The organism is Streptomyces silvisoli (assembly GCF_029269905.1).
In the GTDB taxonomy this organism is placed as follows: domain Bacteria; phylum Actinomycetota; class Actinomycetes; order Streptomycetales; family Streptomycetaceae; genus Streptantibioticus_A; species Streptantibioticus_A silvisoli_A.
Map to the genome: position 1 here is coordinate 1 of NZ_JARJBC010000015.1, position 55,438 is coordinate 55,438.

Annotated in this window: 55 protein-coding genes and 2 pseudogenes; 20 read left to right on the forward strand and 37 right to left on the reverse strand. The window is 71.3% G+C overall.

Going from position 1 to position 55,438, the window contains the following annotated elements:
• Window positions 1-191 precede the first annotated feature (191 nt).
• The 7 genes from P3G67_RS22460 to P3G67_RS22485 form a co-directional block, all read right to left on the reverse strand.
• Entirely contained in the window at window positions 192-1,850 is a 1,659-nt protein-coding gene (locus P3G67_RS22460) for an ABC transporter ATP-binding protein (protein ID WP_276095081.1), read from the reverse strand.
• On the reverse strand, window positions 1,847-2,836 hold the full coding sequence (locus P3G67_RS22465) for an ABC transporter permease (protein ID WP_269853375.1): 990 nt from the start codon (window positions 2,834-2,836) through the stop codon (window positions 1,847-1,849). The genes P3G67_RS22460 and P3G67_RS22465 overlap by 4 nt, the downstream gene beginning before the upstream one ends.
• Window positions 2,833-3,903, reverse strand: coding sequence for an ABC transporter permease (locus P3G67_RS22470; RefSeq protein WP_276095082.1), 1,071 nt, complete (start codon window positions 3,901-3,903; stop codon window positions 2,833-2,835). Before P3G67_RS22470 ends, P3G67_RS22465 begins: the two co-directional genes overlap by 4 nt.
• On the reverse strand, window positions 3,900-5,609 hold the full coding sequence (locus tag P3G67_RS22475; RefSeq protein WP_276095083.1) for an ABC transporter substrate-binding protein: 1,710 nt from the start codon (window positions 5,607-5,609) through the stop codon (window positions 3,900-3,902). Before P3G67_RS22475 ends, P3G67_RS22470 begins: the two co-directional genes overlap by 4 nt.
• 124 nt (window positions 5,610-5,733) lie before the next feature.
• Complete coding sequence (locus tag P3G67_RS35855) at window positions 5,734-5,826, reverse strand: Ms4533A family Cys-rich leader peptide (RefSeq protein WP_313880997.1); 93 nt, start codon at window positions 5,824-5,826, stop codon at window positions 5,734-5,736.
• 64 nt (window positions 5,827-5,890) lie between these two features.
• On the reverse strand, window positions 5,891-6,835 hold the full coding sequence (locus tag P3G67_RS22480) for a DUF3152 domain-containing protein (RefSeq protein ID WP_391858317.1): 945 nt from the start codon (window positions 6,833-6,835) through the stop codon (window positions 5,891-5,893).
• Between the two features lie 8 nt (window positions 6,836-6,843).
• A complete protein-coding gene (locus P3G67_RS22485; protein ID WP_276095084.1) occupies window positions 6,844-7,830 on the reverse strand; it encodes an alpha/beta fold hydrolase in 987 nt (328 codons plus the stop codon).
• Between the two features lie 174 nt (window positions 7,831-8,004).
• Here P3G67_RS22485 and P3G67_RS22490 point away from each other — a divergent pair, with 174 nt between their 5' ends.
• The 4 genes from P3G67_RS22490 to P3G67_RS22505 all read left to right on the forward strand — a co-directional run bounded on the left by P3G67_RS22490 (window position 8,005) and on the right by P3G67_RS22505 (window position 9,743).
• The gene (locus P3G67_RS22490; protein ID WP_269853380.1) at window positions 8,005-8,184 is read left to right on the forward strand and encodes a hypothetical protein; all 180 of its coding nucleotides are present in this window, start codon (window positions 8,005-8,007) and stop codon (window positions 8,182-8,184) included.
• A gap of 180 nt (window positions 8,185-8,364) precedes the next feature.
• Window positions 8,365-9,006: a TetR/AcrR family transcriptional regulator gene (locus P3G67_RS22495; RefSeq protein WP_255927554.1), complete on the forward strand. Its 642-nt coding sequence runs from the start codon at window positions 8,365-8,367 to the stop codon at window positions 9,004-9,006.
• An 80-nt stretch (window positions 9,007-9,086) separates the two neighbouring features.
• The gene (locus P3G67_RS22500; protein WP_269853381.1) at window positions 9,087-9,314 is read left to right on the forward strand and encodes a DUF3107 domain-containing protein; all 228 of its coding nucleotides are present in this window, start codon (window positions 9,087-9,089) and stop codon (window positions 9,312-9,314) included.
• Between the two features lie 156 nt (window positions 9,315-9,470).
• Complete coding sequence (locus P3G67_RS22505; protein ID WP_276095085.1) at window positions 9,471-9,743, forward strand: hypothetical protein; 273 nt, start codon at window positions 9,471-9,473, stop codon at window positions 9,741-9,743.
• 14 nt (window positions 9,744-9,757) lie between these two features.
• On the opposite strand, the gene P3G67_RS22510 is transcribed toward P3G67_RS22505, so the two are convergent.
• The gene (locus P3G67_RS22510; RefSeq protein ID WP_269853383.1) at window positions 9,758-10,486 is read right to left on the reverse strand and encodes a ferritin-like fold-containing protein; all 729 of its coding nucleotides are present in this window, start codon (window positions 10,484-10,486) and stop codon (window positions 9,758-9,760) included.
• Window positions 10,487-10,733: 247 nt separating this feature from the next.
• On the opposite strand from P3G67_RS22510, the pseudogene P3G67_RS22515 reads away from it, so the two are divergent.
• The 3 genes and pseudogenes from P3G67_RS22515 to P3G67_RS22525 all read left to right on the forward strand — a co-directional run bounded on the left by P3G67_RS22515 (window position 10,734) and on the right by P3G67_RS22525 (window position 14,596).
• Window positions 10,734-13,308, forward strand: a pseudogene (locus P3G67_RS22515) (DEAD/DEAH box helicase).
• Window positions 13,309-13,393: 85 nt separating this feature from the next.
• A complete protein-coding gene (locus P3G67_RS22520) occupies window positions 13,394-14,266 on the forward strand; it encodes an alpha/beta fold hydrolase (protein ID WP_276095086.1) in 873 nt (290 codons plus the stop codon).
• A gap of 189 nt (window positions 14,267-14,455) precedes the next feature.
• Entirely contained in the window at window positions 14,456-14,596 is a 141-nt protein-coding gene (locus P3G67_RS22525; protein ID WP_269853385.1) for a hypothetical protein, read from the forward strand.
• A gap of 87 nt (window positions 14,597-14,683) precedes the next feature.
• On the opposite strand, the gene P3G67_RS22530 is transcribed toward P3G67_RS22525, so the two are convergent.
• The 4 genes from P3G67_RS22530 to P3G67_RS22545 all read right to left on the reverse strand — a co-directional run bounded on the left by P3G67_RS22530 (window position 14,684) and on the right by P3G67_RS22545 (window position 17,836).
• A complete protein-coding gene (locus tag P3G67_RS22530) occupies window positions 14,684-15,292 on the reverse strand; it encodes a MarC family protein (protein ID WP_276095087.1) in 609 nt (202 codons plus the stop codon).
• A 106-nt stretch (window positions 15,293-15,398) separates the two neighbouring features.
• Window positions 15,399-16,256, reverse strand: coding sequence for a PHP domain-containing protein (locus P3G67_RS22535; protein ID WP_276095088.1), 858 nt, complete (start codon window positions 16,254-16,256; stop codon window positions 15,399-15,401).
• 134 nt (window positions 16,257-16,390) lie between these two features.
• Window positions 16,391-17,029 carry a DUF6758 family protein gene (locus P3G67_RS22540; RefSeq protein WP_269853388.1) on the reverse strand — a complete coding sequence of 213 codons (639 nt, stop codon included), beginning with the start codon at window positions 17,027-17,029 and terminating at the stop codon, window positions 16,391-16,393.
• Between the two features lie 213 nt (window positions 17,030-17,242).
• The gene (locus P3G67_RS22545; protein ID WP_276095089.1) at window positions 17,243-17,836 is read right to left on the reverse strand and encodes a suppressor of fused domain protein; all 594 of its coding nucleotides are present in this window, start codon (window positions 17,834-17,836) and stop codon (window positions 17,243-17,245) included.
• Between the two features lie 266 nt (window positions 17,837-18,102).
• On the opposite strand from P3G67_RS22545, the pseudogene P3G67_RS22550 reads away from it, so the two are divergent.
• Window positions 18,103-18,769: pseudogene (locus P3G67_RS22550) on the forward strand (CorA family divalent cation transporter).
• Window positions 18,770-18,778: 9 nt separating this feature from the next.
• On the opposite strand, the gene P3G67_RS22555 reads toward P3G67_RS22550, so the two are convergent.
• Window positions 18,779-19,744: a DMT family transporter gene (locus P3G67_RS22555; RefSeq protein WP_391858318.1), complete on the reverse strand. Its 966-nt coding sequence runs from the start codon at window positions 19,742-19,744 to the stop codon at window positions 18,779-18,781.
• Between the two features lie 148 nt (window positions 19,745-19,892).
• Between P3G67_RS22555 and P3G67_RS22560 the strand changes: the two genes are divergently transcribed.
• Window positions 19,893-20,459: a hypothetical protein gene (locus P3G67_RS22560; protein ID WP_276095090.1), complete on the forward strand. Its 567-nt coding sequence runs from the start codon at window positions 19,893-19,895 to the stop codon at window positions 20,457-20,459.
• Here the strand turns inward: P3G67_RS22560 and P3G67_RS22565 are convergent.
• A complete protein-coding gene (locus P3G67_RS22565; RefSeq protein WP_276095091.1) occupies window positions 20,446-21,099 on the reverse strand; it encodes a hypothetical protein in 654 nt (217 codons plus the stop codon). The two genes, P3G67_RS22560 and P3G67_RS22565, sit on opposite strands and share 14 nt — an antisense overlap.
• A 226-nt stretch (window positions 21,100-21,325) precedes the next feature.
• Between P3G67_RS22565 and P3G67_RS22570 the strand changes: the two genes are divergently transcribed.
• The 3 genes from P3G67_RS22570 to P3G67_RS22580 are packed head-to-tail and all read left to right on the forward strand — an operon-like array spanning window position 21,326 to window position 24,359.
• A complete protein-coding gene (locus P3G67_RS22570) occupies window positions 21,326-22,624 on the forward strand; it encodes a magnesium transporter MgtE N-terminal domain-containing protein (RefSeq protein WP_276095092.1) in 1,299 nt (432 codons plus the stop codon).
• Window positions 22,621-23,172, forward strand: coding sequence for a DUF1003 domain-containing protein (locus tag P3G67_RS22575; protein WP_269853394.1), 552 nt, complete (start codon window positions 22,621-22,623; stop codon window positions 23,170-23,172). Before P3G67_RS22570 ends, P3G67_RS22575 begins: the two co-directional genes overlap by 4 nt.
• Before the next feature lie 29 nt (window positions 23,173-23,201).
• Window positions 23,202-24,359 (forward strand): Mrp/NBP35 family ATP-binding protein, encoded by a 1,158-nt coding sequence (locus tag P3G67_RS22580; RefSeq protein WP_276095093.1) that lies wholly within the window; start codon window positions 23,202-23,204, stop codon window positions 24,357-24,359.
• A gap of 31 nt (window positions 24,360-24,390) precedes the next feature.
• Here P3G67_RS22580 and P3G67_RS22585 read toward each other — a convergent pair whose 3' ends face one another.
• The 5 genes from P3G67_RS22585 to sigE form a co-directional block, all read right to left on the reverse strand.
• Window positions 24,391-25,074: a hypothetical protein gene (locus tag P3G67_RS22585; protein WP_391858319.1), complete on the reverse strand. Its 684-nt coding sequence runs from the start codon at window positions 25,072-25,074 to the stop codon at window positions 24,391-24,393.
• A gap of 160 nt (window positions 25,075-25,234) precedes the next feature.
• Window positions 25,235-25,684 carry a sec-independent translocase gene (locus P3G67_RS22590; protein WP_276095094.1) on the reverse strand — a complete coding sequence of 150 codons (450 nt, stop codon included), beginning with the start codon at window positions 25,682-25,684 and terminating at the stop codon, window positions 25,235-25,237.
• A 121-nt stretch (window positions 25,685-25,805) separates the two neighbouring features.
• Window positions 25,806-27,497 (reverse strand): trypsin-like peptidase domain-containing protein, encoded by a 1,692-nt coding sequence (locus tag P3G67_RS22595; RefSeq protein WP_276095095.1) that lies wholly within the window; start codon window positions 27,495-27,497, stop codon window positions 25,806-25,808.
• Window positions 27,498-27,636: 139 nt separating this feature from the next.
• A complete protein-coding gene (locus tag P3G67_RS22600) occupies window positions 27,637-28,515 on the reverse strand; it encodes an anti-sigma factor family protein (RefSeq protein WP_276095096.1) in 879 nt (292 codons plus the stop codon).
• Window positions 28,512-29,324 carry an RNA polymerase sigma factor SigE gene (sigE, locus tag P3G67_RS22605; RefSeq protein ID WP_276095097.1) on the reverse strand — a complete coding sequence of 271 codons (813 nt, stop codon included), beginning with the start codon at window positions 29,322-29,324 and terminating at the stop codon, window positions 28,512-28,514. The genes P3G67_RS22600 and sigE overlap by 4 nt, the downstream gene beginning before the upstream one ends.
• A 311-nt stretch (window positions 29,325-29,635) precedes the next feature.
• On the opposite strand from sigE, the gene P3G67_RS22610 reads away from it, so the two are divergent.
• Window positions 29,636-30,175 carry an O-methyltransferase gene (locus P3G67_RS22610; protein ID WP_269853400.1) on the forward strand — a complete coding sequence of 180 codons (540 nt, stop codon included), beginning with the start codon at window positions 29,636-29,638 and terminating at the stop codon, window positions 30,173-30,175.
• Between the two features lie 102 nt (window positions 30,176-30,277).
• On the opposite strand, the gene P3G67_RS22615 is transcribed toward P3G67_RS22610, so the two are convergent.
• On the reverse strand, window positions 30,278-30,445 hold the full coding sequence (locus tag P3G67_RS22615; protein WP_126915881.1) for a DUF3117 domain-containing protein: 168 nt from the start codon (window positions 30,443-30,445) through the stop codon (window positions 30,278-30,280).
• Between the two features lie 319 nt (window positions 30,446-30,764).
• On the opposite strand from P3G67_RS22615, the gene chcB reads away from it, so the two are divergent.
• A complete protein-coding gene (gene chcB / locus P3G67_RS22620) occupies window positions 30,765-31,562 on the forward strand; it encodes a 2-cyclohexenylcarbonyl CoA isomerase (protein WP_269853401.1) in 798 nt (265 codons plus the stop codon).
• A 39-nt stretch (window positions 31,563-31,601) separates the two neighbouring features.
• Here the strand turns inward: chcB and P3G67_RS22625 are convergent, their stop codons facing one another.
• A complete protein-coding gene (locus P3G67_RS22625) occupies window positions 31,602-32,192 on the reverse strand; it encodes a DNA-3-methyladenine glycosylase I (protein WP_276095098.1) in 591 nt (196 codons plus the stop codon).
• Window positions 32,185-32,553, reverse strand: a complete 369-nt coding sequence (locus P3G67_RS22630) for a DivIVA domain-containing protein (RefSeq protein ID WP_276095224.1) — start codon at window positions 32,551-32,553, stop codon at window positions 32,185-32,187. The genes P3G67_RS22625 and P3G67_RS22630 overlap by 8 nt, the downstream gene beginning before the upstream one ends.
• A gap of 203 nt (window positions 32,554-32,756) precedes the next feature.
• On the opposite strand from P3G67_RS22630, the gene folP reads away from it, so the two are divergent.
• Complete coding sequence (folP, locus tag P3G67_RS22635; RefSeq protein ID WP_269853890.1) at window positions 32,757-33,617, forward strand: dihydropteroate synthase; 861 nt, start codon at window positions 32,757-32,759, stop codon at window positions 33,615-33,617.
• A 33-nt stretch (window positions 33,618-33,650) separates the two neighbouring features.
• On the opposite strand, the gene P3G67_RS22640 is transcribed toward folP, so the two are convergent.
• Together P3G67_RS22640 and dapE are read right to left on the reverse strand one after the other, a co-directional pair.
• Entirely contained in the window at window positions 33,651-34,484 is an 834-nt protein-coding gene (locus P3G67_RS22640) for an LOG family protein (RefSeq protein ID WP_391858320.1), read from the reverse strand.
• Between the two features lie 69 nt (window positions 34,485-34,553).
• Window positions 34,554-35,621: a succinyl-diaminopimelate desuccinylase gene (gene dapE / locus P3G67_RS22645; RefSeq protein ID WP_276095099.1), complete on the reverse strand. Its 1,068-nt coding sequence runs from the start codon at window positions 35,619-35,621 to the stop codon at window positions 34,554-34,556.
• A gap of 85 nt (window positions 35,622-35,706) precedes the next feature.
• Between dapE and P3G67_RS22650 the strand changes: the two genes are divergently transcribed.
• Together P3G67_RS22650 and P3G67_RS22655 are read left to right on the forward strand one after the other, a co-directional pair.
• On the forward strand, window positions 35,707-36,666 hold the full coding sequence (locus P3G67_RS22650; RefSeq protein ID WP_391858325.1) for a hypothetical protein: 960 nt from the start codon (window positions 35,707-35,709) through the stop codon (window positions 36,664-36,666).
• Window positions 36,667-36,964: 298 nt separating this feature from the next.
• Entirely contained in the window at window positions 36,965-37,381 is a 417-nt protein-coding gene (locus tag P3G67_RS22655) for an ATP-binding protein (RefSeq protein ID WP_276095101.1), read from the forward strand.
• A gap of 68 nt (window positions 37,382-37,449) precedes the next feature.
• Here P3G67_RS22655 and dapC read toward each other — a convergent pair whose 3' ends face one another.
• Entirely contained in the window at window positions 37,450-38,553 is a 1,104-nt protein-coding gene (gene dapC / locus P3G67_RS22660; RefSeq protein WP_276095102.1) for a succinyldiaminopimelate transaminase, read from the reverse strand.
• Window positions 38,554-38,658: 105 nt separating this feature from the next.
• Window positions 38,659-38,988: a ferredoxin gene (gene fdxA / locus P3G67_RS22665; RefSeq protein WP_269853408.1), complete on the reverse strand. Its 330-nt coding sequence runs from the start codon at window positions 38,986-38,988 to the stop codon at window positions 38,659-38,661.
• 135 nt (window positions 38,989-39,123) lie between these two features.
• Between fdxA and P3G67_RS22670 the strand changes: the two genes are divergently transcribed.
• Together P3G67_RS22670 and P3G67_RS22675 are read left to right on the forward strand one after the other, a co-directional pair.
• Window positions 39,124-40,140: a GNAT family N-acetyltransferase gene (locus P3G67_RS22670; RefSeq protein ID WP_276095103.1), complete on the forward strand. Its 1,017-nt coding sequence runs from the start codon at window positions 39,124-39,126 to the stop codon at window positions 40,138-40,140.
• Between the two features lie 10 nt (window positions 40,141-40,150).
• On the forward strand, window positions 40,151-40,996 hold the full coding sequence (locus tag P3G67_RS22675; RefSeq protein ID WP_276095104.1) for a SirB1 family protein: 846 nt from the start codon (window positions 40,151-40,153) through the stop codon (window positions 40,994-40,996).
• Between the two features lie 18 nt (window positions 40,997-41,014).
• Here the strand turns inward: P3G67_RS22675 and P3G67_RS22680 are convergent, their stop codons facing one another.
• The 11 genes from P3G67_RS22680 to P3G67_RS22730 all read right to left on the reverse strand — a co-directional run bounded on the left by P3G67_RS22680 (window position 41,015) and on the right by P3G67_RS22730 (window position 52,480).
• Window positions 41,015-41,653, reverse strand: a complete 639-nt coding sequence (locus P3G67_RS22680) for a response regulator transcription factor (protein WP_276095105.1) — start codon at window positions 41,651-41,653, stop codon at window positions 41,015-41,017.
• A 185-nt stretch (window positions 41,654-41,838) separates the two neighbouring features.
• Window positions 41,839-43,017: a methyltransferase domain-containing protein gene (locus P3G67_RS22685; RefSeq protein ID WP_276095106.1), complete on the reverse strand. Its 1,179-nt coding sequence runs from the start codon at window positions 43,015-43,017 to the stop codon at window positions 41,839-41,841.
• Window positions 43,018-43,555: 538 nt separating this feature from the next.
• The gene (locus tag P3G67_RS22690; protein ID WP_276095107.1) at window positions 43,556-44,797 is read right to left on the reverse strand and encodes a helix-turn-helix domain-containing protein; all 1,242 of its coding nucleotides are present in this window, start codon (window positions 44,795-44,797) and stop codon (window positions 43,556-43,558) included.
• 142 nt (window positions 44,798-44,939) lie between these two features.
• Window positions 44,940-45,398 (reverse strand): recombinase family protein, encoded by a 459-nt coding sequence (locus P3G67_RS22695; protein WP_276095108.1) that lies wholly within the window; start codon window positions 45,396-45,398, stop codon window positions 44,940-44,942.
• A gap of 185 nt (window positions 45,399-45,583) precedes the next feature.
• On the reverse strand, window positions 45,584-46,855 hold the full coding sequence (locus P3G67_RS22700; RefSeq protein ID WP_276095109.1) for a sensor histidine kinase: 1,272 nt from the start codon (window positions 46,853-46,855) through the stop codon (window positions 45,584-45,586).
• A 10-nt stretch (window positions 46,856-46,865) separates the two neighbouring features.
• Complete coding sequence (locus P3G67_RS22705) at window positions 46,866-47,621, reverse strand: ABC transporter permease (RefSeq protein ID WP_276095110.1); 756 nt, start codon at window positions 47,619-47,621, stop codon at window positions 46,866-46,868.
• Window positions 47,618-48,568 (reverse strand): ABC transporter ATP-binding protein, encoded by a 951-nt coding sequence (locus tag P3G67_RS22710; RefSeq protein WP_276095111.1) that lies wholly within the window; start codon window positions 48,566-48,568, stop codon window positions 47,618-47,620. Before P3G67_RS22710 ends, P3G67_RS22705 begins: the two co-directional genes overlap by 4 nt.
• Before the next feature lie 170 nt (window positions 48,569-48,738).
• Complete coding sequence (locus tag P3G67_RS22715) at window positions 48,739-50,847, reverse strand: hypothetical protein (RefSeq protein WP_276095112.1); 2,109 nt, start codon at window positions 50,845-50,847, stop codon at window positions 48,739-48,741.
• A gap of 139 nt (window positions 50,848-50,986) precedes the next feature.
• Entirely contained in the window at window positions 50,987-51,361 is a 375-nt protein-coding gene (locus tag P3G67_RS22720) for a DUF6113 family protein (RefSeq protein ID WP_276095113.1), read from the reverse strand.
• Window positions 51,358-52,260 (reverse strand): N-acetyl-1-D-myo-inositol-2-amino-2-deoxy-alpha-D-glucopyranoside deacetylase, encoded by a 903-nt coding sequence (mshB, locus tag P3G67_RS22725; protein ID WP_276095114.1) that lies wholly within the window; start codon window positions 52,258-52,260, stop codon window positions 51,358-51,360. The genes P3G67_RS22720 and mshB overlap by 4 nt, the downstream gene beginning before the upstream one ends.
• 25 nt (window positions 52,261-52,285) lie before the next feature.
• A complete protein-coding gene (locus P3G67_RS22730) occupies window positions 52,286-52,480 on the reverse strand; it encodes a hypothetical protein (RefSeq protein ID WP_269853418.1) in 195 nt (64 codons plus the stop codon).
• 633 nt (window positions 52,481-53,113) lie between these two features.
• Between P3G67_RS22730 and P3G67_RS22735 the strand changes: the two genes are divergently transcribed.
• Window positions 53,114-55,240: a S9 family peptidase gene (locus P3G67_RS22735; RefSeq protein WP_276095115.1), complete on the forward strand. Its 2,127-nt coding sequence runs from the start codon at window positions 53,114-53,116 to the stop codon at window positions 55,238-55,240.
• Window positions 55,241-55,438 lie beyond the last annotated feature (198 nt).

Consider the following 55,438-nt stretch of genomic DNA (forward strand, 5'->3'; position numbering starts at 1 on the left):
GCTTGGCCTACTTGAGGGGGGGGCGGGGGACGGTTGTCCGCCGCGCCACCGAAAGGGGTGAACGGCCGTAACTTTCCCCCCACCCCACCGTTCCGCGCGCTAACGCGCGCCATGTGTGCGCGCACGCGTTCGGGGGGCCATCCGGGAGTCGCGATGGGTTCGACACCGCCGGACCGCGCCGGCGAACCGCCTTACCCCGGAACCACCGCCCGGCGGCCGTCCCTGCGGGCTGCCGCCTCCGTGGGGTCGAGGACCGGTACGGCGGACAGCAGGCCCTTGGTGTAGGGGTGCTGCGGCGAGTCGTACACCTCGTCGGCGGTGCCGTGCTCCACCACGGCACCGCTCCGCATGACCGCGACCCGGTCGCTCACCTGCCGAACGACGGCCAGGTCGTGGGCGATGAAGACCAGGGACAGGCCCAGATCGCGCTGCAACTGCCCCAGCAACTCGACCACTTGCGCCTGCGTCGTCACATCGAGCGCGGAGACCGGCTCGTCGCAGACGATCAGCCGGGGCTCCGGGGCGAGGGCGCGGGCGATGCCGACCCGCTGCCGCTGACCGCCGGAGAACTCGTGCGGATAGCGGTGGTACCAGTCGGGGTCGAGCCCCACCCGCTCCAGCAGTTCGCCGACCCGCGTCCGGATACGCCGGTCGTCCAACTCCCCGGCGGCCCGCAGCGGATCGGCGATGGACTCTCCGATACTGCGGCGCGGATTGAGCGAGGAGGCCGGGTCCTGGAACACCATCTGCAACTCGTGCCGCAGCGGACGCAACGCCTTCTCGCCCAGCGTCCCGATGTCCCTCCCCCGGTACCGCAGTTGACCCCCGGTGGGGTCAAGCAGCCGCACCAGCATTCGCCCGAGGGTGGTCTTGCCGGAGCCCGACTCGCCGACCACGCCCAGCGTCTCGCCCGCCCGTACGGTGAGCGACACGCCGTCCACCGCGGCCACCGTGGCCCCGCGCCGCCCGAACTCCCGCCGCAGGTCGACCGCTTCGAGCAGAACGCCGCCATCCTCGGCGGTCGAACCGCCGCCGGGGTGGACGTGCACCGGAACCGGAGCGTCCACCCGCGGCACCGCCGCAAGCAGTTCCCGGGTGTACGTCTGACGCGGGGTACCCAGGACCTCGGCGACCGGGCCGCGCTCCACCGCGCGGCCGTCCTTCATCACCAGGACCTGGTCCACGCTGCCCGCGACCACTCCCAGGTCATGGGTGACCAGCAGCAGTCCGGCACCGGTATCGGCGCGCAGTTCGTGCAGCAGGTCGAGGATCTGCGCCTGGACGGTGACGTCCAGCGCGGTCGTCGGCTCGTCGGCGATCAGCAGCCGCGGCTCGCAGGCCAGTGCCATGGCGATCAGCGCGCGCTGCCGCATGCCGCCGCTGAACTCGTGCGGCCGGGACCGCGCCCGGCGTGCCGCGTCCGGGATGCCGACCCGGTCCAGCACCTCGACGGCCCGGGCCCGCGCCGCCCGTCGGGTCACCTTGCGGTGCACCCGGTAGACCTCGGCGATCTGGTCGCCGACCGGGTGGTACGGGTCGAGCGCGGAGAGCGGGTCCTGGAAGACCATGGCGGCCAACTCGCCGCGTACCCGGCGCAGTTCGGTGTCGTCGGCGTCGACCACGTCCACGCCTGCGACCCGCACCGAGCCGTGCACCCGGGCACCGGTGCCCCGGTGCAGCCCGAGCAGCCCGAAGGCCACCGTGCTCTTGCCGGAACCGGACTCTCCGACGATGCCGAGCGCCTGCCCGGGCTCCAGGGTGAAGTCCAGTCCGTCCACGGCCCGTACGAAGGAGTCCGCGACCGGGAAATCGACGGTGAGGCCGCTGACTTCGACCAGATGCTCGCTCATGTCAGCACCACCCGTCGGTCGGCCGCCGCGTAGAGCACGTCCGCGACGGCGTTGGCGAGTACCACGCTGAATCCGGTGACCAGGGTCACCCCGACGACGACCGGCAGGTCGAGGATGTTGACCGACGAGACGATCAGCTTGCCGAGGCCCGGCAGTCCGAACAGCGTCTCGGTCAGCACCGCGCTGCCGAACATGGTGCCCAGGTCCAGCGCGGACAGCGCGATCACCGGGGCGAGCGCGCCGCGCAGCGCGTGCCGGGTGACCAGCCGCCGTTCGCTGACGCCGTACGCCCGGAAGGTCCTGATGTGGTCCTCGGCGAGGGTCTCCAGCATCGAGGAGCGGGTCAGCCGGGCGTACTTGGCGGACTCGAGCAGCGCCAGGGACGTCCACGGCAACAGCAGTCCCCAGAACCACTGTTGCGGATCCTGGCTGAGCCCCACATAGGTGGGGAACGGCAGCCACTGGAGGTAGGCGCAGAACAGCAGGAGCAGCAGCAGCCCGATGATGAACACCGGCACGGCCGTTCCGGCCAGTGTCAGCGAGGTCAGCAGGCGTTCGGTGAGACGCCCGCGGCGCAGTACCGACAGCAGTCCGCTGCCGATGCCGAGCAGCAGCCAGATCACCATGGCGCCCAGCGCCAGTGACGCGGTCACCGGCAACCTGTTCAGGATCATGTCGGTGACCTGCTCGTTGGTGCGGTACGAGATCCCCAGGCAGGGCGCGTCGCAGTGCAGCACTCCCGCGCCCGCGCTGAAGTCGCGTCCCGCGAACAGCCCCTTGAGGAAGTGCGCGTACTGCAGGTAGACCGGCTCGTCGAGCCCCAACTGGCCGCGCAGCTGGTGCACTTGTACCGGGCTGCACTTCAGGCCGCAGGCCAGCTGGGCCGGGTCTCCGGGCGCGACGTAGAAGACCGCGTAGATGACCGCGGTGAGCGCGAACAGTACGGCGACCATGCCGAGGAACCGGCGGGTCAGGTATCCGGTCATGCCTCCCCCCAATTGTCCGCGTCCGCGCCCGCGCGGCGTACGGGTGCGGCCACCGTCGCCCCCTGCTGCCCGGTGGCCGCCCGTGCGTCGCTCACGTTCGCTCCCTTGGTACCGACCTTGATCCGGGAGGCCGCCCGCGGATCGAGCGCGGTGCGCACCGCGTCGCCGACGACGGTGAAGGCCAGTGTGGTGGCGAACAGCATCAGCGCGGGCAGCAGCACGTAGGCGGGGTCGGCGCGGAACCAGGTGGTGGCGGTGGAGAGCATCTGCCCCCACGAGGAGGTGGGCGGCTTGACGCCCACGCCGAGGAAGGACAGTCCGGCCTCGCTGACCACGTTGGTCGGCAGCAGCAGGGCCGCGTAGGTGATGACCGGTGCGGCGATGGACGGCAGCAGTTCGCGGCGGGCGATCCGCCAGCGCGAGGAGCCGCCGAGCCGTGCGGCGGCCACGTAGTCGAGTTCCTTGAGGGTCAGGGTCTGCGCGCGCACCACGCGGGCGGTGCCGCCCCACCCCAGCAGTCCGATGACCAGCATCAGCAGTACCGGCCGCGGGAAGCCGGAGGGCACCACGGCCATCAGCGCGATGGCGAAGACCAGCGAGGGCAGTGCGAGCATCACGTCGGTGGTGCTGCTGAGCAGTTGGTCGAGGAAGCGGTTGCCGAGGCCCGCGGCGAGACCGACGACAACGCCGATCAGCACCTGTACGACCGTCGAGCCCACCGCGACCAGCAGCGATATCTGCGCCCCGTACACCAGCCGGGCGAAGACGTCGCGACCGGTGCCGGGCTCCACCCCGAGCCAGTGGTCGGCGCTGACGCCGCCGAACGAGCCGATGGGCACACCGCCGGACGCCGAGTTGACCAGGGTGTCGTGGTACGTGGTGGGGTCCTGGCCCTCGATGGCGGTGAGCAGCGGCGCGGTCAGCGCGATCACCACCAGGGCGGCGAGCACGATGGCGCCCGCGAGGGCGGCGCGCTGCGAGCGCAGTCGCCGCCATACCTGGGACGCCCCGGCGGCCGGGGAGACCTGGGCGGTCTCCCCGGCCAACAGGCCTGCGGTGCCGCTCACTTGACCGCGACCTGCGAGACGTCGAGCACACCGGTCCAGTCACTGATCACCACGTTGCGGATGTCCTTGCCGTACAGCCGCTTGTAGACCGGGTGGAACAGCGGGACGACCAGTGCCTGCCGGCCGATCCTCTGGTCCAGCGCGCCCCACTGCTTGGCGGCGGTGGCATGGTCGGTGATCTTGTTGATGGCGTCGATCTCGTCGTTCACCGAGGGGTCGTTGAGCTGGGCGCTGTTGAAGTTCGACCCGTTGGTGACGATCTGCCGGCCGTCGAAGATCGGCGCGAGGAACGGCCCGCCGGACGGCCAGTCGGCGCCCCAACCGCTGAGGAAGAAGCCGGGTTCGCTGCTGACCGAGGTGACGGCCTGCCGGTAGCCGCTCTGCTGGAGGGCGTTGAGCTTGACGGTGATCCCGGCCGCCTTGAGGCCGTCCTGGACGGCGGTGGCGATGTCCGGGCCGTACTGGTCCGCGTTGGAGCTGGAGTGGGTGAGGGTGACGGTCAGACCGTTGGGGTAACCGGCCTCCTTCAGCAGTTCCTTGGCCTTGGCCGGGTCACCGTTCGGCCCCGCCGGGAACGGGTCGTACGGCGTGTAGCCGAAGGTGGGCTGGTTGGGCAGGAACGTGGTGGCCGCCTCGGCGAGCGAGGAGCCGCCCGCGGCGTTGACGACCGAGGTGCGGTTGACGGCGTAGGCGATGGCCTCGCGCACCTTGGGGTTGTCGAACGGCTTCACCTTGGTGTTGAACGCCAGGTAGTTGGTGTAGCCGAAGTGCCCGGTGCCGACCCGGCCGGCCAGCTCCTTGTCATTGCCGATCTGGGCCAGCTCGGAGGGGCCGAGGTTGGTGTCGGTGGTCACGGCGGCGGCGTCCGCGCCGGAGCCGGTGGACAGCCGCTGGTTGATCACCGCGGGGTCGAGCCCGGACTGCACGTCGATGGTGTCGGGGTACGCCTTGCGCTGGTCGTCGGTCTTGGACGACCAGTACGGGTTGCGCTTGAGGACGAGGTGGGCGCCGTCGTTCTCGTTCTTGACGACCTCGTATGGTCCGGAGGAGATCGGGTGCTCGGCGTACTTCACCCCGGTGTCCTTGGCCTTGGGCACCGGCGCGAACTGGGTCGCGGTGGCCAGGTAGGGGAAGTCGCCCTCGGGCTTGTTCAGGTGGAAGACGATCGTCCTGGCGTCCGGCGTCTCGATCGAGTCCAGGCCCTTGGAGTCCTTGTACGGCCCCTGGTAGTTCTCCGCGCCGACCAGCCAGTCACGGAAGTACGGCGGGCCGCCGGAGAGTTCTGGGGCGAAGGAGCGCTCGATGCCGTACTTGATGTCGCCGGAGGTGATCGGCGAGCCGTCCTCGTACTTCAGCCCGTCCTTGAGGTGGTACGTCCACACCGTGGCGTCCTTGGACGGGGTACCGGTGTCGGTGGCCAGGTCGGGGACGACCTTGGTACCGGGGGCGCCGTTGACGCGGGCGCGGGTCGTGAGGGTGCGGAAGACCAGCGAGGGAACGTTTCCTCCACCGGAGGTGTACTCACGCGCCGGGTCGAACCTGTCCTGAGGGTCCTGGTTGAGGATGGTCAGCGTGCCGCCGCGGTGCGGTGCGGCGTCCGCTCCGGCGTCCCCGCTCTTGGGGCCGCATGCCGCGGCCCCTCCGGCCAGGGCCACGGTGACGGCCGCCGCGCCGATGCGGCGGGGTATGCGGGGACTTCTGGACATGGGAAATGGCCTCTCGCTGCCGGAGTTGGTGCATGCGGAACGCGGGCAGCGGCAAGGTCGGAACGGAACACGCACTGCGCCCGCGCGGGAATCGGCGTTCCCCGGGGACGGGGAACGGGCGGGGTCAACGACAGTGAATGTCGGACACGCAGTGCTCGGCCACGCCGATGAGCGCCAGCTTGATCGCGGCGCGCTCGGTGACATGGCTTCTGTGCATGCCCAGAAGACTGAAGTATTTCTTTGGGAATGTCAAAGCAAGGCTGATGGAAGCCCGGGATTCCTCAGTTCTCGGCGGGGAACGGCCATGGATTCGGTCGGCAGGTGCGGCCGTCCGTGCTGAGGAACTTGGTCTGCTGCATCATGACCGGCGCCAGTGCGCCCTGCTTGTCGCACTGCTCGTGGTTGTGGCCGAGCCGGTGCCCCACTTCGTGGTTGATCAGCATCTGCCGGTACATGTGCATCTTGTCGGGGCCGTAGGTGTCCGACCCCTGTGCCCAGCGATAGGCGTTGATCATCACCCGGTCGGTGGCCGCGGAGTCACAGGAGACGTTCTCGTCCAAGGTGTCGAGTCCCGACTTGGCGCACCACTTCCCGGTGGTCACCGGACTCGCCAACGTGATCACGAAATCCGGTGTTCCGGAGGAGATCCGCTCGAAAGTCCGAGTGCCGCCGTGTCCCCAACTCCGGTCGTCATTAAGGGTTTTCTGAACCGCGTCGGCGAATAGCCGCCCGTCCAACGGCAACCCCTGCTCCACGTCCACCCGGTACCGCAGCACCTGACCCCGGCCCGGCGCCGGATCGTGCCCCGGCACCGCGTCGAAGCCGCCGCCCAGCGCGAGCTTGGCGTCCAGCGGGTACCGCAGGGCCATGGCCTGGTCGTAGCCGGGCGGCGGGGTGACCCGCTGGTCGGAACGGGACGCCGCGCCGCCGTCGGCCCGCTTCCGCCCGGCGCCGCCCGGCGCCGCGTCAGCCGCGTTGTGCGGGTGGCCGCCACCGGTGAACCGTACGGCGAGCACGACGGCCAGCACGGTGGCCAGGGCGGCGACTCCGGCGGCGACGCGGCGGTTCGGTTTCCGCCCGCGCCGAGTTGACGGCCCGTCGGGTCGGCTCGGCTGCCGTGGGCCGGGCACCCGGGGAGCGGTGGGGGCGCCGGTGTCCGGTGGCGCCGCGGCGTCGGGTTCGGCGGCGCGCGCCGGGGCGCGGCCGGTCGCGCTATGGCGTCCCACGAGGGCGATCAGCTCCTGTCCAGGGGCGCGTCGTCCACCCGGTGGTCCTCCGCGAGCAGGTCGCGCAGCGCCCTGGCCACCAGCTGCGGGTGCTCCATCATCGACACATGGCCGCCGTCCGGGATGGCCAGCAGCCGGGAGTCACGGAACGCCTTCGCCGCCCGCGCGGCCATCCGGAACGACACCAGCTTGTCCCGCCCGCCGTACACCAGCAGCGTGGGCGCCAGCACCCGCTCCGCCTGCCGCCACAGCGAGTGCTGCCCGCCGAGGGTGTAGGCGTTCACCAGTCCGCGCGTGGAGCGCACCATGGCGTCCCAGAAGTACGGCAGCGCCAGCCGCCGCTCGTACTCCCGCGCGTCTTCGGCGAACTCCTCGGCGCTGATGAGCGAGGGGTCCCCGTAGCACAGCGAGATCAGCGCGTGCGTGCGACGCTGCGTCGACCAGTCCCGGGTGGCCCGGGCGTACAGCCGGGGCAGGCCGGGCACGGAGGCCAGCGCGGTGGGCCAGGCCGAGCGCTGCGGTGGGAGTTCCGGCAGCGCCGGGGAGACCAGGGTGAGGGTGCGCACCAGGTCGGGGCGCAGCGCCGCGATCCGCGTGGCGATGGTGCCGCCCATCGAGTTGCCTACCAGATGGACCGGCCCGCGTCTTTCCGACTCCAGCAGGGCGACCACGGCCCGCGCGTGGCCGTTGATCGAGTAGTCGCCGTCGTCCGGCGGCGGTGAGAAGCCGAAGCCGGGCAGGTCGACGGCCTCGCCGCCCACCTCGTCCGCCAGCAGTTCCATCAGCGCGGACCAGTTCTGCGAGGAGCCGCCGAGCCCGTGCACGAACAGCGCGGGCGCCCGCCCGTCGGCGCGCGGCGCCCGGGACCGCACGGTCAGCGACAGGCCCGGCAGCGAAACCGTCCGCAGCGTCTCGCCGTCCGCCGTCGCTCCCGCCGCCGGGACGGTCGGGGCCGGATCGGCCACTGCGGCTTCGGTCGACTCGGTCGAGGACATGGAGCAATATTACGAGCTGATCACGCCGCCCCAGACGTGACGGGACGTGTGGCAGCCCTCACACCGCCGGTGAGCGCTCTTTGGCTCGCATGCCACGCTGCGCTCGTGGGCACCCTCTCCTACGCTCGTAGCTAGGCTCCTACACGAGGTCGGTCATCGGCCGAGGAGGGTGTCATGTCGGAAGAACAGCTCACTGCCGATCTGGAGGCCAACGAGGCGGACGCCGCCGAGCAGCGGCTGGACGTTCTGGAGGACGACGAGACGGCGGCCGAGCCGGTCCCCGACGAGGCCAACGAGGCGGACGCCGCGGAACAGCACCGCCCGGTTCCCCTGGACGAAGACGACTACCGCTGACAAGACGCCCCAAAGCGGAGGGGGCCCGCGGGCTCCCGGTACGTACCAGGGGATGAGATTCTGCGTCCGCCCCAGGCGCAGTCCCGTTACCGAAAAGTACGATGTCCAGCGCATGCGCGATACGCGGCGCATGCCGGCACACACTTCGCAGGACGTCAGCGCGACTATTTGGGAGGCGGCGTGACAGCCATCGAGCAGACCGAGGCGCGCCCGCGCGGGACGCGCCTGCCGCGTCGCGCCCGACGCAACCAGTTGCTGGGTGCGGCCCAGGAGGTCTTCGTCGCCCAGGGCTACCACGCGGCGGCGATGGACGACATCGCCGAGCGTGCCGGGGTCAGCAAGCCGGTGCTCTACCAGCACTTCCCGGGCAAGCTGGAGCTCTACCTGGCCCTGCTCGACCAGCACTGCGAGGCGCTGGTGCAGGCCGTACGGGCGGCGCTCGCCTCGACCACGGACAACAAGAAGCGCGTCGAGGCGACCATGCACGCCTACTTCGCCTACGTCGAGGACGAGGGCGGCGCCTTCCGGCTGGTCTTCGAGTCCGACCTGACCAACGAACCGGCGGTCCGGGAGCGGGTGGACAAGGTGGCGCTGGACTGCGCCGAGGCGATCAGCGAGGTGATCGCCGAGGACACCGGCCTGGCCAAGGAGCAGTCGATGCTGCTGGCGGTGGGCCTCGGTGGCGTCTCGCAGGTCGTCGCCCGCTACTGGCTGTCCAGCGGCAGCCCCATCCCGCGCGACCAGGCGGTGCAGTTGCTCACCTCGCTGGCCTGGCGCGGCATCGCCGGCTTCCCGCTGCACGGTGCCGAGGGCCAGCACTGACCACCCGTTCCGGGCAGTAATGTTGGCCGCGTACAGCGCGGTTTTGTCGCGCACACCGCCAGACCATCGGAGGGAAAGCCGTGGAGGTCAAGATCGGCGTGCAGAACGCGCCGCGCGAGATCCACATCGAGAGCACGCAGACTCCCGAGGAGATCGAGAAGGCCGTGGCCGCGGCCCTGTCCGGCACCGAGAAACTGCTGGTGCTGACCGATGAGCAGGGCCGCAAGGTGCTGATTCCGGCCGACCGACTGGCCTACGTGGAGATCGGCGAGCCGTCGAAGCACCGGGTGGGCTTCGGCGCCCTCTGAGCACGCCCGCAGCCGACGCACGGCGGCCGACCCGGTGAGATGACCGGGTCGGCCGCCGTCCGTTTGGGCACCCCGCCGCCGTGGGTAGGACCGGAAGCGTCTGATTTACGACTGGATACGACGTTGTGCCGGACGTAAGGGCCCACGGGAGGACGCATGGTCTGGGAAGCACTGGGCAGCGCGATCATCGGGCTGGGCGCGGCGTGGGCCGCCCTCCGGCTGTTCCCGCGCCGCTTCCCGTCCCGTGCCCTGACCCTGGTGACCGGCGTGGTGGCGGCGCTGCTCGGCGGCGTGATCACCCGCTTCGTCGTCGGCCCCGGCAATCCGGCGGTGACCCTGCTCGCCGCGCTCGGTGTGGGCGCCGCCCTGCTCTCGCTGCTGGTCCGCGACCCCGGGCGGCGCCGATCAGCTGTGCCCAGGGCCGCCTGAGGGCCACCGCGCCGTCAGGACGCGAGCCCCAGCGCCGCCATGCGCTTGGTGTGCGCTTCGGTGATACGGGTGAACATCCGACCGACCTCGGCCAGATCGAATCCGTCGGCGACCCCGCCGACCAGCATGGTGGACAGCGCGTCCCGCTCCGCGACCACCCGCTGTGCCTGCGAGAGCGCCTCACCCATCAGGCGCCGCGCCCACAGCGCCAGTCGGCCGCCCACCCGGGGCTCGGCCTCGATGGCCGCCCGCACCTTCTCCACCGCGAAGGTGGCGTGCCCGGTGTCGTCCAGCACCGCCAGCACCAGGCCACGGGTGTCGGAGTCCAGCCGGGCGGCGACCTCGCGGTAGAAGTCGCTGGCGATCGAGTCGCCCACGTACGCCTTGACCAGGCCCTCCAGCCAGTCCGAAGGCGCGGTCTGGCGGTGGAAGCCGTCCAGCGCGGCCGCGAACGGCTCCATCGCGCCGGTCGGGTCCTCGCCGACCTCCGCGAGCCGGTTGCGCAGCCGCTCGAAGTGGCCGAACTCGGCCGACGCCATCTTCGCCAGCTCCGCCTTGTCCGCCAGGGTCGGCGCGAGCTTGGCGTCATCCGCCAGCCGCTCGAAGGCGGCCAGTTCGCCGTAGGCCAGCGCGCCCAGCAGGTCCACGACCGCGGCCCGGTACTGCGGGTCGGCGGCGGCGGTGTCCCAGTTCTGGGCGGCGATCCCGGTCGCGGTTGCGGTGCTCTCGTCAGGCGTCTCCATGGGGGGCACAATAGTCCGCCGACGGGGAGACGAAAGCCCCTGTCAGGCGCGTTCCAGCCGGGCCGCGCCGCCCGCACCCGCCCGGCCCGCCGAACATTTTCCCGAATCCAAACAAAATCCGTCCTCGGCGGCTGGGCGTTTCCGGGGTACAGTGATACAAGCCCGCCTAGTCTTCGCGGATTACGGCAGGCTTTCGCATGAATGCGGATGCCCGGTCGGTGGCCCGATCGGCTCCGAACCGACCGTCCTGCCCACCTCCCGGTGGGAGGGGCCCGCTCGCGGCACGTGTGAGGGCCGCGGTCCCGCGCTCCCGGCCGCCTACGGCCGTACGACACTCCGGCGCGGTCAGCATCCGGCAGACGGATGCTCGACCCCCCTCACAGCACAGTGCCGCGCTCATAGAAGAGGCAAGCATCCTGTCCACCACGACCTTCCGTGATCTGGGGATCCTCCCCGAAACCGCCGAGGCGCTCGAAGCCGTCGGCATCACCAATCCGTTCCCCATCCAGGAGATGACGCTCCCGGTCGCGCTGGCCGGAAACGACGTCATCGGCCAGGCCAAGACCGGTACCGGCAAGACGCTCGGGTTCGGCCTGCCGCTGCTGGAGCGGGTCACCGTCCCCGTTGACGTCGAGGCCGGGCGGGCCGCGCCCGAGGCGCTGACCGACAGCCCGCAGGCCCTGGTCGTCGTCCCCACCCGCGAACTGTGCACCCAGGTCACCAACGACCTGCTGACCGCCGGCAAGGTCCGCAACGTGCGGGTGCTGGCGATCTACGGCGGCCGGGCGTACGAGCCGCAGGTCGAGGCGCTGAAGAGCGGCGTCGACGTGGTCGTCGGCACCCCCGGCCGACTGCTTGACCTCGCGGGCCAGCGCAAGCTCGACCTGTCCGCGGTGCGCACCCTGGTACTGGACGAGGCCGACGAGATGCTCGACCTCGGCTTCCTGCCGGATGTCGAGAAGATCATGGACATGCTTCCGAAGAAGCGGCAGACCATGCTGTTCTCGGCCACCATGCCGGGTCAGGTCATCTCGCTCGCCCGCCGCTACATGTCGCAGCCCACGCACATCCGCGCCACCGCGCCGGACGACGAGGGCGCGACCGTGGCCAACATCACCCAGCACGTGTTCCGTGCGCACTCGCTGGACAAGCCCGAGCTGGTCGCCCGGGTGCTGCAGGCAGAGGGCCGCGGTCTCGCGATGATCTTCTGCCGCACCAAGCGCACCGCCGCCGACATCGCCGAGCAGCTCGCCCGCCGCGGCTTCGCCTCCGGCGCGGTCCACGGCGACCTCGGCCAGGGCGCACGCGAGCAGGCGCTGCGGGCCTTCCGCAACGGCAAGGTCGACGTGCTGGTCTGCACGGACGTGGCGGCGCGCGGCATCGACGTCGACGGCGTCACGCACGTGATCAACTACCAGACGCCCGAGGACGAGAAAACGTACCTGCACCGCATCGGCCGCACCGGCCGCGCGGGGGCGTCCGGTACCGCGCTCACCCTGGTCGACTGGGACGACATCCCGCGCTGGCAGCTGATCAACAAGGCGCTCGACCTGTCCTTCCCCGAGCCGCTGGAGACCTACTCCACCTCTCCGCACCTCTACGAGGCGCTGGGCATCCCGGAGGGTACGAAGGGCGTGCTGCCGCGCGCCGCGCGCACCCGGGCCGGTCTGGCCGCCGAGGAGATCGAGGACCTGGGCGAGACGGGTGGCCGCGGCCGTGGCCGCAAGTCCGCCCCCGCCGCCGAAACCGAGCGCCCGAAGCGCGAGCGCACCCCGCGCCAGCGCCGCCGCACCCGCAGCGGCGAGCCGGTCGTGGAGGCGGCGGAAGCGGCGGCCACGCAGGCCGCCGCTCCGGTTGCCGAGGAATCCGAGCCCCGTCCGGCCCCGCGCCGACGCCGCCGTACGCGTGGCGGCGGCGCCCTCGCGGCCACGCCGAAGGCCCCGGCCGCCGAGGTGGCGCCGAAGCCGGAGGAGGCCGCGTCGGCCGCGGTGCCCGCACCGGCCCTGGCCCCGGCCTCGGAGGAGGCGCCCCCGGCGCCGCGTCGCCGCCGCACCCGCAAGGCTGCGACCGCCGAGGTGGTGGCCGAGGAGACGGCGCCCGCCCCGCAGACGCCCGCCGAGGAGGCGCCCGCACTGCAGACGCCCGCCGAGGAGGCGGCTCCCGCCCCGCGCCGCCGCACGCGCAAGGCAGCGGCCGCCAAGGTCGAGGACGCGGCGGAAGCCGTGGTCGAGGAGGCCGCCCCGGCACCGCGTCGCACCCGCAAGAAGGCCGTCGCCGAGGCGGTCGAGCAGGCTCCGGCTGAGGCGCCCGCGGCGGAGGCGGCGACCGAGGAGGCCGCTCCGGCGCCTCGCCGCCGTACCCGCAAGGCGGCGGCCGCCGAGGTGACGGAGGCAGTCGCCGAACAGGCCGCCCCGGCACCCCGCCGCACCCGCAAGACAGCCGCCGCCAAGGCCGCCGAGACGGCCCCCGCCGAGGAAACCACCCCGGCAGCGCGCCGCACCCGCAAGGCCACCGCCAAGGCACCCGCGGCGGAGGTGGCGACCGAGGAGGCCGCTCCGGCGCCTCGCCGCCGCACCCGCAAGGCGGCGGCCGCCGAGGTGACGGAGGCAGCCGCCGAACAGGCCGCCCCGGCACCCCGCCGCACCCGCAAGACAGCCGCCGCCAAGGCCGCCGAAACGGCCCCCGCCGAGGAAACCACCCCGGCAGCGCGCCGCACCCGCAAGGCCACCACCAAGGCGCCCACGGCGGAGGTGGCGACCGAGGAGGCCGCCCCGCGCCGCCGCACCCGGAAGGCCGCCGCCAAGGCGCCCGTGGAGGCGTGACGTTGGCACGACGGTGTGCCGGTTCCCGCGCGGGAACCGGCACACCTTTTTCCGTCCCGCCGCACCCGCCCCGTAGTCTCGCCGCATGAGTCGACCGCCTCTGCTTGAGCTGCCGCGATGCGTGCGCACGTACCATCTGCCGACCTCCCGTGGGTCGTTCGCCGTGTTGGACGCGGGGGACGCCCGGCGCGGCACGGCCCTTCTCGTGCCGGGGTTCACCGGTAGCAAGGAGGACTTCAACGGTCTGCTCGGGCCACTGGCCAAGGCGGGCTGGCGAGTTGCGGCCGTCGACGGCCGGGGCCAGTACGAGACCGGTGGTCCGCGCGACGAAAGCGCCTACGCGCAGCGGGAGTTGGCGGCCGATGTGGTCGCGCAGGCCGAAGCGCTTGGCGCGGACCGGGTGCACCTGCTGGGACACTCGTTCGGCGGCCTGGTGAGCCGGGCCGCCGTACTCCTCAGCGGCGCCGGACCGTGGGCGTCGCTGACGCTGATGAGTTCGGGACCGGCCGCCATCGAGACCAGCCAGCAGCAGCGCACGAAGACGCTGCTGGACGCGCTCGCGGTGATGGACATGGAGAGCGTCTGGCAGGCCATGCGGGAACTGGACGTCCAGGAAGCCGGCCCGGCCGCCGACGCGTCGAGGCCGCGCGTCGAGCCGCCGGGGCTCGACGAGTTCCTGCACCGGCGCTGGTTGTCGAACGTCCCCGAGCAGCTGATCGCCGCCGGTCGCCAGATGACCGCCGAGCCGGACCGGGTGGCCGAACTGGCGGCGGTCGAACTGCCGAAGCTGGTCGTCTCCGGTGAGGTGGACTACGCCTGGCCCGTCCCGTGGCTGGACGAGATGGCGGAGCGACTGGGCGCCCGCCGTGAGGTGGTCGCGGGCGCCGAGCACTCCCCCAACGCGGAGCGGCCCGACGCGACCGCGGCCGTGCTCGACGCCTTCTGGGGCTCGGTCTGACCACGTCGGCAGGTCCATCGTTAGCCGGTTAAAAAATTTCGTTAGCGTAGGGAATGTTTTCCTCGGTACATTCGTTGTACCCAGATGTAACGGGCACGACATCGTGGCGAAGCAGCCGCGAACTTCAATGAGGAGTGTCCGCCAGTCAGAACCCCGTGGTCGACGCGGGACGGACGAAAGGGAGAACTCATGCGCTTCGAGATCATGCGACTCGACGACGCCAACGGCTCGGCCGTGGACAGCACCGTGGTGGACGCCGCCTCCGTCAAGACGATCGTTCAGCAGGCGGCCGCCACCGGCCAGCGCCTCTACATCCGCCCCGCGGAGTAAGTCCGGACGAACGCGCAGCGCCCCGTACACCGTGGTACGGGGCGCTTTCGCATGAAGTGGCGGTGGCTCGGATTCCGCCGCGGTGCCTCAGCTTCCGCCGTGGATGAAGCCCATCACGCCGTTGGCCACCTGCTGCACCGCGATCGCCGAGAGCAGCATGCCGGACAGCCGGGTCACCAGCACCACGCCGCCGTCCTTGATCAGCCGGATGATCGCCAGCGAGTAGCGCATCGTCAGCCAGAGCACCAGGTGCATGGCGACGATCGCCGCCCACACCGACATCTGCTGGCCCACACCGCTGGCGTGCTGCACGGCGAGGATCACCGTCACGATGGCGCCGGGCCCGGCGAGCAGCGGCATGCCCAGCGGCACCAGCGCCACGTTCACGTCCTTGGTCGCGGTCGGCTCGTCCGCCTTGCCGGTCAGCAGGTCCAGCGCGATGAGCAGCAGGAGCAGTCCACCGGAGATCCGCAGCGCGGGTACCGAGACATGCAGGTAGTCGAGGATCTGCTGGCCGCAGACGGCGAAGACCGCGATCACGCCGAAGGCGACCAGTACGGCCTGGAGCGCCATCCGGCGCTGCACCTTGGCGGCGCGGCCACCGGTGAGGGCGATGAAGATCGGGGTGATGCCGGGCGGGTCCATGATCACGAACAGCGTGACGAATACCGACCCGAAGAGGGTGAGGTCGAACATGTTCAGTGGTGCTTTCCGCGGTCGGGGGCTGTGCGGCGGCGCGGCGGGGCGCGACGGGACGCTTCGGGTACGGGGGGAAGGGAGGGCCGAGGTCAGGTAAGCGGCGCTAGATGGCGCTGATCGGAACTGCGCCGGTCGCCCGGCGGAAGATCTCCCGGTAGACCTCGGGGTCCGTGGTGTACTCGCCGAGGCGACAGGTCTTGCGGCTGCCGTGGTAGTCGCTCGACCCGGTGACCAGCAGACCCAGCTCACCGGCGAGGGCACGCAGCCGGGCGCGGGCGGGTTCGTCGTGGTCCATGTGGTCGACTTCCAGGCCGTCCAGACCGGCGGCGGCGAGTTCGGCCGTCACGCTCTCCGGCACGGTCTGGCCGCGCTTCGCGGCGGCCGGGTGCGCGAAAACGGTGACCCCGCCCGCGCCCTTGACCAGGCGGATGGCGTCGAACGGATCGAGTTCGTGCTTCTCGACGTAGGCGCGTCCGCCGTTGGCCAGCCACTCGTCGGTGAAGGCGTCGGAGACGGTGGGCACGACGCCGAGTTCCACCATCGCGGTGGCCACGTGCGGCCGTCCCACCGCGCCGTCACCGGCGATCCGGGCGACCTGCTCCCAGGTCACCGGAACCCCGAGTTCGCGCAGCTTGGCGACCATGCCCTGGGCGCGCGGCACCCGGTCGTCACGGACCAGTTCGCGCTCGCGGGCCAGCTCGGGCTCGTCGGGGTCGAAGAGGTAGGCGAGCATGTGCATGCTGACGCCGCCGATCCGGCAGGACAGTTCGGCGCCGGTGACCAGGGTGAGGGGCTTGTCCAGCGCGCGTATCGCGGCCGTCGCCTCGGCGTGCCCGCCGACGGTGTCGTGGTCGGTGAGCGCGACGACGTCAAGACCGGCCGCCGCGGCGTTGTGCACCAGCTCGGTGGGGGTGTCCGTACCGTCTGAGGCGGTGGAGTGCGTGTGCAGGTCGATGCGCACGGCGCTGCTCCTTCACTGCCTCGGTACGGGGTGCGGTCGCAGCCGACTTCAGTCGGCCAGTACCGCCTTTGAAAGCCAAGGATAACGGCGATGGCAACCCGTAAATCCGAGGAGTCCACGCAGTGGGACGGACCTCAGTCCAGCAGTCGTGGTGACAGCGCCCCGCAGGGCAGCAGGTCGATCTCCGCTCCCGCCTCCCGTAGGTCGGTCAGTATCAGCTCGTCGTACATCAACAGCCCCGACTGCTCCGGCCAGACGATCGCCCACAGCCACAGGCCGAACGCCTCGCCCGCGAAGACCGCCCGGTCGGCCGGGGCGTCCGCGACGTGCCACAGCGGCGTCGGACGACCGGCGGCCAGCACCTTGGCGTGCGGCGGCTGGTCCACCGGCATACCCGGGCCGGGATCGGGTCCGGGGATGCCCGCGTAACGGGCGCCCAGCCCGACCCCCAGTTCCTCCGCCACCAGCACCAGCTCCCCCGGGCCCCCGAGCGGCCCGGGCCCGGAGCAGGCGACGGCGGTGGCCCGGCCGCCGCTGCGGTCGTCTCCCGCGCAGGCGACCCCGGTGAACAGCCAGCCGACGGGCAGCGGCCAGGGCATCCACACCGGTACCCGCGCACGGCGCACCACGACACTGAGCGCCTCGACGCTCGGCGGCACGACAGGTTGCAGCGGGTGCACACTGCCGTGAACGTCACACTGCCATGAATCCGCGAAGAGGCCGGGCGCCCGCACCCGGCCCCCGCACTTTGGGCAACTGGGTTCGCCCCTCATAGCGCCCCACGGTCCTCTTCTTCTCGCCCCCGCGTCAAGGACGATCACCCGTCCGCAGCGAGTCACGGCGGCGAGCAAGCACCGTCAAGCGCACCGGCGGTGGTGGGCCGTCAGCGTTCGGACGCTCCGCCCTGGGAGTTCGCGGGCCTGCCCCAAGAGGATCCGCCGCGACGGCGGCCGACGGCGGCGGCGGACCGGCGGTGCAGAACCCGCCTAGTCCGTGAGCGGAACGGTGCCGCGGACCGGGTCGCGCAGGTCGGTGCCGGCGGACAGCCAGCGCTCGTGCAGCGCGGCGGCGCCGTGCACCCGCTTCCACGCGGCCTCGTTGGCGGTCATCGGGAGCAGCGGGAAGAACCGCACCGGCTCCATGGGCGGGTCGAGCGCCAGGTCCTCGACCAGGCCGCCGGACTCGGCGACCAGCACGGCGGAGAACGGCGCGCCCGGCCACAGCGGTTCGCCCACGTCCAGGGAGGCGCCCGGTGCCACCACGAGACCCTCGACCTGCGGGGAGGCGGCCAGGACGGCCAGCGGCCTGAGCACCTTGTCAGTGTCGGCGTACCCGGCCCGTACCGTCAGGACCAACTCGGCGCGCGGGCCGCGCACCGGGTCCGCGGTGACCGAGGTGGGATCGCCCATCGGCTGCCGGGACATGCCGAGGGTCGCATAACGCACCACGCCCGCCTCGGCGTCGAAGAACCGCAGCACCTCGATGCGCTCGGTGCCGAGGAAGGTCACCGCCGCCCGCGCGTCCGGTTCACCGAGCGCCGTGCGCAGCCGCGCCTCGGTCAACTCCACCACATCAGCCATGCGGCGAGCATAGATCGCTCGACAGCCGCCCCAGGGCGCGTGGTACCCGCTTGGTAGGGTTTGGGCGCCCGTCGTCCGCGAACCCGGCGGCGGAACGTGGTGCTCCCCACGGGGACCGGCCGGAGGAGGTGGGGCTGCGATGGATCCCAGTCGACCGTGCAGTACCGGCAGCCCTTCCGTACAGCGCCCGGCGTGCCCGCCGCTCAACGCGACCGCCCGCGCACTCGTTTGACGGCCGCTTCTACGCGGCCGCGTAGGAGCCCCAGATGCCGATGATCAACGGCCTGCGTTCGGCGGTACGCCCCACCGTGCCCAAGAGCGCCAGCCACGCACCGCGGAGCGCGCCCGCCGCGGCGAGCCCGGTGGTCGACTGCGCGGTGTACCTCGGTGGCCGCCGCCACACCGGGCGGCTCACCCCGCGCGAGGCGCTGGACCTGGTACGGGAGACCGGCGAGGGGTTCGTGTGGATCGGCCTGCACGAGCCGGGTGAGCGGGAACTCGCCGGAATCGCGGGCGAGTTCGGGCTGCATCCCCTGGCCGTCGAGGACGCGGTGCACGCGCATCAGCGGCCGAAGCTGGAGCGCTACGACGGAACGCTGTTCACCGTCTTCAAGACGCTGCGCCATGTCGAGCACAGCGAAGTGACCGCGGCCGGCGACATCGTGGAGACCGGCGAGGTGATGGTCTTCACCGGCCTCGATCCTCCAAGCGAACCTGGCGCAGGCGACCGTCGCGCAGAACGAGGACATGCGGAAGATCACCGCCTGGGCGGCGATCCTAGCGGTGCCGACGATGATCACCGGTGTGTACGGCATGAACTTCGAGCACATGCCGGAACTGCGCGCCCGCTACGGCTACTACGTGGTGCTCGGCGTCACCGTGCTGATCTGCGCGGCGATCCACCGCGGCTTCCGGCGCAACGGCTGGCTGTGACAGCCCTGTTCAGGCGCCCGACTCCGGCGGCAGCGGCTGGGGGCTGCGCTCGGCCCTGATGACCAGGACGAGCCCGACGAGGATCACCAGCAGCGCCGGGTAGGCGGCCACCGGCGGTAGCTGACCGAGCCACAGCGCCGCGACCAGCGCCGCGCCGGGGGTCTCCAGCAGGATCGCGGTGGAGGTGACGGAGGGGCCGAGGCCGCGTACCACCCGGTTGATCAGGGAGTGCCCGAGCAGTTGCGCGGCGACGGTCAGCGCGACCAGCTTCAGCCAGGTCTGCCCGGTGTATCCGCCGCCCAGTGACGTCCCCGACACCAGGCACACCACCAGCAGCACCACGGCCGTCGTGGTGTAGCAGACGAACGTGTACGCGGAAGTGCTGACCGTGCGCCGCACCTCGGAGCCGAGCAGCACGTAACCGGCCGCCGCGATGCCACCGGCGAGTGCCAGCGCGTCGCCCGCAAGCGCCCGGGTGGACATTGCCAGGTCCACCCCGGAGACCATCAGCACACCGGCGAACGCCAGCGCCGCCCCCGCCCACACCAGGCCGGGCTGGCGCCGCCCGCGCAGCCGGAGGATCACCGTGGTCCATATCGGGGTGGTGGTCACCAGCGCGGTGGACGAGGCCACCGACGTCATCGACAGGCTCGGCAGCCACAGGCCGAAGTGCAGCGCCAGGATCACTCCGGCCGCCATCGACAGCAGCACCGCCCGCCGGCCCATCCGCCGCAACTCCCCGCGCCCGCGCAGCAGGACGAACGGGCTGAGCACACCGACCGCCATGGCGTTGCGCCAGAAGGCGATGGCCAGCGCGGGCGCGGCGGTGGCGGCGACCAGTGGCGCGGAGAAGGAGACCCCGGATATCGCCACCGCCAGCAGCAGGAGGTCGGTCCGTCGGGCCCCGGCGGCGGTCGGGGCCGCGCCCCGCCGTACCGGAGAGCGGTCGGATGTGACTCGGGGTCCAGCGGACACGGGCGGCGGCTCCGTTCGTGGTGCGGGGTTTCGGGGCTCGCGAGGCGTCTGGCCGCGCGGAGCCGTTCCAGGTTAGGCCGCCTGCGTGAGATCCGCTGGTCAACAGCCGCGCGGGCGGCCCCCCGAGGCCGCCAGGCATACTTCTGGCATGACGCAGACGGGACAGGCCGGACAGCCGGACGAGCACCTGCTGGACCGGGCGCTGATCGAGGAGGCCGCCAAGAAGTCCGGGCTGCTCTGGGTGCGCGGCACCGAAGGCACCCTGGCGCTGTGGCACCTCTGGCACGACGGCGCCGTGTGCGTGGTCGGCGGGGGCCCGGACGAACAGCCGCTGCCGGGGCTGGTGGACGGCGGTAGGGCCACCGTGACCGTCCGCAGCAAGGACAAGGGCGGCCGACTCGTCGCCTTCGAGGCCCGGGTCAGCGAACTGGCACCGCACAGCGAGCCCTGGGAGTCGGCAGTGGAGGAACTGAAGGGCAAGCGGCTCAACGCGCCGGACGCCGACACCATGGCGGAGCGCTGGGCCCGCGAGTGCCGGGTGCTGCGGCTGGAGCCGTACGGCTCGCCCAGCGAACGGCCCGGCACCATGCCGGACGACAGCGGCGCCGCCGCCCCCGTACCCACCCCGGCGACCACCCGCCGACCGGTCCCGGCCGCACTGCCCCGGCTGCTGTTCGGCAGGCGCGGCGCCAAGCGGGCGGTCAGTAACCGCTGACCTTCCCGTAGTCCAGCACCCGGCCGCTGTCCGGTGCCCGCACGGTGAACTGCTCGCCCCAGCCGGTGAGTTGCAGCGACCCGGAGCCGCCGGAGCGCTCGTAGCGCAGCGGGTAGGGGCGACCCCTGAGCGAGACGTCCAGGGTGCCGCTGGGCGCGCTCACGGCGACGGTGGGGGTGCCGCCGACCGAGCGGTGGCCGCCGCGGGCCGGGTTGGGGCCGAGCGAGAACAGGCCGTCCAGCAGTTGCCGCTTGTCCGTGAGGCCGGACAACCGCCGGTAGGCGGGATCGCGGGTGGGCACCTTCATGTACTTGCCGCCCAGCCTGCCGGTCAGCCGGGAGTCCTTCAGGTAGAGGTCGGTGCCGATCCTCAGCAGCTCATAGGTGTCGCGGTCGGTGCTGACCCGGCCGGATCCGGCGTCCGGGGCCAGCCGCATGTCCAGCCGGTAGGTCTGGCCGCCGCTGCTGACCGAGCCGGACAGCCGCACGGTGTCGGCCCGCTCGGCGGCGCCGCGGGCCTCGGAGACTATGGCGTCGGGTGCCAGGCTGCCGACGCCGTTGGTCCCCTGGTCGGCGTCACCGCACCCCACAAGCAGCAGGCCGGCCAGCGCAACCAGGGCCGTCCGCCGGGCGGCAGTCACTTAACGCACACCTCCTATAGCGACGAATAGCGAACGCTACCGCCCACCCGTCACCCCCCACCACCCTCAACCGAGGCACCACGCGCCACTGCCCGAAACCACCCGTCACCCCCACCACCGGCAACCGAGGCCTACTCGCCAGGTCGAGCCGCCTGCTCAGGCCGTTACCCTTACCTCTGGTCATTTGATCCTTCCTTCTGGCAGAGACACGTAACGGAGGCTCGGCATGGTCGCAGGAGCCCCGCGGGTATTCATCTCTCACCTGTCGGGTGTCGCCGTCTTCGACCCCAACGGCGATCAGGTCGGTCGGGTCCGGGACGTCATCGTGATGCTCCGGGTCGGCGGACGGCCGCCCCGGGTGCTCGGGCTGGTCGTGGAAGTGGTCAGCCGACGCCGGATCTTCCTGCCCATGACCCGGGTCACCAGCCTGGAGTCCGGCCAGGTCATCACCACCGGCGTACTGAACATGCGACGTTTCGAGCAGCGCGCCGCGGAGACGCTTGTCCTGGGCGAGCTGCTGGACCGACGGGTGCGGCTGGTGGAGACCGACGAGGAGGTGACCGTCCTCGACGTGGCGATGACCCAGCTCCCGGCCCGCCGCGACTGGGAGATCGACAAGGTCTTCATCCGCCTGGGCAAGGGCGGCGCGCTGCGGCGGCGGGGGGAGGCGCGGACCGTCGAGTGGTCGGCGGTCACCGGTTTCTCCGTCGAGGAACAGGGGCAGGGCGCCGCCAACCTGCTCGCCACCTTCGAGCAGCTGCGCCCGGCCGACCTGGCCAACGTGCTGCACCATCTGTCGCCCAAGCGGCGCTCCGAGGTGGCCGCCGCGCTCGACGACGACCGGCTCGCCGACGTACTGGGCGAGCTGCCGGACGACGACCAGGTGGAGATCCTGGGCAAGCTGGCCGAGGAGCGCGCCGCCGACGTGCTGGAGGCGATGGACCCGGACGACGCCGCCGACCTGCTGTCCGAGCTGCCGGAGGCCGACCAGGAGCGGCTGCTGACTTTGATGCAGCCGCAGGACGCGGCCGACATGCGGCGGCTGATGTCGTACGAGGAGCGCACCGCGGGCGGTCTGATGACCACCGAGCCGATCGTGCTGCGCCCGGACGCCTCGGTCGCCGACGCGCTGGCCCGGGTCCGCAACAAGGACCTGACCCCGGCGCTGGCCGCGCAGGTGTACGTGTGCCGGCCACCGGACGACACGCCGACGGGCAAGTACCTGGGCGTGGTGCACTTCCAACGGCTGCTGCGCGAGCCGCCGTTCACCCTCGTCGGCTCGGTCGTGGACACCGATCTGCGCCCGCTGCCGCCGGACACCCCGCTGCCCGGGGTGACGAGCTATCTCGCGACGTACAACATGCTGGCCGCGCCGGTGGTGGACGAGAGCGGTTCGCTGCTGGGCGCGGTCACCGTGGACGACGTACTGGACCATCTGCTGCCTGACGACTGGCGTGAGGTGGCGGTCGCCAAGATGCCGCACGAGCTGACGCACGCGAGCGAAGACGGAGGAGGTCGCGCATGACCATGGAACGGACCAAGGCCTCAGGACCGGCCCGCTCCAGGGTCCGGCTGGACGTACCGCGTGAGGTGCGGATCAGCGTGCTGCCGTCGTACGACCCGGAGACCTTCGGGCGGATGTCGGAACGCGTCGCGCGCTTCCTGGGGACCGGGCGGTTCCTGATCTGGATGAGCGTGCTGCTGTTCCTGTGGGTGGTGTGGAACACCTCGGCGCCCAACGGCCTGCGGTTCGACAGCTATCCGTTCATCTTCATGAACCTGGCGCTCTCGCTGCAGGCCGCCTACGCGGCCCCGCTGATCCTGCTGGCGCAGAACCGGCAGGACGACCGGGACCGGGTCAACCTGGAGCAGGACCGCCGGCGCAACGAGCGCAGCATCGCCGACACCGAGTACCTGAGCCGGGAGATCGCGGCGCTGCGCATGAACATGGGCGAGGTCGCAACCCGCGACTGGATCCGCTCCGAGCTCCAGGACATGCTCAAGGAGCTGGAGGAACGCAGGCAGCCCGAGACCGAACGGAGTGACAAAGCCGACGGGGCACCCCGCCCGTAGTGTCACGGGGTCGCCGTACCATCAGTCGTATGGCTACCGACACGTACGGCACCCTTCCCGCCACGGACGCGGTGCGCGCCGCGCTGGCGACGGTGAACGATCCCGAGATCAACAAGCCCATCACCGATCTCGGCATGGTCAAATCCGTGGACATCGCCGAGGGCGGTCTGGTGCGGGTCGGCGTCTTCCTGACCGTCTCCGGCTGCCCGCTGCGGGACAAGATCACCAGCCTGGTGACCGACGCGGTCTCCAAGGTGCCGGGCGTCACCGGTGTCGAGGTCGAGCTGGACGTGATGAGCGACGAGCAGCGCCGTGAGCTGGCGGCGTCGTTGCGCGGCGGACAGGCCGAGCGGGAGATCCCGTTCGCCCGTCCGGGCTCGCTGACCCGGGTCTACGCGGTCGCCTCCGGCAAGGGCGGTGTCGGCAAGTCCTCGGTGACCGTCAACCTGGCCGCCGCGATGGCCGCCGACGGCCTCAAGGTGGGTGTGGTCGACGCCGACATCTACGGCCACTCGGTGCCGCGCATGCTCGGCGCGGACGGCCGGCCGACCCAGGTGGAGAACATGATCATGCCGCCGTCGGCGAACGGCGTGAAGGTCATCTCGATCGGCATGTTCACCCCCGGCAACACGCCGGTGGTCTGGCGCGGCCCGATGCTGCACCGCGCGCTCCAGCAGTTCCTGGCCGACGTCTACTGGGGCGACCTGGACGTGCTGCTGCTGGACCTGCCGCCCGGCACCGGTGACATCGCCATCTCTGTCGCGCAGTTGATCCCGAACGCCGAGATCCTGGTGGTGACGACGCCGCAGCAGGCCGCCGCCGAGGTGGCCGAGCGGGCGGGCACCATCGCGGTGCAGACCCACCAGAAGATCGTCGGCGTGATCGAGAACATGTCCGGCATGCCGTGCCCGCACTGCGGCGAACTCGTCGACGTCTTCGGCACCGGCGGCGGCCAGCGGGTCGCCGAGGGCCTGACCAAGGTCACCGGCACCAACGTCCCGGTGCTCGGCTCCATCCCGATCGACGTACGGCTGCGCGAGGGCGGCGACGACGGCCGCCCGGTGGTGCTCACCGACGCGGAGTCCCCGGCCGGGTCCGCGCTGCGCACCATCGCGGGCAAGCTCGGTGGCCGCCAGCGCGGCCTGGCCGGGATGTCCCTGGGCATCACGCCGCGCAACAAGTTCTGACCTCTCGGCCGGGCGTCACCGCCGGCGTGGGCTACCCCTCGTAGGCGGTGATGTCCGGCACCACGGCGAACGCCAGGCCGTAGGCGCTCATACCGCGCCCGTACGCGCCGATGTGCGCCGTCGAGGCCGAACCGGCCAGCACCCAGCCGTACTCCGACTCGCGGTAGTGGAACGGCGTCGGCACGCCGTCCACCGGCAGCGTCAGCGTGGACCAGGCGGAGCCGGCCAGGTCGTCCGCCAGTTCCCAGGCGATCGCCGTCTGCTGCTCCAGCCAGTCCTGCCGCAGCGACCGCTCCATCCGGTGCGGCCAGGTGTACGACAGCAGCCCGGAACCGGCCAGCCAGGCCGCCGAGTTCACCGAGGTGGCTTCCAGCACGCCGGTGCCGTCCGCGCTGCGCCGCAGCGGACGGTGCGCCAGGGTGACCACGACGGCGAACCGCTGGGCGTCCGGCGCCGGGTCCGCCATCGGCAGCGAGGACTTCAGCGTCGGCATGTCGCCGTGGCCGAGGGCGCCGTGCTCCACCGTGCCGTCCGCGCTGGTCCCCACCTGCATGAGCCAGCGCGGTCCGGCGAACGCCTGGTCCAGCCCGTACCAGGGGAAGGACGCCAGCAGATAGCCGTCCACCGGACGGCCGCCTTCGGGCCCCCTGCCGTCCACCCCCGGGTCCCGTTCACCACTTGCTGCCGTAGCCCCCGCACGACTCGTGGTCTCCACCGCGGCGCCTCCTCCACTGCCCGCACGTCTCATCGGCCGGCGCGGGGTGCGCCAGCCGATGCGCCCCACCCCTCGGGCGAATCCAAAACGAATACAAAAGTAATGGACAACCTAAGTGAGAATAGCCACTCTTAGGTGGCGATCCGGGCAGGTGGTCGACTCAGGTGGCGTCCGCGTCGAACGGCGGGTGCTCGCCGGGCCGCAGCGGTTCGCTCTTGTGGAGGCGGTCGGTGCCGTTCATCCCGGGAGCGCTCGTGGGGTCGCCGGCGGTGCGGACCGTGTGGCGTCCCTCCTGGACGGCGTCCTTGACGGTCGCCATCTCGTCCTTGAGGTCGAAGCTGTTGCGGATCTCCTTCAGCCCCAGGCTGTCGTTGTCCATGAGGTTCTTGCGGACGAACGTCTTGGGGTTGAGGTCCTCGAACTCGAAGTCCTTGAACTCCGGACCCAGCTCCTTGCGGATGTCCTCCTTGGCGCTGTCGGAGAACTCACGGAGCTTGCGGATCATCCGGCTGGCGTCCTGGATCAGTTTGGGGAGTTTGTCCGGCCCGAAAATGATCACAGCGAGGAGCATGATGGCAACAAAATCCAACGGACTTATGTTGAAGAACACCGTTGCGGCTCCTTGGGACGTCTTTGGACACCAACGGTACCCGTCCGTCGGGGCGGCTCGGGAGGGTGTCCGGTGAACGTCGGGTGCGTCGGTGGGACAACGGGTCGCGCCGCGCCGCGGGTCATCCGGTGGTCGAGCCGCCCAGCACCAGGTCGACCGGGCGGGGCGCCGCGTCACCGCTCCTGACCATCAGCTTGATGTGGTCGCCGGGCGTGTGACTGCGGGTGCGCACTATCAACTCGGCGCCGGTGTGCACCGGTTCGCCGTCCACCTGGGTGATGATGTCGCCCGGCTTGAGCCCGGCGTTGGCGCCGGGGCCGCCCGGGGTGACGGCGGGCGCGCCGTTCGGGCCCTGGTCGGCGATCCGGGCGCCGTCGCCGACGTAGCGCATGTCGACGGTGACACCGATCACCGGATGGACGGCCTTGCCGGTGTTGATCAGCTCCTCGGCGACCCGCTTCGCCTGGTTGATCGGGATCGCGAAGCCAAGCCCTATGCTGCCGCCCTGGCTTCCGGCGCCGTCCGGTGAGCCGTTGTCCGCCGCGCGGATCGCGCTGTTGATGCCGATGACCTGGGCCTGGGCGTTCATCAGCGGGCCGCCGGAGTTGCCGGGGTTGATCGGTGCGTCGGTCTGCAACGCGTTGACGTAGCTGACCTCACCGGCGCCGCCCGCGCCGCCGGACGCGGTGATCGGCCGGTCCTTGGCGCTGATGATGCCCGAGGTGACGGTTCCCTCAAGGTCGTAGGGGGCGCCGATGGCGACCACCGGGTCGCCGACCCGCACCGACTCGGAGTTGCCGAGCGGCAGCGGCTTGAGGCCGGACACCCCGCCGACCTTGATGACCGCCAGGTCGTCACCGGTGTCCCGGCCGACGATGGTCGCCTTGTGGGTGGCGCCGCCGCTGAACGTGACCGAGATGTCGCCGCTGGAGGAGGCCGGGGCCACCACATGGTTGTTGGTGAGGATGTGGCCCTGGGTGTCCAGGACGAACCCGGTGCCGGTGCCCTCCTCGCCGTTGCCCTTGACGTGGATGTAGACCACGCCCGGCAGTGTGCGGGCGGCGATCCCGGCGACGGTTCCCGGCGCGCGCCCGCCGTGGTCGGCGGGCGCCTGCGGCAGGGTGATCCCCGGGCCGGCTTCCTGCCGCTGGACGTACGCACCGGCGACCCCGCCGATGAGCCCCGCGATGATCGCGGCCGCCGCGACCGCGACCACCAGCCCGCGCCGCTTGGGCGTCGGCGTGGGCTGCGCGGGCGGCGCCCAGGGGTCGTACCGGTGCCAGTCGCCCGGCGGCGGGGCCGCCGGGGGCGCGGCGGGATAGGCGGGCGGCGCCGTGGGGCGCTGCACCGGCGGCGCGGGCGCCCAGGGCCCGGGGCGGCCGTACGGCGGGGTGCCGTAGGGGTCCGCGGGATGCCGCGGCGCGGCGGCGTCCGCCGGGTGGCCGGCGCCCGCCACCGGCGCGGCGTAGGGGTTTGCGGGCACGGGCTGGGAGGGGGGCACGGCGGGAGCGGGCGGGATGGCGGGCCGGTCGGACGGTTCGGCGGCCTGGGAGGGTTCCGGCGCGGGCTCCTTCGACAGCGACGGCCGTTGCGCGGCGTCGGCGGGCGTGGGCGGCGTGCCGTCGGGGCGGTCCCCGGAGTCCGGACCCGCGTCGGCGCCGTCCGCCGGCGCGGGCTGGGCGGGAGCCGGTTCGGCCATCTGGGGGACCCCGGCGGGCGCCTCGGGGTCGGACGGCGCCGTGGGGTCCTGGGACCGCGGCGCCTCCTGCGGGCGACTCCACCAGTGCGGCCGGGCGGCCTTCCCCTCGTCCATGTTCTCCCCTGTTTTCCGCGGTCCCCCCGGCACGGGAGGACTCAGCAGCCTCTCCCACCTCTCAGCCCACACCCGTACCCCCGAGGGCGCAACGCGGCAGGCTACGCACCCGGAATTCAATCAGGCATACCAAGGCGCATCAGCGCGCGGGGCCGCGGCCCAGCAGCGGCAGCGGGGACGGCGCCACCGACCGGGCGGTCAGCGGCATGGGCGGCTGCGGCACCGCCTCCGGAGTGGTGGAGGCGAGCGACACCGGCTCGCGGCCACCCTGCGGCAGCAGCATCGGCGCGGAAACCGACAGGGGCCTGGCGTGCGCCGCGGACCCCCTGAGCAGCCCGCCCGGCCGCTCCCGGCCCGCCAGCAGCGCGCCGTTGCCCCCGCCGAGCGGAGTGACCGCGGAGCCTCCGCCCGCGTCGGCCGCACCGCCGCCCTCGACCGCGGCGTCCAGCGGCAGCGCGCCGCCCAGCGCGATCGCCGCCAACGAGAAAGCCCCGGCCGCCGCGAAGGCGAACCGCCGCCCGCGCGAGGCCGCCCGGTTGACGTCATGGATGCGGAACCGGAAGCCGTCCAGCCGCCCGCTGGACGGCGTCAGCGCGCTGGCCCCGCTCGGCGGCAGATACCTCTCCGCGCCCTCCCGGTGCCCGAACGGCCGGTACTCGTCCCGTGCCCCCGGCCGCTCCGCCGGGCCGAACTCGTCCTGCGGCCCGAACAGGCCGCCGCCGAAGTACGGGCCGTCTCCACCTCCGGGGCCGTTGGCGGGCAGCCCCTGCAACCGGGCCAGCAGCCCGGCGGACAGCGCGGGGGGCATCGCGTCGGCGACCGCGTTCTTCAGCCGCCGCTGCTCATCGGCCTCCGCCTTGCACTGCTCGCAGGTGGCCAGATGGGCCAGCACGCGCTCGCGCGTGTCGTCGCGCAGCTCGCCGTCGACGAACGCCGCCAGGCGGTCGCCGAGGTGTTCCTCAGCCGTCGAGCGGGCCGCGCCGCTCGTACCACTTCGGAATGGGCCTTTGCCGCTCACGCTCTCCCCCGCGTCGCCGGTCCTTCGCTGCTCTGTGCGCCCGCGGTCACCGCGGCCATCGCGCGCCCGGGGCGGGCGGCGGGCGCACGGTGCTGCAGGGCGCTGCGCAGGTGGGAGCGGCCGCGGTGGATGCGGCTGCGGACGGTACCCAGCTTGACCCCGAGGGTGGCCGCGATCTCCTCGTACGACAGGCCCTCGATGTCGCACAGCACCACCGCCGCCCGGAACTCCGGCGCGAGGGTGTCCAGCGCCTGCTGGACGTCCGCGTCGAAGTGGGTGTCGTTGAAGTGCTGCGCGGGCGATGGCTCACGGCTGGGCAGCCGCTCCGCCGCGTCCTCGCCGAGGGCGTCGAACCGGATCCGCTGACGGCGCCGCACCATGTCCAGGAACAGGTTGGTGGTGATGCGGTGCAGCCAGCCCTCGAAAGTGCCGGGAGTGTAGGTGGACAGCGACCGGAAGACGCGGACGAAGACCTCCTGGGTGAGGTCCTCGGCGTCGTGCTGGTTGCCGGTCAGGCGGTAGGCGAGGCGGTAGACCCGTGCGCTGTGCGTGCTGACGATCTCCTCCCAGGAGGGCGGAGTCCACGTCTCGCCGTCGGTCCCGAAGGAGGCCGTGGCGGCGAACGTCGCGGTGGCGTTCACGGGCGCGGTCTCGGAGCCTGCGGTGGCGGCGGTGGCACGGTCAGCGTTGTTGTTCACGGATCTCGGCTGCCCGGCCGACCGACGGAAACGCCTGAGCACTCCCCGGTCACCGTCGGCAGCCGCACCTCCCCTGTCGGCTCTGGTGGTGTCCAGTAGAGCCCCTACCATATCCACCTCGCCCGTTAGCTCCGGATAAGCAACATTGTCCCGGCTCTGGTCCGTTGGAACCGTCGGTGAATACGGAAGCCCTGCGCGTTCTCCCGTACCCATCCCACCAGCGTCAACGCACGGTCCCCTCCGCAGGTTCCCGTCGGCAGCGGATACAGTCGCCGAGCGACTTCACGCACGACCGCGGGGACAAACGGGGACAGGAGAGGGCCATTACCGGCAACCGGCAGGCGAGCTGGGCGTTCGCGGACGCCTTCGTCGCCGAGGACGAGGCGCTGCTACGGGCCCGGGAGCGCGCCCGGGAGGTTTGCGTGCGCTCTGTCTCCCCCGGCACCGGCGCCGCCCTGCGGATGCTGGCGGCGACCGCGGACGCCCGGGTCGTCGCGGAGATCGGCACCGGGGTCGGGGTGTCCGGCATCCACCTGCTGCACGGGATGCGCCCGGATGGTGTGCTGACCACGGTGGACACCGAGCCGGACCGCCAGCAGCTGGCCCGCGAGGCCTACCGGGAGGCGGGCTTCGCGGCGAACCGCGCCCGGTTCATACCCGGCCCCGCCCTGGATGTCCTGCCACGGCTCGCGGACGGCGGCTACGACCTGGTCTTCTGCGACGGCGACCGGCTGGAGTACCCGCAGTACCTGGCCGAATCGTTGCGCCTGCTGCGGCCGGGCGGACTTGTCTGCTTCGAGGGGGTCTTCGCCCAGGGCCGGGCCATGGACGCCGCCCACCAGGAGACCGAGGTGCACGGGGTGCGTGAGGTGATGCGCGTGGTGCGCGACAGCACGGCGCTGGTACCGGTACTGCTGCCCACCGATGACGGGCTGCTGTGCGCGGTGAAGAAAGGGACATGAAGACGGCTCCGGGCTTTTGCGAACACATCCCGGTGTTCACAAAAGCCCGGAGCCGGAAAATCCGAAGGTCCGAGCCGCGCTCGCGGCTCATGACGCCGTATTTCAGACGACTACCTTCTCCAGGGCCTCGCCCAGGGCCTTGGCCTCATCGGGTGTCAGCTCGACGACGAGTCGTCCGCCGCCTTCGAGCGGAACGCGCATGACGATGCCCCGCCCCTCCTTTGTCACCTCGAGCGGGCCATCACCCGTCCGCGGCTTCATGGCCGCCATGCTCGTTCCCCTTCCTGAAACCAGCTCCTCGCAACCGGCGGCCCAGGCGCCGCCGGACTCGAACACATTGGTTCCAGGCCATTATCCCGCATGCCAGTCCCCTATGACCAACATCGGGGACAGGCCACGCGACGACACCCGCTCGCAAAACCACCCAATCCGGCGAGGTGGCTGCGATACTCCCGCCCCTCGTTCCGCTTCGGGCCGAACGAGCTGAACGGATTCTTTGACGCAGGTCACATGTCGGCCCGTGACGATCTCCGGCATGCTGACCGCAGCGCACACCGCGCCACAGCCGCGACGGAGGGGACTGACTGCCATGGCCGACACCGTGCTCTACGAGGTGGCCGAAGGGCTCGCGACCATCACCCTGAACCGGCCCGAAGCGATGAACGCCCTCGACAACGAGACCAAGGACGCGCTGCGGGACACCCTCCGGGAAGCGGCCGCCGACCAGTCCGTACGGGCGGTGCTGCTCACCGCGACCGGTCGGGCGTTCTGCGTCGGCCAGGACCTCAAGGAGCACGTCGGCACGCTGCGCCAGCCGTCCGCACCGGGCGGCAAGACGATGAGCACCGTCCAGGAGCACTACAACCCGATCGTCACGGCCATCGCGACCATGCCCAAGCCGGTGGTGGCCGGGGTGAACGGGGTCGCGGCGGGCGCGGGCGCGGGGTTCGCCTTCGCCGCCGACTACCGGGTGGTGGCGGACTCCGCCAGCTTCAACACGTCCTTCGCCGGGGTGGCGCTGACCGCCGACTCGGGGGCGTCATGGACGCTGCCGCGCCTGGTCGGCCCGGCACGCGCCGCTGACCTGCTCATGTTCCCACGCAAGATCACCGCGCGGGAGGCGTTCGAACTCGGCATCGCGCAGAAGGTGGTGCCGGCCGAGGAACTGCCCGCCACCGCCCTGGCGGTGGCCCGCGAGCTGGCCGAGGGGCCGACGGTCGCCTACGCCGCGATCAAGGAGTCGCTCGCCTACGGGGCCTCGCACTCCCTGGTCGACACCCTGGCCAAGGAGGACGAGTTGCAGGAGCGCGCCGGAACCTCGGCGGACCACCGCATCGCGGTGGAGGCCTTCCTGAACAAGGAGCGGCCGAAGTACATCGGCCGCTAGCCGTTCGGGCCGCGCCCCGGCGGGGGGGCGCAGCCCCCGCTACCGGAAGTCGCAGGTCGCCAAATGGTCGTTGACCAGCCCGCACGCCTGCATCGTGGCGTACGCGGTGGTGGCACCGATGAAGCGGAAGCCGCGCTTCTTGAGGTCCTTGGCAAGGGCGGTGGACTCCGGCGTGGTGGCCGGAACATCGGCGATCGTCCGCGGCGCCGGACGATCGCCCGGTGCGTAGGACCAGATGAGCGCGTCCAGGCCGCCCTCGTAGGACTCGGCGACGTCGAGGACGGCGCGGGCGTTCGCGATGACCGCGTCGATCTTGGCCCGGTTGCGGATGATGCCGGGATCGGCGAGCAGCCGTTCCCGGTCGGCGTCGGTGAACCTGGCCACCGCCTCCGGCCGGAAGTCCGCGAAGGCGGCACGGAACCCGGCCCGGCGCCGCAGGATCGTCAGCCAGGACAGACCGGACTGGAACGCCTCCAGCGACAGCCGCTCGTACAGCTCCACGTCGCCGTGCACCGGATGCCCCCACTCGGTGTCGTGGTACGCCCGGTAGTCCGCGTAGCCGTCCGCGTCCCGCGCCCAGGGGCAGCGGGTCCGTCCGTCGGCGCCGGTGACCGGCCCGCCCTCAGTCATGCGGCTGCTCCCCGTTCGCCGCGGCGTCCCGCGGGTGCTCCTTCACCAGTGACGGCGCGCCGAGCGCCGCGTCCTGGGCTCCCGCCAAAGCGGCCTCCAACTCGGCGATGCGCGCGTCCCGTTCGGCCAGTTCGGCGGCGAGCCGGTCGAGCACGTCGTCCACCGCGTCCATCCGGTAGCCGCGCAGCGTCACGGCGAGCCGCAGGTCGTCGATGTCGGCGCGGCTGACCGGCCGGTCCCCGGGCAGCGGGTCCGACAGGCGGTCCGGCTCGGCGTCGCGCAGTGTGCCCCCGTCACCGAGCACCGCGACGGCGACGGCGCCGACCACCGCGACCAGCGCGATGAGCATGAACCAGAACAAGACGATCTCTCCCGGGTCCGGCCTCAATACCTGAAGCGTCGGTGCCTTTGGTGTCCAAGTGTCCGCCCCGATCGTGCCATGCCGCGCTGTAGACGGTCGTGCGGCGGGCGACGGGTTAGGGTCGCGACGGGCGCATCGAGGAGTGTCGGCACCGGGTGGAGCTCCCGTGCGCGGGGCGGCCGATCGAGGAGGGCGTGAACAGCATGCTGCGGTTGGGCAAGCGCGAGTTCGGGGACCACGAACCGGTGATCATGGCGATCGTGAACCGGACGCCGGACTCCTTCTACGACCGGGGCGCCACCTTCACCGACGAGGCTGCGCTCGCCCGGGTGGACCGGGCGGTGTCAGAGGGTGCTGCGATCATCGACATCGGTGGGGTCAAGGCCGGTCCCGGGGAGGAGGTGTCGGCCGAGGAGGAGATCCGTCGTACGGCCGCGTTCGTCGCCGAGGTGCGCCGGCGGTTTCCGGACGTGGTGATCAGCGTCGACACCTGGCGGCACGAGGTCGGGGAGGCCGTCTGCGAGGCGGGCGCGGACCTGATCAACGACGCGTGGGGCGGGGTGGACCCGAAGCTGGCCGAGGTCGCGGCGCGCTTCGGGGTGGGCCTGGTGTGCACGCACGCGGGCGGCGCCGAGCCGCGAACCCGCCCGCACCGGGTGAGCTACGAGGACGTGATGGCCGACATCCTGCGGGTCACCCTGGGGCTGGCGGAACGGGCGGTGGAGCTGGGGGTGCGGCGGGACGGGATCATGATCGACCCCGGCCATGACTTCGGGAAGAACACCCGGCACTCGCTGGAGGCGACCCGGCGGCTGGGCGAGATGGTGGGCACCGGCTGGCCGGTGCTGGTCTCGCTGTCGAACAAGGACTTCGTCGGCGAGACCCTGGACAAGCCGGTCAGGGAGCGGCTGCTGGGCACGCTGGCGACCACCGCCGTCTCGGCCTGGCTGGGCGCCAGGGTCTACCGGGTGCACGAGGTCGACGAGACCCGCCAGATCCTGGACATGGTGGCCACCATCGCGGGCCACCGCCCTCCGGCCGTGGCCCGCCGCGGCCTGGCTTAACGGCGGCCCGCCCTGGGACGGGGCCGCCGCCGCTCAGCGGTCCGCCTCCTTGGTGACGAACTTGACCGCCTCGTCCACGTCGTCGGTGAGCTGGAACAGCTCCAGGTCGTGCCGGGACGCCTTGCCCTCGGCGACCAGGGTGTCCCGTACCCAGTCCACCAGGCCGCGCCAGTAGTCCACGCCGAACAGCACGATCGGGAAGCGGGTCACCTTCTTGGTCTGGACCAGTGTCAGCGCCTCGAAGAGTTCGTCCAGCGTGCCGAAGCCGCCCGGCAGCACGACGAACCCCTGCGCGTACTTGACGAACATCGTCTTGCGCACGAAGAAGTAGCGGAAGTTGATGCCCACGTCGACATAGGGATTGAGCCCCTGCTCGAAGGGCAGCTCGATGCCGAGGCCGACCGAGGCGCCGCCCGCCTCGCACGCCCCCTTGTTGGCGCCCTCCATCGCCCCGGGACCGCCCCCGGTGATCACCGCGTACCCGGCCCCGGCCAGCGCCCGTCCGATGCGTACCGCCGCCTCGTACTCGGGCGAGTCGGCGGGAGTGCGGGCGGACCCGAACACGCTGATCGCGGGCCCGAGTTCGGCCAGCGCGCCGAAGCCCTCGACGAACTCGGACTGGATCCGCATCACCCGCCACGGATCGCCGTGCAGCCAGTCCGTCGGCCCCTGGCTGTCCAGCAGCCGCTGGTCCGTCGTACCCGTCTGGACCTGGCCCCGGCGCCGCACCACCGGCCCGGTGTGCCGCTCCGGCCAGCCCTGGCCGCAGGGGACGGCCTCGGCGGTCGCGTTCGCCGCCGCGGCGGCCTCCTGTGCCTCGCGCAAGCTGCGCTCCCGCCCCGGGTCCTCCGCGTTGCCACTGCCCACGTCGTACCGCTCCTTCCCGCGCCCGGCCCGTTGCGGGCCACCGATTGCAGCGTACGTACCCAGGGCCCGCTACGCCCCCAACCAGTGGCGCAGCCGGTCCTCGCACTCCAGGATCGCCGAGGTGGCCACGTGTTCCTCACGGGTGTGGGCGAGCTTGGGGTCACCGGGACCGTAGTTGACGGCCGGGATGCCGAGGGCGGAGAACCGGGCCACATCGGTCCAGCCGTCCTTCGGCGCGGGCTTGCCGCCGATCGCCGCGACGAACGCGGCGGCGGCCGGATGCGACAGCCCCGGCATGGCACCCGGCGCGGAGTCGGTGAGCACCACGGTGAAGCCCTCGAAGACCTCCCGCACGTGCGCCAGCGCCTCCTCCTCCGAACGGGTGGGCGCGAAACGGTAGTTGACGGTCACCGCGCAGCTGTCGGGGATGACGTTGGTGGCGTGACCGCCCTCGATCAGCACCGCGTTCAGCCCCTCGCGGTAGGTGAGCCCGTCGATCTCCACCCGCCTCGGCCGGTACTCCGCGAGCCGTGCGAGCACCGGCGCCGCGGCGTGGATGGCGTTCTCGCCGAGCCAGGCGCGCGCCGAGTGGGCGCGGCGGCCGGTGGTCTCCACCCGTACCCGCAGGGTGCCCTGGCAACCGCCCTCGACCAGCGCGTCGGTGGGCTCCATCAGCACCGCGAAGTCACCGGTGAGCCAGTCGGGGCGGTGCTCGGCGAGCCGCTTGAGGCCGTTGAACTCGGCCGCGATCTCCTCGGCGTCGTAGAAGACGAAGGTCAGGTCGCGGTTGGGCTCGGTCAGCGTGGCGGCCAGCCGCAGTTGGACCGCGACGCCGGACTTCATGTCGCTGGTGCCGCAGCCGTGCAGCACCCCGTCCACCAGCCGCGACGGCACGTTGTCGGCGATCGGCACGGTGTCCAGGTGCCCGGCCAGTACGACCCGCTCGGCCCGCCCGAGGTTGGTGCGGGCCACCACCGCGTCGCCGTCCCGGTCGACGGTCAGGTGCGGCAGTTCGCGCAGCGCCTGCTCGACGGCGTCCGCGAGCGGCTTCTCCGCCCGGCTGACCGACGGGATGTCGACGAGCTGTGCGGTGACGGCCGCCGCGTCCTGGCTGAGATCGAGTGCGGGTGTGCTCATGTCGGCGACCCTACCTGGGGCCATCCCGGGCCGGGTCCGGGAATTCGGCGGTGCGGCGGGCTCAAGTACGGTGTCGTCCGTGCCCGTGTACCAGCCATCGCACCAGACCTCCGGGGGCACTCGTGCCCCGCGCGGCCGTCGCATCCGGTGCGCCGCCGCGCTGCTGGCGCTGCTCACGGTGGTGGGGTACGTGGTCTTCGTGGACTGGACGGGTTCGCACGGTCTGGACTGCTACGTGGAGGCGAACGGCACGCGACTCGGCCTCCAGCAGCCGCAGGCGGCGAACGCGGCGACGATCGGTGCCGTGGCCTCCTCGCGCGACCTGCCGGAGCGGGCGCTGACGATAGCCCTGGCGACGGCGATGCAGGAGTCGAAGCTGCACGACATCAAGGGCGGCGACCGCGACTCGCTGGGCCTGTTCCAGCAGCGCCCGTCCCAGGGCTGGGGCACCGCGGAGCAGATCCTGGACCCGGTCTACTCGTCCGGGGAGTTCTTCGACGAGCTGGTCAAGATCCCCGGCTACTCACGGCTTCCGCTGACCGCCGCCGCGCAGAAGGTGCAGCACAGCGGCTTTCCGCAGGCCTACGCCAAGCACGAGGCGGACGCCTCGATGCTGGCCGCCGCGCTGTACGGGCGGGAGCCCAGCCTGAGCTGCCGGGTGCCGTCGGGCGGCAGCCCGGGCGATCCGGTGGCGGTACGGCAGCGGCTGGCGCGGGAGTTCGGCGCGCAGGTGCTGGAGCGGCAGGGCAGCGCGGACGGCGCCCCGGCCGAGGCGGCGGGCACGGGCGCCCTGCCCGGAGACACCAGCGGCTCCACGGTGACGGTGCCCGGCGACGCGGCCGCCGACCCGACGGACGAGGACCCGACGCAGCACGGCTGGGCGCTGGCGCAGTGGGCGGTGGCGCACGCGCCGGAGCTGCGGATCGCCGAGGTGGCATATCGCGGCCGGATTTGGCGGGCACGGGAATCCGGCAGCGGCTGGGTGAAGGACGCGGCACGGCCCGGACATTCGTACGGGGATGTTCGGATCACCGTCGAGCACTAGTCGCGCAAAGTTCCGGATGCTACCCCGCAAGGGGAATACGGAGCGCTCGGCAAGACTCCTTGAGCACCCCGCCCGCGCATTCCCCGCAATCCCTCAACTCCCTTGGGGCACCTGCGCGGTGACGTTTCCTCCGCCGCCCGAGAACCAGCAGGAATGCCCTATTCTCCCGAAAGTCTATTATGCGACACATTGCCAACTCTTTACCTCGAACAACCGCAACTTTAGGGCTTCTCACGCGGTAGTCACGGCGTCCGCCTGCGGACATCTCATGTCCTCATCTCTCCGTAAAAGGAGCACCATGTCTCTCCCCCTCAAGAGCCGGATCGCCCGGGCCGCCGTGCTGGTGGCGGCGGCTGCCCCCGTCATCGGGATGGGCGCCAGCGCTGCGCAGGCCGCCGAGCTGCCCGCGACCAACGGCCTGAGCGGACTGAGCAGCCCGGAGACCATCCACAACGCCGACACCACCGCGCACAAGGCCGTGGGCGTGGTCAACGAGGCGGGCTCCAACGCGGCCAAGACGGTGCTGCCCGCCGCCACCAACGCCGTCAGCAAGACCGGCCAGAGCGCCGGCCCGGCCGCCAACAAGCTGGTCGGCCAGGCCAACCAGACGGCCGGCAACGTCGTCGGCGGCGCCGCCAAGTCCGCCACCGCCAGCAAGCTGCCGACCAGCAACCTCCCGGTCGGCGGCGCCGACCTGCCGTCCCTGGGCGGCTGACAGCACGAACAAGCGTGAGGGCCTGGGAAGCGTGTGCTTCCCAGGCCCTCACGCTTGTTCGTGCGGCCCTACGCGTCGCCGCCCAGTCGGCGCACCGCCTCGGCCACCCGCTCGTCGGTGGCCGTGAAGGCGATGCGTACGTGCCGCTCACCCGCCGGGCCGTAGAACTCTCCGGGTGCCACCAGAATGCCCTGCTTGGACAGGTCGCCGACGGTGTCCCAGCACGGCTCGTCGCGGGTCGCCCACAGGTACAGCGAGGCCTCGCTGTGCTCGATGCGGAAGCCGGCGCCCTCGAACGCGGTGCGCAGCGCGGCTCGGCGGCGGGCGTAGCGCTCGTACTGCTCGTCCGCGTGCGCCTGGTCGCCCAGCGCCGCGATCATCGCCCGCTGCACCGGCGCCGGGACGATCATCCCGAGGTGCTTGCGTACCGCCAGCAGCTCCTTGACCACCGCCGGGTCACCGGCGAGGAACGCCCCCCGGTAACCGGCGAAGTTGGACCGCTTGGACAGCGAGTGCACGGCGATCAGGCCGTCATGGCTGCCGCCGCAGACCTCGGGGTGCAGGATCGACACCGGCTCGGTCTCCCAGCCGAGTTCGACGTAGCACTCGTCGGAGACCACCAGCACCCCGTGCTCGCGTGCCCAGGCCACGATCCGGCGCAGCTCGGCGGCGTCCAGGGTGCGGCCGGTCGGGTTGGACGGGGTGTTGAGCCAGAGCAGCCGGACACGCGTGGGGTCGAGGTCCGCCACCGGGTCGGCATAGGTGACCGCCTCGGCGCGGGCCACCAGCGCCCCGATCTCGTAGGTCGGGTAGGCCAGCTGCGGATAGCCGACCTGGTCGCCCTCGCGCAGGTCGAGCAGTACCGGCAGCCAGCCGACGAGTTCCTTGGAGCCGATCAGCGGCAGCACCGCGGCGGGATCCGCGTCCACCGCGAGCCGCCGGTGCAGCCAGCCCGCGATCGCCTCGCGCAGCGCGGCCGTGCCGTACGTCAGCGGATAGCCGGGGCTGTCGGCGGCGTCGGTCAGCGCCTGCTGGATCACTGCGGGCACCGGATCGACGGGGGTGCCCACCGACAGGTCCACCACACCGGAGGGGTGCGCGGTGGCCGCGGTCTTGTAGGGCTCAAGGCGGTCCCAGGGGAAGACCGGAAGGCGGTCAGTCACTCGCGCCACGTACAGCTCGCTTTCTCGCGTGCTACGCCATCGGTCCCGTACGGCCCACAGCCGTACGGGACCGACGCCATCATCGATCGCTATGCGGACCGGTAGTCAGCCGACTTACCCGTGGTCCTGGTTCTGCGGCGGCAGGGCGGCGATGAACGGGTGGTCACGTTCGATCAGGCCCAGCTTGGAGGCACCACCCGGCGAACCCAGCTCGTCGAAGAACTCGACGTTCGCCTTGTAGTAGTCCTTCCACTCCTCGGGGGTGTCGTCCTCGTAGAAGATCGCCTCAACCGGGCAGACCGGCTCGCAGGCCCCACAGTCGACGCATTCGTCCGGGTGGATGTACAAGGACCGCGAGCCCTCGTAGATGCAGTCGACGGGGCACTCCTCGATGCATGCCTTGTCCTTGACGTCGACACAAGGCTGCGCGATGACGTAGGTCACGCTGTCGTTCCTCCTCGATAGGGCCGGCGGACCGGTGCGGCTCCGCCGCGTGGCGCGCGGGAGCGCGGCGTCGATGCCCACCTCCTAGTATCTCCGTTCCCGGGCCGCATACGAACAAGAGGGGTTGACCGATCGGTGGAGTTCGCTGGTGGTGGACGGCTCGAAGTCCGCATTACCCCCTCTGACGTGGGAAAACGTGTATCGGTGCGGAGGGTAGCGGAGATCGTCGGCGCTCGCCCGGTATTCACCGACGCCGTAGGGCTTCTCACATCCTGGAACGAGGGTGTGCTCATCATCACACGACGGAACGGCGAGGCCGTCCACATCCCGGAACGGTCGCTGGTGGCGGGCAAGGTGGTCCCCGACCGTCCGGCCCGCCCACGCCGTATGGCGCCGCCCACCGCGACCGCGCACGAACTGCAGGAACTCGCCTCGCGCGGCTGGCCCGCGCTGGAGACCGAGCGGCTCGGCGACTGGCTGCTGCGCGCCTCCGAGGGGTTCACCAGAAGGGCCAACTCCGTGCTGCCGCTGGGCGATCCGGGGCTGCCGCCCGATACCGCGATCCGCCGGGTCCGGGACTGGTACGGCGAGCGGGGGCTGGTGCCGTATGTCCAGGTCGCCACCGGAACGACGGATTCCGATGAGCGCCTTGACGACGGGTTGGCCCGGGACGGCTGGACCGCGGAGGCGCACACCCTGGTCTACACCGGCCCCGTCGCACCGGTCGCCGACGGTCCGGGAGCCGAGCGGGTCACGCTCAGCCGGGCGCCGGACGCCGGCTGGCTGGCCCGCTACCACCGCACCGGCGAGCTGGCCGAAGCCGCGGTGCGGGTGCTGACCGGGGGACCGTCGGTGTGGTTCGCCACGGTGCCCGGCGACGAGACGGGCCCGGCGGCGATCGGGCGGTGCGTGGTGGACGGGCGCTGGGCGCAGTTCGGCGCGGTGGAGGTGGACCCACGGCGACGGCGGTCGGGGCTGGCCACCGCGGTGCTCGCGGCACTCGCGGGCAAAGCGCTGGATGAAGGCGCCACGGGCGGGTATCTCCAAGTGGAGGAGGAGAACGAGGGCGCCCGCGCCCTCTACGAACGGATGGGCTTCACCGCCCACCACGGCTACCACTACCGCCGCGCCCCACAGGGCGGCACCAGGTAGGTGGCGCGTCATGGACAACATCGTCGACAGGCGGCGCCGGTTCGCTGAGGCCGCGCGCGGTGAGTGCCCCGACCTCGCGCTGCTGTGCCTGCTGGTCGGAGCGGAGGCCGCGACCGGGTTCGACCAGACCGTGATCGCCGACGCCCTGGGCGAACTCGACCGGCTGGCCGACGAGGTCGCCCGGCAGCGCACCGGTGACGGGCCGGGGGCCTGGGCCCAGGTGCTGGCCGAGGTACTGGGCGGGCGCCATGGATTCCGCGGCCTGCCCTCGGACTACGGGCGGCTGGAGTCCTCGCTGCTCCACCATGTGCTGCGGCGCAGACGCGGGCTGCCGATCCTGCTGTCGGTGGTGTGGATCGAGGTGGGACGACGCCTCGGCGCGCCGGTGTACGGGGTGGGGCTGCCCGGGCACTTCGTGGTCGGCATCGGTGAGCCGGACGCCGGCCAGGTGCTCGTCGACCCGTTCAACGGCGGACGCCAACTGGCCGCCGGGGACGCCGAACTCCTGGTGGCGGGCGCCCTCGGCAGCACCGGGACCGCGCTGTCGGCCGGCATGTTCGCGCCCGCGGAACCGCTGGACATCGTCGCCCGGGTGCTCAACAACATCCGGGCGTGGGCGGCGGCCCGCCCCGAGCACAGCGGGGTACAGCTCTGGGCGATCGAACTCGGCCTGCTGTTGCCCCACCATCCGGCCGGGCTGCGCCTGGAGCGCGCCCAACTGCTGGTGCAGCGCGGCGAGTTCGCCACCGGCGCGGCGGAGATGGAGGCCTACGCGGAGTTGGTCGCCTCGATGGATCCGGCGATCGCCGACGGCATCCGGCAGCGCGCCCGCTCGGCCCGCGCCCTGCTCAACTGACCTACCGGGCAGGCCCGGTCAGAGCCAGCCCTTCTCCTTGGCGATGCGGACCGCCTCGGAGCGGTTGCGTGCCCCGGTCTTCTGGATGGCGGTGGACAGGTAGTTGCGCACGGTGCCCTCCGACAGGTGCAGCGCCTTGGCGATCTCGGAGTTGACCGCGCCATCGGCAGCCGCGCGCAGCACATCGCGCTCCCGGGCGGTGAGCGGATCCGCGCCCTCGGCGAGGGCCGCCGCCGCCAGCATCGGGTCTATGACCTTCTCCCCGCGCAGCACCCGCCGTACCGCGTCGGCGAGTTGGGCCGCCGGGGCGTCCTTCACCAGGAAGGCGTCGGCGCCCTGCTCCATGGCCCGGCGCAGATATCCCGGGCGCCCGAATGTGGTGACGATGACGACCTTGACGCCCGGTAGCTCTCTGCGCAGTTGCGCGGCGGCGTCGATGCCGGTCATCCCCGGCATCTCGATGTCGAGCAACGCCACGTCCACCGCGTGCTCACGGGCCGCGGCGACCACCTCGTCGCCCCGCGCGACCTGCGCGACAACATCGATGTCCTCCTCCAGCCCGAGCAGCGTCGCCAACGCCTCTCGCACCATGGACTGGTCCTCGGCGAGGAGGACTCTTATAGATCTTATGGGCCGCTCGCCGGGCGTGTCTGTCATAACGGCAGCCTAGCCAGCAGAAAGCCCCGCCTGGGCGCCTTGTGGACAGCGCACGGACGGGGCCGATCATCAAGGGGACGGAGCGCTACTGCCCGCCTCCGTGCGGGTTGCCTCGGTCCCCGCCGTCGCTTCCGGTTGGCTCGTCTGAGCCGGTGCCCTGGTGCTTCTCGTCATCGCCGTCCACGTCACACCTCCCTTACCGGTACCGGATTCCCGGGGTTGTCCAGCCAGACCGTGTGCCCGTTCGCCGACACCGTGAGCCCGAACCGTTCAAACCCGGGTTGCCCCTGCTGGTTCCACCAGCGCCAAGCCGTCTCCAGCTCATCCCAAAGGTTCCGGGCGCCGGACTGCATGACCTCGTACTGCGTCCGTCCCTTCTCGTAGTCCACCGTCGCCCACGAGGTAACTGCGGTGTCGTGCAGCCACAGGCGGTAGGCGCCATCCGATCCCCAGCAGACCCGACAGAAGAGCCCTGGGACCTGAACCCCTATGGCGAACATGTGGATCCAGTCGCCCACATCGTCCGGTGAGAGCGTCGTCATGCTCTTGGCGCCGTCGGCGGGCCATTCCTCGCCGTTCAGGTAAGCCCTGGTGGGCGGTAGGTCCTTGCGCTGGGCACGTAGCCGCATGAACGCCGAGGAACCCACGAACGGACCGGCCGCCGCGCCCTCATCAGCGACGGTGAGACGTGCGACGGCTTCCCCTCCGTAGGTCGGCCCCCAGGGAGCGACGATCACGCCGCCCGGTCTGGTCTGCTCGATCCACTCACGCGGAACGCTGCCGATCGAGCACGTGGCGATCACGCGGTCATACGGGGCACCCTCCGGGTATCCCTTCGCACCGTCGCCGACAACGGCCAACGGCTCGAACCCCGCTGCGCTCAGACGTGCCCGCGCATCCCTGGCGCTGGCCTCGTCCACCTCGACTGTGACGACGTTCTCAGCGCCCAACCGGTGCGACAGCAGTGCGGCGTTCCAGCCGGTACCCGTGCCGATCTCCAACACCCGGTTCCCCGGCTCGACGCTCAGCGCGTCCAACATCGAAAAGACCATGGTGGGCATGGAGTTGGAGCAAGACGGACTCTTGCCCTTGCCAGGGCCGGTGTACGCGCCGTCGTCCCATTGGGTCGTGATCGGCGCGTCCGAGTAGACAGCCCTCCACCACACGTCCGGCTCGTCGGCTCGCATGACCCGATCACTCTGCCGGTTCATGCCCGCACGTCCCGGCCAAATGGTGTCCGGCACGAACAGATGCCGGGGCACCGCTTGATAGGCAGGAAGCCAATCGCTCGTAAGCGAGCCCTTTTCGATCAGCGCGGAGGCCAGCCGTTCAGGACCGGCCCCCGCCTCGTGCTGCTCGCTCACTTACTTCCCGTCCGCCGGGTTCTGCCCGTCGTTGGTGTTACCGCCCTCGTCGGAGCCGCCCCCGCCGTGCTTGTTGCCGGAGTCGGAGTCATCCTGCGGGTTCCCTCCGGGGGCTGCCATGGTCATCCACCACTGTTCCATTTGGTTCCCTCCCTGTATCGATGGTGCTCAAGGCATGGGGGGACATGGGGTCGCCCAGCACCTTGTGGGCGTCTTTGAGCACGTCCGCGCCCATGGCAAGCTGCGCCGCTTCCATGTCGTCAGCGAGGCGGGACAGAAACCCGCCCGTGTCGTTCGTGCTCAGTAGGCAGCGGCGCCCGTCGTCCGTCGTCCAGGGCAGCAACCGGGCTGTGTGCCCTGATGACGCGTCGGCAAGGTCACGCCGTCGCTGCCGGTCGCCTTCCGTTCTCTGCATCGGTTCGGCCCCCTATGCCGGTGGTCAGTAAGGGGACCGTATGAGCGCGCACAGCTCCAATCCACGGGCACGGAACGGTAGTTCAGCAGCGCAGCGCGCCGAACTACCACGCTTCGCAGTGGCTCAGCCAGCGACTCCGAGGTGTGCCGCCATGCTCCGCATCTCTTCGGTCAGCGTGCGCTTACGGGTCTTGAGAAGGTCGGTCATCACATACCGTGCCATGGGCTGGTGCGTGAGCCACTCGCCGGACGTACGGCGGAGTTGCACAAGTTCGTCCATGGCGTCTTGGTGCGACCCGAGCATGACATGAGCGCGGGCAACGTCGAGCCGGTGACGGCCCCAGTTCGGGGCGGTGGGCTTGCCGAAGTTGCGCACCGACTTGTCACTCAAGATCCCGTCATCAGCTCGTCGGAGCACACCCCGAGCGTCCCCTACAAGCGACAGATCCTCAACGGCCTTTAGTTCCGCTGTCACGGGGCCGAACCCTCCCCAGTGCTGGGGAAAGTTCTCGGATTCCGTGTTCAGCGCACTAGCAGCCGTTGCTGCCATCCTGCGGGCTTCCTGCGTCACGTCCGGCCGGTTGTTGCGCGCTGATGCCGCAGCGACCCTCAGCCACAGCTCACCCCACACAGCGAGACACACCGGGGCCGCTTCCGACATGCGCGGCTCGATCTCCGCTGCCGTCTGCGCTGCAAGCTGTTCCGCCTCGTCGAATCGGTCCTGCCGCAACAACAGCCAGCCAAGGCCCACAACACCCGTTGCCGCCAACTGAGTTTGGCCAGCCTCGCGGGCAAGTTTGATCGCCTCGACAAGCGCGAAGTAACCCATGTCGTACTGCCGTACCTGCGTCAGGTACTTGCCCGCGAGTAGCAGCGCATGGCAGCGGGCGATCATCGCGTGTTGCTGATCTTCACCCTCAAGGGTGGACACGGCAGCTTCAGAGCTACGCAGGAGCGAGGGAAGACGCTTTGCGACCGCCCCGTACTGGTCGGCCCAGTAGAGCGCGTGACTCTCCTGCACACCCCTACGAAGCGCGTTCAGCTCTCCGGCCTCCCCAGGGTCCGACAGGGGCGCCGCAAGCCCTACAGCGGGCATCAGCGCGCGTCGCAGCTCCGCGAGGTAGCGGCGGTTCGCCTCATCCTGCGGACCGAGGACGGACTTTGGCGCCTCAGTGGCGAACAGCGCCGACGTGGAGACCCCCAGCGCGCGGGCAAGGGCCGCAAGGGTCTCCATGGACACATGCCCGCCTTGCTCCACCTTGCGAACGGTGCTCAGCGAGAGGTCCGCCGCTTCCGCCAATGCTTCCTGACTCAGTCCGGCCGCGCGGCGGTACTTCCTGACGTTGTCAGCCAACCCAGTTGACATAGCCTCACCGTCCCCTCACGTTCAGCGTATGCCCGCCCGCTAGCCGACCAACGCCGATCAGTCAACACAGCCGTCTGACACGGCGAACTCTTCCGTTTTCGCCGACACCCCCCGGGTCCCCATTTCGCGGCCGTGTGCGCGCTCATGGGGCCAGGGTCACCCTCGCTGTAAGTGCCACACTTTTACCCCGCCCCGGTATGTACGATGATCCATCGACGGTCACGGGGCTCGTTGGAGTCCAGCCCGTCCATGTCGAAGATGACGCGGGCCTTGCCGATGACAGGTCTTCCGCGCCCTTGCGGCTGAACCGGTCGATGGCGTACGCCCAGAGAGCCGGAACTTCGCTGTCAGCGAGCACCCGCAAGGCACGGTCAAAGTCGGAGCGCTTCACGTCCTTGAAGCCGCTCGTAATGTCCTTCCACACCTTCCGCACCGCGTACCCCTGGCGGTGCCCCCAACGGTGCCCCTGCTCCCGCTGGGCATCGGTGCTTTGTTCGCGCCGGTGATCGTCGTCCTTGAGCCGCTTGCTCTTGCGGGTGTACAGGTCAAGCTGGTTCGGCTCGGTCTTCCCACAGATGGTGCAGGCGTACTCGGTCGCCATGACTGCTCCGCTGGCTGGTAGGTGTGAACCCTTCTCACGAAGCAGTGAGCGAGTCGATGGCCTGCGATCAGAGAAAGTGCAGGTCAGACCCTAGGTATCTAAGGGTTCACTCCTCCTCGGCCAGCAGCACCCTGATCATTGGTGCAGCGTAGCGAGCCATCCGGACACCCCGGCAAGGCTGTGGATCACGCCTGTGGATAACGCGCCGCCCCGGGCGTCTCGTCAGTGTCGGGCCGCTCGTGCCACACGGTGCGCAGCGGCACATAGGCGCCGAGCGAGAAGCCACCACGCTTCGAGGGGCCGGTGCGCAGCCATCCGCCGGAGAGCGTCAGGCGTTCCTCCAGGCCGCCCAGGCCGTTGCCCAGATGGTGGGCGCGGCCGGGGCCACGGCCGTCGTCGGCGACCTCCAGGCGCAGATAGCGGCTCTCGTCCGCCTCCCAGACCTCGTCCAGCGTCAGCGAGCAGTGCTTGGCGCCGCTGTGCCGGATCACATTGGTCACCGCCTCGCGCAGCGCCCAGGCCAGCGCGCCCTGCTCCTCGGCGCCGAGCCCCGGGTACTGGTCCTCCAGCGGCAGGTCCAGCGAGGGCGAGATGTCCACCTCCATCCCGGCGGTCCGCAGCGCGGTGCGCGCCCCGGCCAACTCCACGCCGACGGTGGGCCGTCGGTAGCCGCTGACCGCCTCCCGGACGTCAACCAGGGCCTGCCTGCTGACCTGTTCGATGTCGGCCACCTGCTTGGCCGCCTCCTCGGGCTTGTCCGGCAGCATCCGCCCGGCCAGTTCGCTCTTGAGCGTGATCAGGGACAGCGAGTGGCCCAGCAGATCGTGCAGATCGCGGGCGAGCCGCAGCCGCTCCTCGGCCGCCGCGAGCCGGGCGACGGTCTCCCGCGCCTCCCGCAGCTCCCGCACCATCCGGCCCATCTGGCCGACGCCCGTCATCGCCGCGCCGCCCAGCAGCGCGGGGAAGAAGATCGAGTAGACGTCCCACTCCCTGGTGCCGAGCAGCGAACCGACCGCCAGGATCGTCAACGCGCAGAGCGGCACCGCCCACAGCACATGCCGGATCGGCAGCAGCACCCCGAGGCTGACCGTCACATAGGTGAACATCACCAGCCACGGCGGACCGAGGGTGAGGGACAGGGCCAGCGCGAGCGCGAACAGACCGCACACGATGGCCAGTTGCCACCAGGTCGGCATGTCGCGCCGCGGCCGCCGGTTCAGCAGCAGGTACAGATACGAACCGACAAACAGCACCAGCCCCGCCCAGCCCAGCGCGACCGCCACCGTCGAGTGCCGTCCCGAGGCCAGGTCGCCCACCGCCGACCCCAGGTAGAGCAGGTAGATGAGCGCCCAGCACAGCTTGCTCCACTGCTGGAGACGGTTCTCCGGGGCGCGCCCCATCATCGCGAGGAAGGTTTCCCTGTCCCTCCCCGCGTCCGTGCGCTCGTCCACCGTCATTCGTTGTCCCTTACGCCTTGAGGGTGTCCTTGCGGTACAGCCATGCTGCCCCGCCTGCGAAGACCAGCAGGTAGGCGACGAGCAGCGAGATGTCCCGCAGATGGGGAGCGTTGCCCTGCTCGATGGCGTGGCCCAGACCGGCGTAGGCGTAGGTGGGCAGCCACTTCGCTATGTTCTGCAGCCACTGCGGGAAGACCGTGGACGGCATCCACAGACCGCCGAGGATGGACAGCGCGAAGTACGTGATCATCGTGATCGGGCGGACCGCGTCACCGGAGGCCATGTAGCCGATGGCGACACCGAGGGCGGCGAAGACCATGCTGCCCGCCCAGATGGCGAAGGTGAGGGCGGCCCACTGCCAGGCCTGCAAGTGGACGCCCTTGACCACCGCCGCGACCACCTCCACGATCACGATCGCGGGCAGGGTGACGGTCGCCATCGAGGCGATCTTGGAGATCACATAGCCATGGCCGGGCAGCGCGGTCAGCCGCAGCTGCCGCACCCAGCCCTTCTCCCGCTCCTTGGCGATCCGCTCGCTGTTGCCCATCAGCACGGCGGTCAGCGCGCCGAAGGAGGCCATCCCGACCATGTAGTACAGCTGCATGGACAGGTTGGTGTGCGGGATCATGTCCGTCTTGCTGGACGAGCCGGAGATCATCAGGAACAGCGCGGCCGGATAGATCACGGAGAAGAACATGAACCTCTTGTTCCGCAGCGTCCGCGTGATCTCCAGCTTGATCAGGGCGCCAGAGGCGAAGGTGTTCATCGTGCCGCCTCCTCAGCGGTCGCAGCGTCGGTGATCGCTATGAAGGCCTGCTCAAGTCCGAGCCCGGCGACCTCCAGATTGCGGGGGTACAGGCCCAGCCCGTAGATGGCGTGCGTGGTGGCGTCCGCGTCGGTGGACTGGATGCGCACCGTGCGTCCGGAGACGCTGAGCGCGGTCAGGGACGGCAGCCCGCGCAGCGCGGCCTCGTCCACCTGGCCGTCGAGGTCGAAGACGATCCGGCGGGCACCGGCCTTCGCCTTGATCTCGGTCGCCGAGCCGTCGGCGAGCACCCGACCGCGGTGCAGCACGATCACCCGGTCGGCGATCGCGTCCGCCTCCTCCAGGTAGTGGGTGGCGAACAGGACCGTACGGCCCTGCGCCGCCTGCTGGCGCATCGTGGCCCAGAAGCTCTGCCGCACGGTGACATCCATACCCGTGGTGGGCTCGTCCAGGATGATCAGGTCGTTGGCTCCGGCGGTGGCGATGGCGAAGCGCACCCGCTGCTCCTGGCCGCCGGACAGCTTGTTGACCATCCGGTCGGCTATCTCGGTGATCCCGGCGTGCTCCAGCACCCGCTGCACCGGGTAGGCCTTCGGGTGCAGGTCACAGGCGAGCTTGACCAGCTCGCGGACCTTCACCTCCTCCATCAGTCCGCCGCTTTGCAGCATCGCGCCGACCTTGCCCTCGGCGATCGCCCGCGCCGGAGTGGTGCCGAAGACCTCGATGGTCCCGGAGTCCGCGTTGCGCAGGCCGAGCAGCAGATCGAGGGCGGTGGACTTGCCCGCGCCGTTCGGCCCGAGCAGCGCCACCGTCTCGCCTGGGTGCAGGTCGAGGCTGACGTCGTTGACGGCCTTGACCTGGCCGAAGGACTTGTTCACCCGCGAGAAGCGGACGGCCGGGGTGGCCGTGTCCCGCTTCTGCGGCGTCGGTGCGGCTGTTGCGCTCATGGGGACAATCCTCGCGGGTCCCGCGAGGCGGCGGCAGTGCCGGTCATCGTGTTCTGGGGATGACAGATGTCATACCCGGACCATGACGGCGCTCCCATGGCGCTCCCACGAGCAGGGCCGCGGCGGTCGTCCTGCGACCACCGCGGCCCGGTGGAGCTTTCGCCGCGGCCTCAGTTGGCCACGTTCTGGATCACCGCGGTCTTCTCCGGCGCGGTCTTGGCGAGCGCCGGCAGCATCGCCGATGCCACGTCCTGCGGGGTGACCGGCGTCTTGGTGCCGATGCCGCGCTCCAGCAGCACCCCGTCGAAGGCGTTGCCGTACAGCTCCCTCAGGACCGCGAGGTCGATGTGGAGCGTCATCTTCCCGTTGCCCGGCGCGGGGACGATCGTGAGGATCTTGCTCAGCGACTTCTGCGGGCTGAACAGCACCGAGTGCGTTCCGGCCGTCACGGTGATCTTCCCGGACATCGCCGGATCGCCGATGTTCTTGATCGCCTCGTTGAGCTGGGCCTGGGTGACCTGCGGCTGGTGCGTGGTGACCGCCAGGTCGATCGGGTCGTTCTTGCCGGTCTCCGCGCGCTGGGTGTAGGCGGCGGTGATCTTCTGCACCGAGGCGTCCGCGTCAACGGCCTGGTACGGGGTGCCGGGTACGCCGACCGGCTTGCCGTCAACGAACTTGACCATGCCGTCCGAGCCACCGGTGCTCGGCGACAGGGTCTGCAGCTGGCTGCGCAGCTTCTCCTGGTCGACGTCGACCGTGGGCGCCACCACGTGCTTGCCGCCGAACAGGGAGCCGATCACGGAGATCGGGTTGTAGTCGCGGTGCGCGACCTGGCTGACCGAACCCCGGGTGTCGATCGACAGTCCGGCGAGTTCCGGCTTGAGCTGCTTGTCCTGGTTCCCGATGTGCACGGTGATCGGAGCGGTGCCCCGGTCGCCCACCGCCGCGTCCAGTGCCTTGACCGCCTCGTCCCGGGTCTTGCCGCCTATGTCGACGCCCAGCACGGTGGTGCCTGTCGGCACGTCGGCGTGGTCCATCAGCAGCCCCGCCGCGTAGGCGACGCCGACCACGGCCAGCACCGCGATCCCGGCGAGTGCCACCTTGGAGCGGCCCTTGCGCGCGGCCTTGGCCGACGGCTTGGACTTCCCGCCCCCGTCCGACCCGGCGGGCGGCTTCGGCGCGGCGGGCGGAACGGGCGCGGTCACCGCGGGGATGCCGCTGACCAGGGTGTCGCCGGAGACGTGGTCGGCCAGCCCGTCGGACGCCGCACCGTCGCGTGCCTCGGCGGCGGCCGACGGCATATACATGCCCCCGGTCACGGGCCCGGTGGTCGGACCGCTCGGCACCTCGGGAATGTCCGGCGTGCCACCCGCCGAGGGGAAACCGGGGAACGGCACGCCACCGGGCGGCGGCCCGCCCAACGGCCCCTGCTCCCCCGCGCCGCCGTCGCCACCGAGCCGCCCCCCGAACGGCTCCGGCGAGGACGCGGGCGAACCGGCACCAGGGAAGACGGGATCGCCCGGACCGGAGGCCGAAGGAGCCGCCCCGGGGAACAACGGATCGCCCGAACCGGACGGCAGCCCGGAGGCCGCGGGGCCCGCCCCGGGGAAGAGCGGATCACCAGACGCCGAAGAACCCGGCGCACCCGGACTGTCGTCCAGATACGGGATGTTGGGCTGCCCGGAGCCCGGCCCACCCGCGCCCGGCGCCGAAGCCCCGGGCGGCGTCGCGGGCTTCTGCCGGGCGGCGGGCTGGGCGGCCGGAGCCACCGGCTTGCGCGGCGCGAACCAGTCGCTGGCACCCGCCCCGCCCTTGTCCGCACCGCCCGTGCCGGTCTGCGCCGCCTCGGTGCCGCGCGGGGCGGCGGCACCGTCCGCGGGCGAGGAGGCGCCCTGCGGCGCCCAGTTGGCCCGCGCACTGCCGCGCCCGGAAGCGGAAGCGGAAGCAGAAGCGGAATCGTCCTGACCGCTCTCGCCCTCGGCTCCTTCGGAGACCGGGGTGCGCACCACCACCGGCGGAATCGGCCGCGAGCCCGGGATGTTGATCCGGATCCGGGTGGTCAGCGTGGTCTCGGTCTTCGGCTCGGCGGGCGCGGGCTCAGGAGTCTCCTGGCCGCCCGCGGCAGCTGCCGGGGTGCCCGGTACCCCGCCGACGCGCGGTTCCTCCTGCGGTCGCGGCGACGGATACTGGCGGGTTCCGTACGGCGGTGTCCCGGACGGGTACGCGGCGCCGCCGCGACCCTGGGGTCCTGAGGACGAACTGTCAGTTTCACGGCTCAAAGCAGGTTCTCCCGGTTAGCTTCGCCACCCGTCACGGCCATCAGCAGGCGGCTCGCCAGCGCGCACCACCATACTGGCCAGCGTCGGGAACGGCCCGGCGACCGCCGATCCGACCGACCGTCAGCCCATCACACAGGTGTCATCCGGTACCAAGTCGGGCGCCCGGGGCGCCCGGAGGCGTTTGACGCGGTAGAGTGGCACAGATCACGCCCACCGCCATACCGCCCAACAGGTAGATGTACGGGCCGAGGCCCGCCGCGAACAGGAAGTCGCCTTCGGGGCGGGTGACGCTGAGGTACATGACCGTGAGGAACCACAGCACGGTCGGCACCGCGGCACCCAGCCGGTTACGGGTGAGTTGGGAACCACCGTAGAAGAGTCCCACGCAGCCCGCCAGCGCGAGGATCAGTCCTCCCGGGAACCAGCCGTCCTGGACGACCGCCCCGGCGGCGGCGACCAGCACCCCGAGGATCCCCAGGACCACGTACTGCACGATGCGCACTGCCGCGTTCACACCTCCGTTCCGGCGAAGAGGTCGCCGGCCCTCCCGGCCGGCTGGTGACCACGCACCATACGGTAGTACTCCACGGCGAACAGCGGCTGTCCAAGGTCGTTCGACAGGGCGAAGAACGGGCCGTCGACCACGATCTGGGTAGCGTGCGCGCGCATCGCCGCGGCCTTCCGCCCGACGTACGCCGAGCCGTCCACGGCGACGGTCGCCTCGTCGTCGTCCACCACGCCTGGCACGTCGGCCATCGACGCGACGCCCGCGAACCCGGTGTTCGAGCCCGCCGCCCGCAGCCGGGCGAAGCCCTCCTCGGCCGCGGAGCGCGGTACGCAGTTCCAGTAGACCTTGGCGATCGCGTGCGGCGCGCCGAGGTCCGGCCGGAAGCCGGGTTCGGCGGCCAGGTCGGCGGCGAGCATGGCGACCCGGTGGGCCTGGATGTGATCGGGGTGCCCGTATCCGCCGTTCGGGTCATACGCCACCATGACCTGCGGCCGCACCTCGCGGATCACGGCGACCAGATGCCCGGCCGCCTCGTCCAGGTCGGCCTGCCAGAAGCAGTCCGGGCGTTCGTTCTGCGGGGCGCCCATCATCCCGGAGTCGCGGTACAGGCCGGGGCCGCCCAGGAAGCGGTGGTCGGTGACCCCGAGTTCGCGCATGGCGGCGGCCAGCTCGCCGATGCGGTGCTCGCCGAGGATGTTGTCCCGGTCTGACGTCAGGTGCGCCAGTTCGGGCGGGACGACCTCGCCCTCCTCGCCCAGGGTGCAGGTCACCAGGGTGACGTGGGCACCCTCCGCGGCGTACTTGGCCATCGTGGCGCCGTTGTTGATGGACTCGTCGTCGGGGTGCGCGTGGACGAGCAGCAGTCGTCGAGCGGGCAGCCCGTCCGGGCCGTCGGATTCGGTCATACCCGCAGCGTATGGCCTGAGCCGGTCAGAACTTGAAGTTGCCGATCATGCTCGCCACGTTCGTGGTCAGCTCCCGGATGGTGGGCGCCACGGAGGAACTGGCGAGGAAGAACCCGAGCAGTACACAGACGAGGGCGTGCAGGCCCTTCAGTCCGGACTTGTTGACCAGCAGGACCACGATGATCAGCAGCAGCAGCACCGCCGAAATCGAGAGTGCCACAACGGCTCACCTCCAGGTACACACCCACGGGACCTTGCCATCCGGGTATTACAACCTACGGCAACTGATCATAACTTTCCGTGAGTCCGCATACCTCGGTGCACGGATGCATGTGGGGGCGCACGCTTGTGCGCACCCACGGTGCGCACTTCGCGGCCTCGGAGGCAACACCCCCCGCCTGCCTGGGAAGATGAGGGCTTCCTGGGTAACTCCTGTGAGAAATCACCGCGTTGACACCTCTCCGACGGGGCCTCCATCACTGGTGCGATGTGTTCTACGCAACAGCTCAGGGAAGTTCCTGCCCACCTGCCCCGACCACCGCCCCAGGCGCGGCGCGGACTCAACGTGGGGTGTGCCGGAGTCTCCCGACGCGACCCGCGCAGCACCGCGACCGTCCGACGAAGCAGGCGGTGCGCGGCGCCCCGGCACTCACTCCCGCCCCCCGGGCAGCGGAGCGCAACGCCAGGCAAAGGCGCAGGGCAACGTGGCCGGGGAAGCACAAGCCGCCACGGCGCAGTCGCGCACCGACACCCGAGGCCGACCGTGCGCAACGGCGGGCAGAGGGCGAGGGCAAACGGGTGGGCGGACGGGCGAACCATACGCAACGCCACCGCGAGCGCATAGCGTCACCGCATGACCTTCCCCAAACAGCACGCCAGAACCCAGCGGTTCACCCTGGGCGCCCCCAGATCCTTCTCCCCCTCACCCGACGGCGACCGGGTAGCCTTCCTCCGCTCACCGTCCGGTACGGACCGCGCCAACCTGCTCTGGCTCCTGGACACCGCGACGGGCGACGAACGCGTCGTGGCCGACCCCCGCACCCTCCTCGCGGGCGCGGAAGAGGAACTGAGCCCGCAGGAGCAGGCGCGGCGGGAACGCAGCAGGGAGGGCTCGGCCGGGATCGTCGGCTACGCGGTGGACCAGGCCGTCGAGTTGGCCGCGTTCACCCTCTCCGGCCGCCTGTTCGCCACCGAGCTGCGCGTGGGCACCACGCGTGAACTTCCCGTGCCCGGACCGGTGATGGACCCTCGGCCCTCCCCCGACGGCCGCCTGATCGCATATGTCGCGCAGGGCGCCCTGCGCGTCGTCCACGCGGACGGCGGCGGCGACCGCGCGCTTGCGGAGCCCGGGGACCAGCGGCACACCTGGGGCCTGGCGGAGTTCATCGCCGCCGAGGAGATGGGCCGCCATCGCGGCTTCTGGTGGTCGCCGCGCAGCGACCGGCTGCTGGCCGCGCACGTGGACGAGTCCCCGGTGCGGCGCTGGTGGATCGCCGACCCGGCGCATCCGTCGAACCCCCCGGCCGAGGTCGGCTACCCCGCCGCCGGTACCCCCAACGCGCGAGTCACCCTGGCGCTGCTCGGCCTGGACGGCACGCGCACCGAGGTGGCCTGGGACCAGGACCGCTATCCGTATCTGGCCCGGGCGCACTGGTCGGCGTCCGGTCCGCCGCTGCTGCTGGTGCAGTCCCGCGACCAGCGCTCCCAGGTCTATCTGTCGGTGGACCCGGAGACCGGCGGGACGACGCCGGTCCGCCAGGAGACGGACCCGGTGTGGCTGGAGCTGTTCTCCGGCGCCCCGGCCTGGACCCCGGACGGTGAACTGGTCCGGATCGCCGACCAGGACGACGCCCGGGTGCTCATGGTGGCCGAACGGGCGCTGACCGATGCGCGGCTGCACGTGCGGGCGGTGCTCGACGTGGCCGAGGACGGCATCCTGGTGTCGGCCTCGTCCGGAACCGAAGCGGAAGCCCAACCGGACGCGAGGGCCGGTGAGTTGGGCGAGGTGCATGTCTACCGGGTCACGGAGCGCGCCGTGGAGCGCCTGTCCCCGACACCGGGCGTGCACTCGGCCGTACGCGGCGGCCCGTTGACAGTGGTGTCCTCCTCCTCCCTGGACCACCCCGGCGCGAGGGTGCGGGTACTGCGCGACGGCAAGGAGATCGCCCGGATCGCCTCGCACGCCGAGCCCCCGCTGTTGACCGCGCGGCCGACGCTGGTGGCGGTGGCCGAACGCCGCATCCCGGCCGCCGTGCTGCTGCCCACCGGCTACCAGGCGTCGGACGGTCCGCTTCCGGTGCTCATGGATCCGTACGGCGGCCCGCACGGCCAGCGGGTGGTGGCCGCACACAACGCGCATCTGACCTCGCAGTGGTTCGCCGACCAGGGCTTCGCGGTGATCGTCGCGGACGGCCGCGGCACGCCGGGCCGCTGTCCGGCGTGGGAGAAGTCCATCGCAGGGGACTTCGCCGGGGCGACGCTGGACGACCAGGTGGACGCGCTGCGCGCGCTGGCCGCCGACCATCCGCTGGACCTCGGCCGGGTGGCCATCCGCGGCTGGTCGTACGGCGGTTATCTGGCGGCGCTCGCGGTGCTGCGCCGTCCCGACGTCTTCCACGCGGGCGTCGCCGGCGCACCGGTCACCGACTGGCGGCTGTACGACACCCACTACACCGAGCGGTACCTGGGGGACCCGGCGGAATCCGGGAACGTGTACGACGCCAACTCGCTCGTCACAGAAGCGGGTTTGTCCGTACCAGCGGAACACGCACGGCCATTGATGATCATTCACGGTCTGGCCGATGACAACGTAGTCGCGGCGCACACGCTGCGACTTTCCTCGGCACTGCTGGCCGCGGGCCGCCCCCATGAAGTGCTGCCGTTGTCCGGCGTAACGCACATGACTCCGCAGGAGCAGGTGGCGGAGAACTTGCTGCTGCTCCAGGTCGACTTCCTCAAGAAGTCTCTGGGCATGGCGTGACAACCGGCGAGGAATGGTTCAGGCGTCCTCCCGAGAATTCCGAACAGTAGGACACCACTGGGGGTGGTGTCACTACCGGTGACGAAATTCCCCGAGGACTCCAGCGGGCCGCGGGACCGACCGGTACACGGGCGATCGACCGGGGCATAAGCGGACCACCCCGGTCGATCGACGGCACCCGCACGGCCGTACGGTGTT

What these genes read in the sequence shown, in the direction of transcription:
- P3G67_RS22460 (WP_276095081.1), bottom strand. Translation starts at nt 1,850, where the DNA reads ATGAGCGAGCATCTGGTCGAAGTCAGCGGCCTCACCGTCGATTTCCCG.
- P3G67_RS22465 (WP_269853375.1), bottom strand. Translation starts at nt 2,836, where the DNA reads ATGACCGGATACCTGACCCGCCGGTTCCTCGGCATGGTCGCCGTACTG.
- P3G67_RS22475 (WP_276095083.1), bottom strand. Translation starts at nt 5,609, where the DNA reads ATGTCCAGAAGTCCCCGCATACCCCGCCGCATCGGCGCGGCGGCCGTC.
- P3G67_RS35855 (WP_313880997.1), bottom strand. Translation starts at nt 5,826, where the DNA reads ATGCACAGAAGCCATGTCACCGAGCGCGCCGCGATCAAGCTGGCGCTC.
- P3G67_RS22485 (WP_276095084.1), bottom strand. Translation starts at nt 7,830, where the DNA reads ATGTCCTCGACCGAGTCGACCGAAGCCGCAGTGGCCGATCCGGCCCCG.
- P3G67_RS22490 (WP_269853380.1), top strand. Translation starts at nt 8,005, where the DNA reads ATGTCGGAAGAACAGCTCACTGCCGATCTGGAGGCCAACGAGGCGGAC.
- P3G67_RS22505 (WP_276095085.1), top strand. Translation starts at nt 9,471, where the DNA reads ATGGTCTGGGAAGCACTGGGCAGCGCGATCATCGGGCTGGGCGCGGCG.
- P3G67_RS22510 (WP_269853383.1), bottom strand. Translation starts at nt 10,486, where the DNA reads ATGGAGACGCCTGACGAGAGCACCGCAACCGCGACCGGGATCGCCGCC.
- P3G67_RS22520 (WP_276095086.1), top strand. Translation starts at nt 13,394, where the DNA reads ATGAGTCGACCGCCTCTGCTTGAGCTGCCGCGATGCGTGCGCACGTAC.
- P3G67_RS22525 (WP_269853385.1), top strand. Translation starts at nt 14,456, where the DNA reads ATGCGCTTCGAGATCATGCGACTCGACGACGCCAACGGCTCGGCCGTG.
- P3G67_RS22530 (WP_276095087.1), bottom strand. Translation starts at nt 15,292, where the DNA reads ATGTTCGACCTCACCCTCTTCGGGTCGGTATTCGTCACGCTGTTCGTG.
- P3G67_RS22540 (WP_269853388.1), bottom strand. Translation starts at nt 17,029, where the DNA reads ATGAGGGGCGAACCCAGTTGCCCAAAGTGCGGGGGCCGGGTGCGGGCG.
- P3G67_RS22545 (WP_276095089.1), bottom strand. Translation starts at nt 17,836, where the DNA reads ATGGCTGATGTGGTGGAGTTGACCGAGGCGCGGCTGCGCACGGCGCTC.
- P3G67_RS22560 (WP_276095090.1), top strand. Translation starts at nt 19,893, where the DNA reads ATGACGCAGACGGGACAGGCCGGACAGCCGGACGAGCACCTGCTGGAC.
- P3G67_RS22570 (WP_276095092.1), top strand. Translation starts at nt 21,326, where the DNA reads ATGGTCGCAGGAGCCCCGCGGGTATTCATCTCTCACCTGTCGGGTGTC.
- P3G67_RS22575 (WP_269853394.1), top strand. Translation starts at nt 22,621, where the DNA reads ATGACCATGGAACGGACCAAGGCCTCAGGACCGGCCCGCTCCAGGGTC.
- P3G67_RS22580 (WP_276095093.1), top strand. Translation starts at nt 23,202, where the DNA reads ATGGCTACCGACACGTACGGCACCCTTCCCGCCACGGACGCGGTGCGC.
- P3G67_RS22595 (WP_276095095.1), bottom strand. Translation starts at nt 27,497, where the DNA reads ATGGACGAGGGGAAGGCCGCCCGGCCGCACTGGTGGAGTCGCCCGCAG.
- sigE (WP_276095097.1), bottom strand. Translation starts at nt 29,324, where the DNA reads ATGGTAGGGGCTCTACTGGACACCACCAGAGCCGACAGGGGAGGTGCG.
- P3G67_RS22615 (WP_126915881.1), bottom strand. Translation starts at nt 30,445, where the DNA reads ATGGCGGCCATGAAGCCGCGGACGGGTGATGGCCCGCTCGAGGTGACA.
- chcB (WP_269853401.1), top strand. Translation starts at nt 30,765, where the DNA reads ATGGCCGACACCGTGCTCTACGAGGTGGCCGAAGGGCTCGCGACCATC.
- P3G67_RS22625 (WP_276095098.1), bottom strand. Translation starts at nt 32,192, where the DNA reads ATGACTGAGGGCGGGCCGGTCACCGGCGCCGACGGACGGACCCGCTGC.
- folP (WP_269853890.1), top strand. Translation starts at nt 32,757, where the DNA reads ATGCTGCGGTTGGGCAAGCGCGAGTTCGGGGACCACGAACCGGTGATC.
- dapE (WP_276095099.1), bottom strand. Translation starts at nt 35,621, where the DNA reads ATGAGCACACCCGCACTCGATCTCAGCCAGGACGCGGCGGCCGTCACC.
- P3G67_RS22655 (WP_276095101.1), top strand. Translation starts at nt 36,965, where the DNA reads ATGTCTCTCCCCCTCAAGAGCCGGATCGCCCGGGCCGCCGTGCTGGTG.
- P3G67_RS22675 (WP_276095104.1), top strand. Translation starts at nt 40,151, where the DNA reads ATGGACAACATCGTCGACAGGCGGCGCCGGTTCGCTGAGGCCGCGCGC.
- P3G67_RS22680 (WP_276095105.1), bottom strand. Translation starts at nt 41,653, where the DNA reads ATGACAGACACGCCCGGCGAGCGGCCCATAAGATCTATAAGAGTCCTC.
- P3G67_RS22690 (WP_276095107.1), bottom strand. Translation starts at nt 44,797, where the DNA reads ATGTCAACTGGGTTGGCTGACAACGTCAGGAAGTACCGCCGCGCGGCC.
- P3G67_RS22695 (WP_276095108.1), bottom strand. Translation starts at nt 45,398, where the DNA reads ATGGCGACCGAGTACGCCTGCACCATCTGTGGGAAGACCGAGCCGAAC.
- P3G67_RS22700 (WP_276095109.1), bottom strand. Translation starts at nt 46,855, where the DNA reads ATGACGGTGGACGAGCGCACGGACGCGGGGAGGGACAGGGAAACCTTC.
- P3G67_RS22705 (WP_276095110.1), bottom strand. Translation starts at nt 47,621, where the DNA reads ATGAACACCTTCGCCTCTGGCGCCCTGATCAAGCTGGAGATCACGCGG.
- P3G67_RS22710 (WP_276095111.1), bottom strand. Translation starts at nt 48,568, where the DNA reads ATGAGCGCAACAGCCGCACCGACGCCGCAGAAGCGGGACACGGCCACC.
- mshB (WP_276095114.1), bottom strand. Translation starts at nt 52,260, where the DNA reads ATGACCGAATCCGACGGCCCGGACGGGCTGCCCGCTCGACGACTGCTG.
- P3G67_RS22735 (WP_276095115.1), top strand. Translation starts at nt 53,114, where the DNA reads ATGACCTTCCCCAAACAGCACGCCAGAACCCAGCGGTTCACCCTGGGC.